Raw genomic sequence first — 57,671 nt, 5'->3', positions numbered from 1 at the left:
GGAGGGCTCGGCTTTGACGCGGTTTTCAGGCTCATCGGTCGGTTTATCTGGCAGAATTCGCTGCCGGATAGTTAGCCAAGTGTGTAACAAAGGCTGGTAGACCCGATTGTTTTTCCTTCTCCTGGGCGCGATTCTGCCCATGGTGACCTCTCTTTCAACGACGTAAAAAAAATCACAGTGCTCGATCAGCGACTGCTGGATGGAACCTTTTCCCTGTTACTTGTTAGTATAGTTTGCTAACTGATTGATGCAGAAAGAAACAGGGATAATGCTGCCGAACGGGCTGTTTTAAGTCAGTGCAGAACCATTGTTTCTTTTTCTTCGACAAAAGTCATCATTAGCGATGCAAGATTTTACCCTACTCCCTTGCTGCTGTTATGCTTGCACCTTCGACTTTTTAGAGAATTAAGGAAAATCCATGACAACCCCTTCTTTTGATAGCGTAGAAGCGCAAGCAAGTTACGGTATCGGTTTACAGATAGGCCAACAATTACAAGAGTCCGGCTTGCAGGATTTGCAGCCAGAAGCCCTGTTGGCGGGCTTGCGCGACGCAATGGAAGGGAATACACCAACAGTTCCTGTTGATGTCGTTCACCGCGCGCTGCGTGAAGTTCACGAACGTGCCGATGCTGTTCGTCTGGAGCGCCAGCAGGCACTGGTTGTTGAAGGCGCTAACTTCCTGGAAGAAAACGCTAAACGTGATGAAGTGACCACCACTGAATCCGGTTTGCAATTCTCCGTGCTGCAACAAGGCGAAGGTCCAATTCCTTCACGTCAGGATCGTGTGCGCGTGCATTATACCGGTCGTCTGGTTGACGGTACGGTATTTGATAGCTCCGTAGAACGCGGCCAGCCGGCTGAATTCCCGGTTAGCGGCGTGATCCCAGGCTGGATCGAAGCACTGACTTTGATGCCGGTTGGCTCTAAATGGCAGTTAGCGATTCCACACAATCTGGCCTACGGCGAGCGTGGCGCTGGCGCATCTATTCCGCCATTCAGCGCGCTGGTATTTGACGTAGAACTGCTGGAAATTCTGTAAATTCTGAGCGGTTAGTGTGAAAAAGGGCGATCCAGGATCGCTCTTTTTTTATGGCTTTTCTACGACTTAGTTGCCACTTAACGCTCTGGGAAATAGCAGATTATTTTCTAAGTGAACGTGTTCCATCAAATCGCCGACGAATTCGTTGAGATTGGCATAAAGTGCGCGCCAGGTGGTGCAGGCTCCAGGTGGGGGCGTGATGTTATTGGTGATCTGTTTGATGGTTTCCAATTGCTGCCCTGCCGCTTCGTGCTCTGATTCCATCACGAAAATCGGCACGCTAGCCATTTTCCCCATTCCTTTGGCAATCATGGGGAATAACACTTTTTCCTCTCTTTCCATATGCTGTAATAAATCCTGATGTAGCACGCTGAGCTGCACTGCTAAACCTCGTGGGCAGGTGGGTTTTGCGGCATGTACGCGCTCTACCTTTTCTGCCATTAACACCAGCTCCGGCAATTGCTCGCGGTGCCGTTCATGATAGCGGTTGAGAATAAAACTGATCAGGTGCTCCTGTGGAACCTCTTGCCAGTTCTGCACTGCCTGAGTTTCTTTTTGCAACATGGTGAGCTCCGCTTCCAACGCGTCAATATTCAGAGCCCTGCGCTCGGCGGCACGTTGTAGAGTTTGTTTCCCTCCGCAGCAAAAATCGAGTTCATACCGGCGAAATAACGTTGTGGCTCGTGGTATGGCAATAGCCAGAGAACCGAGAGATTGATTGCGGTAATCCATTATGACACCTCTTTAATGTGTAACTTCTATAAGTTGCATTATAAATGCATGTTAATGTGTGTGCCATAGTTATTAAGAGGTAGTAAGGATGAGGGAGAAAGAGCAAAAGCGCTCCGTAGAGCGCTTTAAGGAGGGATTACTTCTTCTGCAAATCGACCTGATAAACTTCAAAACCAATGTCATCCAGTCCCTGTGCCTTCATGGGATACTGGGCTTTTTGCTTGATAAATTCAGCGGCTTTGGCGCTTGGTGAAGTTTCAAAACGAATATCCAACGGCTGCGAACTGGTGATTTCGGCTAGACGCCAGTTGTTATCAGCCTGAGGCTTAACCTGACCGTTCTTCTTGGTTTCTGCGCTGATATAGGCAGAGAGTACCGAACGGTTCTCATCCGGTGAAGCAAAGGCAATATGGTCATCGCCGGTGCCCGCGAATTTGCCACTGTAAGCGCGGTAGTTATTGGTCGCAATCAGGAAAGTGGCCTTTGGATCTAGTGGTTTACCTTTGTAAGTCAGGTTTTTAATACGTTCGGCTTTATCGTTGATCAGATTACAGTCGCCGTTGTAGCGAGCCGGCTGTGTCACATCAATTTCATAGTTAACGCCGTCAATCACGTCGAAGTTATAGGTACGGAAACCGTTCCAGTTAATTAGCGACTGCGGTTTGCTGCTTTTCACATCGATCTGATTGAATTGCCCGGCAGAGCATTCCAGCCACTGCTTCACCTCAGCGCCGCTGGCTTTCACTACGACCAGAGTATTGGGGTAGAGATACAAATCCGCGGCATTACGGAAGGTTAAATCACCTTTTTCGACTTCAACAAAACTGGCCGGATCGTTTTTGCGACCGCCTGCTTTGAACGGCGCTGCGGCAGAAAGCACGGGTAAATCGGCCAGATCCGGATCGCCCTGAATAAAGTGTTCGGTATAGGCGCGCTGAGCGTTGTTGACGATCTGTACCGTTGGATCGTCCTGAATCAGCGACAGGAAGCTATACATATTATCGGAGGCTTTTCCGATAGGTTGGCTGACAAAATCGCGGGTGCCTTTATGGTCATCGGCCAGTACTTTAACCAGCTTGGCGTTTTCCGGTGCCAGCGATTTTTTGTTGGTTTTATCGTAGATAGGGCGGGCTTCTGCCTTCGCCTGTTCGACCTGCCAGCTACCTTTATCGTTATTCAGTACAAAGTCTACAACGCCTAAATGGTCACCCCATTGGCCCGGCATTACTGCTGGAATGCCGTTTAGCGTACCTTGCGCTATATCCGCGCCTTTAATCGCAGCGAAATCTTTACTTGGGAAGACGGCGTGGGAGTGCCCGAACATAATTGCGTTGATTCCCGGAACCTGGCTGAGGTAATAAACCGAGTTCTCAGCCATGGTTTTATACGGCTCGCTGGATAGGCCTGAGTGCGGGATGGCGATAATCAAATCAGCCCCTTGCTTACGCATCTCCGGTACCCATTTTTTCGCGGTTTCGGTGATGTCGTCTACACGGACTTTGCCCGTCAGATTGGCTTTATCCCAGATCATGACCTGTGGCGGAACAAAACCGATATAACCAATGCGTAAATTATGGGTTTTACCGTCGCGATCTTTAACCGGTGTATCGGCGATCAGGAAAGGTTGGAACAGCGGTTTACCGGTTTTTACATCAATCACGTTAGCATTTACATAGGGGAATTTTGCTCCCGCCAGAGATTTCTTCAGGTAATCCAGGCCGTAGTTGAACTCGTGATTACCGATGTTTCCTACGGCATAATCCAGCGTATTCATTGCTTTGTAGACCGGATGAATTTCGCCTTCTTTCAATCCCTTGGCTGCCATGTAATCCCCGAGTGGGCTGCCCTGAATTAAGTCGCCGTTGTCTACCAGTACGCTATTAACCGCTTGCTGACGCGCTGCGTCAATCAGGCTGGCAGTGCGAACCAAACCGAACTGTTCAGTCGGTTTATCCTTGTAATAATCGAAATCCATCATGTTGCTGTGGAGATCGGTGGTTTCCAATACGCGTAAATCAACCGTAGCGGCCTGAGCCGCGCTGGCAATCAGACAGGCGAGTAGGGACAACGTCAGGGGACGCTTTATCATGGCTTTCTCCATTGTGGCTTTCCATATGAGAGCTATTCGACATGTATCGCAAAAGCAGATGTAATTTTAATTAATTGTGGCAACAAAGTGTGAAGTTTGGCAGAAAGCCAGCCAGATTAACGCGTAGACGCTCACAGATGCGGCAGGTTAATCCCCTTGATTTTATTACATGTTAAGTTGGCGATGGCTATTAATGGCAAAATTCACTAGTCTGCTACTCAAGCCGAATTCATCCTTTAGGTGAAGTTTATTTTGGTATTTACCTCTAAAATAAATAGAGGGAAAAGGGCGTTGCCGACTGGTAACAGCCGGACTGCGGTGAGCCGAACAGCGACGAAAAGAATGATAGATAACTTCAGAGGTGGATGATGTTAGAGCAAATTTGCCAGTTGGCACGCGATGCCGGGGCGGCGATTATGGCCGTCTACGATGGAGAGAAACCTCTTGATGTAGCACACAAAAAAGATGATTCGCCGGTAACCGCAGCGGATCTGGCGGCGCATCATATTATTAAAGCCGGTCTGGCAGCGCTGACGCCGAATATTCCCCTGTTGTCGGAAGAGGATCCTCCGGCGTGGGAAATTCGCCAGCACTGGCAGCGTTACTGGCTTGTCGATCCTCTGGATGGAACTAAAGAATTTCTTAACCGAAACGGTGAGTTTACCGTGAATATCGCGCTGATCGAGCAAGGCGCGCCAATCTTGGGCGTGGTGTATACGCCGGTGACGGATGTGATGTACAGCGCTGAGAACGGGCAGGCGTGGAAAGAGGAAGGCGGACGTAGGATGCAGATCCAGGTTCGTGATGCGCAACTGCCGCTGGTGGTGGTGAGCCGTTCCCACAGTGATGACGAGCTAAGAGACTATCTGGCTCAGTTGGGCGAGCATCAAACGGTATCCGTCGGTTCTTCCCTCAAGTTTTGTCTAGTGGCCGAAGGAAAGGCGCAATTGTATCCACGTTTTGGGCCGACTAACGTTTGGGATACCGCCGCAGGCCATGCGGTGGCCGTCGCAGCCGGAGCGCAGGTCAATGATTGGCAGGGCAAACCTTTATCTTATACCCCGCGTGAGTCTTTCCTGAACCCCGGCTTCAGAGTGTCGCTGTTTTAAGACTTCAGCAACTGGTGCAGTTGGGCGATGACCTGCTGCACTTCTTCCGCGCTTAATGCCCCATCTTTAACGAAACGAACGTTACCTTGCTGATCCAGCACCACGATGGTGGAGCTTTTGGCGGCCAGATCCCAAGCTTTCTTCACGTTGCCATTGCTGTCGACAATAAACTGCGACCAGGGAAACTCACGCTTACTGTCTTCAATGCTGTTACGCACAAACATAGCAGTGCCGATAATGGCGTCATCGGTATCGACGATTGTCGTCGTTTGGTAACGATCGTGCGGTAATTTGGCGGCCTTGATTGCTTCAATCAAGGGGGCATTCATCTCTTTGGCACTGCTGCGGCCGGCGATATGTTGCACCACCCGGACTTTGCCGGCTAATTGCGAGCTATTCCAGTTTTTATAGCTAAACTTATTATTAGCCAAATCCAGTTCACCTTTATCACTAACACCCACCGGCGGCACACGCTGATCGAGTTGAATGTTATGAGCCGAGGCAAGCAAAGGTGTGAAAATAAGGGAAAGAATGAGCAGGCTATTTTTTATCATGTGATGTCCTTGACGATGCTGAACGATGGAATTAGGCACTTGCGCCGCGAATTGAGGCAAGTTTTCAAATCATAGGTGCAGATCAGAGGTCTGTCCTGTCTGATGCCGATTTTAGTAATCGTTACTGTTTAGATGGTTATTCTGCCTTAACGGCCGTTTATGTTCGTGTGATTCTGTAATTTTATGTAAACACAGTATGTATGACTACTTTTGGCGGAACTTAGCGCCACTCTTCAGGTCTATTACTCTGCAATTATCTTACGCTACCTGTGATCCTGGTCGCTTAGGCCATTCGCGGAGCGTATTTGTGTCATGGGAGGAAAGCAAAAAAATGAGGATCTTCCAGCGTTACAACCCCGCTAAAGTCGCGATGTATGTCAAAACCCTATTCCGCGGTCGGCTATACATCAAGGATATGGGGGCTTTTGAATTCGACAAAGGTAAGATTTTGCCACCGAAAGTACGAGATAAACGCCACTATAGCGTGATGTCCGAGGTCAACCGCCAGGTTCTACGGCTACAGGCAGAAATGGGTTGATAAGGCGTAAAAGCAGTAGCGCCGAATGAATTGCGGCCCCGATAATGGGGCCGCTAGTATTTTCAGCAAGTCATTCTGCTCGTATCAATCAGGCATCGCTGCTTTCGTGCGGCGCTTTGGGCAGAATGGGAGCCGGAGTATCAGTGAGCTTGGTAACCAGTAGCTGATCGATCTTGTAGCTATCGATATCGACCACTTCAAACTTGTAGCCCGCATACTTGACGAAATCCGTGCGTTTCGGAATTTTACGCAGCATATACATCATAAAACCGCCGATGGTTTCATAATTGCCAGACTGCGGGAACTCATCGATATCCAGCACGCGCATCACGTCATCGATAGGCGTACCGCCTTCAATCAGCCATGAGTTTTCATCACGAGCAACAATCTGTTCTTCCTGCCCCTGGCCGACTAAATCCCCCATCAGCGTGGTCATTACATCATTCAGAGTAATAATCCCAACCACCAATGCATATTCGTTAAGAATAACGGCGAAGTCTTCTCCGGCAGTTTTGAAGCTTTCCAGCGCTTCAGAAAGCGTTAAAGTATCCGGAACTATAAGCGCCGAGCGGATTTGTACGCCGCTGCTCAGTACCAAACTCTGGTTGCCCAGCACGCGGTTTAGCAAGTCTTTAGAGTCGACGTAGCCTACGACCTGATCGATATGGCCGTCGCAAACTAAAAACTTGGAGTGCGGATGAGTCGCAATTTTCTCTTTGATGCTTTCTTCGCTTTCCCGCAGGTCAAAATAAATCACGCTTTCGCGAGATGTCATTGATGACGGAACGGTACGGGATTCCAGCTCAAAAACGTTCTCAATCAGTTCGTGCTCTTGTTTGCGCAGTACCCCAGCTAATGCTCCGGCTTCCACGACGGCGTAGATGTCATCAGATGTAATGTCATCCTTGCGAACCATTGGCAACTTGAATAAACGGAAAATCAGGTTGGCCATGCCGTTGAAAAACCACACTAACGGACGGCAGATCATCAGGCAGAAACGCATCGGGTTGACGATCCGGACGGCGACTGTCTCTGGTGCAATCATACCGATGCGCTTCGGGGTTAAATCGGCAAACAGGATGAACAAGCTGGTTACCAGAACGAATGAGCAGATGAAACTGACCTGGTCTGCCATTTCTGGCGACATAAAGCGCTCGAACACCACTTTGAATGACGGCGAGAAAGCGGCGTCACCAACAATACCACCCAAAATAGCGACGGCATTCAGGCCGATTTGCACTACTGTAAAGAAAATGCCCGGCGTCTCTTGCAGTTTCAGCACCCGAAGTGCGTTGATGTCTCCCTCATCAGCAAGAAGTTTAAGTTTGATTTTGCGTGAAGCAGCCAGCGATATCTCCGATAAAGAGAAAAAGGCACTTACCGCGATCAGAAAAAGAATCAGTAAAATACTGTTTAACATAATCTATCCGTGTCGTACCGACGATTCAGTCGGCGATCGTAAGGAAGGGTCATACATAAAAGTTAAAATGGCGGGCAGGAAAGCCGCCATTGGGCTGTGTCAACAGCCCGGATAGTATAGCAGCAGCAATCAGATGCCCGCTAGCCCCTACAAATTCGGTGGCAGGCAAACCCCAATGCCCCCTAAACCACAGTAGCCGTGAGGATTTTTATACAGATACTGCTGGTGATCGTCTTCCGCATAATAGAAAGGCAACGCCGCAGTAATCTCACTGGTAATGATGCGCTTATCACCGGCGTCTGCCATCGCTTGCTGGAATCGGGCGCGGCTGGCGTTAGCCTGCTGTTCCTGTTCCGGGGTCAATACGTAGATAGCCGAGCGATACTGAGTACCGATGTCGCCGCCCTGACGCATTCCTTGAGCCGGGTCGTGGTTTTCCCAGAAAATCTGTAGTAACTGGTCGTAGCCAATCACTTTGGGATCAAACACCACTCGCACCACTTCGGCGTGGCCGGTGCGGCCGCTGCAAACTTCATGATAAGTCGGATTTGGTGTATAGCCTCCGCTGTAGCCTGCGGCGGTGCTATAAACCCCCGGTTGTTGCCAGAACAGGCGCTCTACGCCCCAAAAACAGCCCATGGCAAAAATCGCTTCTTTCATACCTTCTGGAATATGAGTCATCGAGTGGCCATTTACGGCGTGAGTAGTTGCAACCGGCATCGGGGTGGTGCGTCCCGGCAGGGCATCTTGTGCGTTAATAACGGCTGATTTTTCTGAATTGTGCAGCAAAATGAACTCCGGTTATCACAGTGTTAAAGGATAGATAGTTGTATCTGATTGCGAGTTTGCACACAATAAGAGGCATATTGCGTTAATGTATCAGCTTAACGCAGAATCTTAGGGGCGACAGGCTTAAATCGGTCTTCATAAAGGGGAATATGGTGTGAAAACACCGTCATATATCCGTTAGCCGGTGAGATCGTTTTTTTACAGGAAAGTAAAAATTAATCAGGAGTACGCGTGTCTCGATACCCTATTGTGTGTTTTTTGTGTGCATTACTCGCAACACCGTTTGCTTATGCCGCCAATGTTCGGCTGCAGGTTGAAGGTCTTAGCGGGGATTTGGAAAGAAACGTTCGGGCGCGATTATCAACTATCGGCACCGATGAAGTCAGCGCCGATGGCCGGTTCCGTGCCAGGGTGGACGAAGCAATCCGTCAGGGACTTAGAGCGCTTGGCTATTACGATCCCATCATTGAATTTGATTTACAGCCCAAGCCTGCACCGGCGCGTTCAATATTAATGGTGAAGGTCACTCCGGGTGAACCGGTATTAATAGCCAGCGTTGATATCGTATTACAAGGCGGTGCGAAAACCGATCCTTCCTATCTGGCTCTGGTACGCCGGGACACGCCAAAAATCGGTTCAATTCTGAACCACGGCGAATTCGATAGCTTCAAAGGTTCGCTGACTAATCTGGCGTTACGCCGGGGTTATTTTGACGCTAACATGATCAAAAGTCAGTTAGGCGTAGCGGCTGAATTACGGAAAGCCTTTTGGGATATCGATTTTGACAGCGGCGAACGTTATCGTTTCGGTACGGTGAGTTTTCAGGGTTCACAAATTCGCGAAGATTACCTGCAAAATTTGGTTCCTTTCCACGCAGGGCAAGATTACAGCTCGGACGATTTAGCCGAACTCAACCGCCGTTTAGCGGCCACCAACTGGTTTAACTCCGTGGTGGTTTCTCCTGATTTTCGCGATGCGAAGAAAAGTAAAACATTGCCATTAGACGCCGTGCTGACGCCCCGCACGGAAAATACCGTTGAGCTAGGCGGTGGTTTTGCCAGCGATATCGGCCCAAGGGTAAAAGCCAGTTGGCGTAAACCCTGGGTGAATAATCGTGGCCACAGTTTTACGACGAGCGCCAACGTTTCGGCCCCTGAGCAAAGTCTTGATTTTAGCTACCGCATTCCTTTGCTGAAAAATCCACTTGAGCAATATTATCTGCTTCAGGGCGGTTTCAAACGTACCGATCTGAATGACACCAAATCTGACACCACCACGCTGAATGTGGCGCGTTTCTGGGATATGTCCAGCGGCTGGCAGCGTTCTATCAATCTGCGCTGGAGTCTGGACCACTTTACGCAGGGTAACGTTACGGATACCACTATGCTGCTGTATCCGGGCGCCAGTGTGAATCGCACCCGTCAGCGCGGCGGCGCGATGCCGTCGTGGGGAGACAGCCAGCGTTACTCGGTGGACGTTTCTGATACCACCTGGCGTTCCGACGTCGATTTTGCCGTGTTCCAGGCGCAAAACGTGTGGATTCGTACATTAGGTGAGAAAAACCGCTTCGTTGCGCGAGGAAATCTCGGTTGGATCGAAACCAATAACTTTAATCGAGTCCCTCCATCTCTGCGTTTCTTCGCCGGTGGCGATCGCAGCGTGCGGGGTTATAAATATCAAAGCATTTCACCGCTGGATAGTTCCGGTAAATTGAGCGGCGCATCCAAGTTGGCTACTGGCTCCATCGAATATCAATATAACGTCACTGGAAAATGGTGGGGTGCCGTATTTATCGATTCGGGTGAAGCTGTGAACGATATCCGTAAGAGCGATTTTAAAACCGGCGCGGGTGTTGGCGTGCGCTGGGAATCCCCGGTTGGACCGATTAAATTTGACCTTGCAGCGCCGGTTGGCGATCAAGAAACCCACGGAGTCCAATTCTATATTGGTTTGGGGCCTGAACTATGAATTGGCTAAAGAAACTCAGTATCGCATTTTTACTCATTTTGCTGTTGCTGATCGGCACTGTGGCCGGTTTGCTCGGCACCACTACCGGTTTGCACTTTCTGATCAACAGCGCGGCGCGTTGGGTGCCGGGGCTGGATATTGCCAGTGTCAGCGGCGGCTGGCGGGATCTCACGCTGAAAGGCATTCAGTACCAAATGCCGGGCGTGACGGTGAAAGCCGGCCAGTTCCATCTTTCCCTGCAGTTATCTTGTCTTAAACGTAGCGAACTGTGTGTTAACGCTTTGACGGCGCAGGATATTGACGTGGTTGTCGATACAAAATTGCTGCCGCCTTCTGAGCCTGTGCCGCCGGATAGCGAACCCATGGGCGAGCTGAGCACGCCGTATCCGATGACTCTGCGGCTGCTGGCGATTAACCATGTCAAAGTGACCATCGACGATACGGCGATTTCGCTGGACGAGTTCCGCACTGGTGCTCACTGGCAACAACGCGCGTTAACCTTGATGCCGACCAAAATTAGCGGGTTGTTGATTGCCTTACCGAAAACCACGCCAGTTGCCGTGCCGGAAGCAATGAAACCGGCGGTAGACACGGCGATTGCAGTCAAAGAAGCCACGGAAAAAGCAGCGGAGAAAGTGGCTGATTCCGCGCCAACGCAAGATTTAGCTCAGTCCTCCGAGCCTGAAAAACCGCTAGGGGAAACGTTAAAAGCCCTGTTCGCCAAGCCGTTGCTGCCAGAGTTGCCTGATTTTCGTTTGCCTGTCGATTTGCAGATTCAGGAAATCAATGCTCAACAGCTGCGTTTGACCGGCGATACCGAAGCATTAATCACTAGCCTGATATTGAAAGCCAGCACGCAAGATCAAAGGGTGACGCTGGAAACGTTGGATATTAAATCCCCGCAGGGTGGCTTGACCGCCAGCGGGCAGGCTACGTTGGCAGATAAATGGCCGTTGGAGTTGGTGGTAAATAGTGCCGTTAACGTTGAGCCGCTGAAAGGCGAGAAAATCAAACTGAACCTGGGCGGCGGCCTGCGGGATCAACTCACTGTGGCGCTAAATTTGTCCGGCCCGGTCAGCGCTCAGCTTGAAGCACAAACTGAACTGGCTAAAGCCGGTTTACCTCTGGCTTTGACCTTACAAAGCAAGCAGCTGCGTTGGCCTTTTACCGGCGACGCTCAGTTCCAGGTCAATAACTTCAAAACGCGCTTTAACGGACAGGCCTCAGATTATGCGTTGTCTATTCGCGCAGACGTAAAAGGGGCGGATATTCCTCCCGCCGTCATTACTTTGGACGGGAAAGGCAACGTTGAGCAGTTTAGGCTAACGCGTTTGCGGTTGGCGGCACTGCAAGGAAATACCGATCTAACTGGCGTAGCCGACTGGAGTCACGCTATTAGCTGGAACTCGGTTCTGACGCTAAACGGCATCAATACGGCGAAGCAGTGGCCGGAATGGCCGGCGAAACTGGACGGCAAGATTGTCACCCGCGGCAGTATGCACGGCGGCAGCTGGCAGCTTAATGTTCCAGAGCTGACTTTAGACGGTAACGTAAAACAGAATCGCGTCACGGCCAGAGGCTCTCTCACCGGCAATGCCGCCGGACAATGGCATATTCCGGGTATCAATCTGGCGTTGGGTCGCAATAAGCTGGATGTGAAGGGCGATCTGAATGACAAATGGGTTCTCGACGCCAATGTGGACGCGCCGCAGTTAGATGGCGCTCTGCCAGGTTTGGCTGGCGTGGTTAAAGGCAATCTGAAGCTGCGCGGCGATCTTGCAGCACCACAGCTTTTGGCCGATCTAACCGCGACGGGGTTGCAATGGCAAGCACTACATATTCGCCGGATTAAGGTCGATGGCGATGTGCGTTCTGCTGAGCAGATTCAGGGGCAACTGGCGGTACGGGTTGAGCAACTGAAGCAGGACGACTTATTGGTCAGTCTGTTGACGCTAGATGCCAAAGGGAGCGAAAAGCAGCATCAGCTACGTTTAAACGTTCAGGGAGAGCCGGTTTCTGGCCAGTTGGCGCTGGACGGCAGTTTCGATCGTCAACAGCAGCGCTGGCGTGGCAATCTGAACAATACCCGCTTTGACACGCCAGTTGGAGAATGGCGTTTAAATCGCGCTATTGCTCTGGATTATCTCAATACGGCGCAGAAAATCACCATCGGGCCGCACTGCTGGCAGAACCCGAATGCCGAACTTTGTGTGCCACGTACCATTGAAGCTGGGCCAAGCGGGCAAGCTAGCATCGTGCTTAATCGCTTTGATTTGGCGATGATTAAACCCTTCCTTGGGCCGGATACCACGCTAAACGGCGTATTCAGCGGTCGAGCGGACGTGAGCTGGGCAGAAGGTGGTGCCTTGCCTCAGGCCAAGGTTTCTTTGGTGGGTAAAGGGGTTAACGTTAAACAGATGGTTCAGGGGAATCCTCTGCCGCTGGCCTTTGATACCCTGAATTTGAACGCGGCGCTGAATAATGGCCGGGCTCAGGCCGATTGGCTAATTAAGCTGACAAATAACGGCCAGTTTAACGGTCAGGTGCAGGTCGCGGATCCGCAAGGGCGCAGAAATCTCTCTGGTAATATTGCTATCAGTCATATTTCGCTGGCGATGATTAACCCGATTCTCAGCGACGGCGAGAAAGCCAAAGGGATGTTGAACGCCAACCTGCGTCTTGGTGGCAATGCCAAAAATCCACTGGTCTTCGGGCGTTTGGCGCTTGAAGACATGGATATTGACGGTAGCTGGATGCCATTTGATATTACTGATGGGCGTCTGGCCGTGAATTTTGATGGCATGACCTCCACTCTGGAAGGGTTGATTCGAACCACAAACGGGCAGCTTAATCTTGATGGGAGCGCGGATTGGCGCAATATCGATGCATGGCGTGCCCGTATCGCGGCGAAAGGCAATAAGCTGCGAGTCACTATCCCACCAATGGTTCGCGTTGATGTATCACCGGATATTGTGTTTGAAGCTACCCCGCAGCTGTTCTCTCTTAACGGTTCTGTGGATATTCCGTGGGCGCGTATAACGGTACAAGAAGTGCCGGAAAGCGCGGTTGGCGTATCTCCGGATGAAGTGATGTTGAATAACAACCTTCAGCCTATCGCCCCAAGAAGCGCGGGTATTCCGATTAACAGTAATCTGCTTATTCATGTTGGCAATGATGTTCGTCTGAACGCTTTTGGCCTGAAAGCGCGCCTGCAAGGCGATCTGAAAATGGTTCAGGATCAGCGCGGTTTGGGGTTAAACGGCCAAATTAATATTCCGTCCGGTAGTTTCCGTGCCTATGGGCAGGATCTGATCGTGCGGAAAGGCCTGCTGTTGTTCTCCGGGCCGCCGGATCAACCGCTGCTGAATATTGAAGCGATTCGTAACCCAGATTCTACCGAAGATGGCGTCACCGCTGGGGTTCGGGTTACTGGGTTGGCAGATGCGCCGCAGCTTGAGGTGTTCTCCGATCCGGTCAAATCTCAGCAAGAGGCTTTGTCATACTTACTGCGTGGCCAGGGTCTGAGCAGTTCTGGCACCGATAGCAGCATGATGACCTCAATGCTCATCGGCATGGGGGTGGCGCAGAGCGGCAAGCTGGTGGGGCAAATCGGTGAGGCGTTCGGCGTAAGCGATCTGGCGTTGGATACTCAGGGCGTAGGAGATAGTTCGCAAGTGGTCGTTAGCGGATATGTCACCAAAGACCTACAGGTAAAATATGGTGTCGGTATATTTGACTCATTGGCGACGTTAACATTACGCTATCGATTGATGCCCAGGTTGTATCTGGAGGCGGTGTCTGGTATTAATCAGGCATTAGATGTGCTCTATCAGTTTGAGTTTTAATGATGCGAATTATTGTCTACGGTAGTTTACGGCGCAAACAAGGTAACAGTCACTGGATGACTGACGCTCAGCTTTTGGGTGAATATGACCTTGATGGGTATGAAATGTACAATTTGGGCCATTATCCCGCGGTCATTCCCGGTGAAGGTCAGGTGCATTGCGAGGTTTATCGGATAAACTCAGCCATCATGACCGAGCTGGATGAACTGAAGAGTAATACCAAAGATTATAAGCGTGAGCTAATTCAAACGCCTTTTGGCAGCGCCTGGATTTATCTCTATCGCCTGAGTGTTGCAGGATTGCCGCGGATTCGAAGCGGTGACTGGCTCAAACGCCACGAAGAACACGAAGAAAAGTGATTTGAAAGTAAAAAAACACCGCTCATTGAGCGGTGTTTTTTTATGGGGCAGCGGCAAGAATTACTTCTTGGCCGCGCGCTCGAAAGAAGCAACGATTTCAGCTTTCGCTGCTGCTGCATCTTCCCAACCGTCAACTTTAACCCATTTGCCGGTTTCCAGATCTTTGTAGTGTTCAAAGAAGTGTTTGATCTGCGCTTTCAGCAGCTCTGGCAGATCTTGCACGTCTTTAACGTGATCGTATTCTTTAGTCAGTTTGCTGTGCGGAACGGCAACCAGCTTGGCATCTTCGCCCGCTTCGTCAGTCATTTTCAACACACCAACTGGACGGCAACGAACCACTGAACCCGGCTGTAATGGGTAAGGCGTTGGAACCAGAACGTCAACCGGGTCACCGTCTAAAGACAGGGTGTTGTTGATGTAGCCGTAGTTGCACGGGTAGAACATGGCGGTAGACATGAAACGGTCAACGAACAGAGAACCGGTTTCTTTGTCGATTTCGTATTTAATTGGATCGGCGTTAGCTGGGATTTCGATCACAACGTAAATATCTTCTGGCAGGTCTTTACCTGCTGGTACTAAGTTCAAGCTCATGTCGGTTTCCTTTTATCAAACCAGAAATGGAGTGCCGGCTATTATAGCCAACTCTTTTCTTAATTCCCGTCCTTTTCACATCTGGATAATGGAGGTATTAGCTAAATTTGGCTGAACAAGCCGCGTAGAAATCTCGTCATTGCCTAATCGTATCTATTTTCACCTGTTTTACTCGCCATAGCTCAAGAAGGTATCGGGTACGCCGATAACTTATCTAAATAATATGCCTGCTCACTTTTAGTTAACGCTTTGTAATCTTCATTCTTCGCAGATAACCGGGAAAAAAAGATGTTAAAAAAGATTACCGTAAAGACCGGGTTGATCGCCCAGTTGAGTTTGATGTCGTTGATTTTATTAGTTGTTAGCGTAATTGGTATCAACTCCATTCACGAAAGCTCTAATTCTTTGCGGATCATTAATCAGATTCAGGGAGAGGAGCTGGGGGCGTTATCCAATAGTTTTAATGCGACGTTAAGTGCCAGAGCCGCGGCTGCCTTGGCCGTCAGGCAAATGGAAATCGGCCTGATTGATGAATCCCAGAAAACGGCCAACAAAATTGAAGCCGATTTGGCCCAATCTCAGCAGGAAATGAAGCGCTTTATTGCGGCGGTCACTGCCAGAGGGGAAGGGGAAGACCTGGCGAATAATATTCAAAAAAGTTATAAATTCTATCTCGAGCAAGGCGTGTTTCCGATGCTGGAAGCGATCAAAGCAGGTAAGGCGGACGATTACTATGAAGCGCTGGAAAACCGGATTTCCAGCATCAGCGGTGCTTTCGATGGAGATGTGCAGCAATTCCGCTCTTATGCGCTGAATGCAGGCCAGCAGCAAATTGAGCAAGCCAATAGCGCGGCACACATTAAAGTTGCCATTATTGTCGCTTCGGGGCTGATAACTTTATTTTCCGCGATAGTTGCCTGGTTTGCTTTGCAAATTATTATTCTGCGTCCGTTGGAGCAGTCTATTCATCAATTGGAGTTTATTGCGGCCGGAGATCTGACCCATAGTATTAATGGCGAAGGTAAAACCGAACTGGCGCGCTTGGCCATGGCTTTACAGGCCATGCAGCAATCGCTGGTGGCTTCAGTGAGCCATGTCCGGGATGTTGGCGGTCAGATTGGTATCGGATCGCGGGAGTTAGCCGCAGGTAATATCCATCTCGCGCAAAGAACCGAAGAATCAGCCGCTTCGCTGGAACAAACTGCCGCCAGCATGGAGCAACTGACTTCTACGGTGAAAATGAACGCGGAGAATTCAGATCAAGCAAACCGTTTGGCTGTGAGCGTCTCTGAGATCGCTAATCAGGGGAGTTCGGTGGTTAATCATGTGATGGATAAAATGCAGGCGATCACCACCAGTTCGCGAAGGATTTCCGATATTATCAGCGTGATGGATAGCATAGCGTTTCAGACTAATATTCTGGCGCTGAATGCGGCGGTGGAAGCGGCCCGCGCCGGAGAACAGGGACGAGGTTTTGCCGTCGTCGCCGGTGAAGTCCGTAATCTGGCTCAGCGAAGCGCCCAGTCAGCCAAAGAAATCAAAGGGTTGATTGTAGAATCGCAAAGTCGGGTACGGGAAGGGGCTGATATGGCTGAGTCCGCTGGTAAAACCATGAATGATATTGCCCGCGAGGTAAGCCGGGTAACGGCATTAATGAAAGAAATATCCGCTGCGTCCCATGAGCAAAGCTCTGGTATTGAGCAGGTTAATCTGGCGATTACGCAAATGGATCAGGTAGCGCAGCAGAACGCAGCGTTGGTTGAACAGGCAGCGGCGGCAACGCGCTCGCTAGAAGAGCAGGCGGATGCGCTTGCTGCCAGCATGGCGGTGTTTAAGCTGCAGCCGGATGAAGAAACCGTGGCAGCATAAAAAACAGCGGCCGTAGCCGCTGCTTGATTCGATCTATATGGAATAATAATTAATCTGGGAACTGAGCGATAAAACGCTCTGCATCTTCCACCATAGATTTGGTACCGACGAAGAATGGCGCACGTTGATGCAGCTTCTCCGGCACGATATCCAGAATACGATTCACACCATCGGTGGCTTTACCGCCGGCTTGTTCAGCCAGGAATGCCATTGGGTTGCATTCGTACAGCAAACGCAGTTTCCCTTGCGGATGGCTGGCGGTACTTGGATAAATATAGATGCCGCCTTTCAACAGGTTACGGTGGAAGTCTGCGACCAGAGAACCAATATAGCGAGAAGTATAAGGACGCTGGGTTGCATCATCCTGCTCCTGACAATACTTGATGTATTTCTTCACGCCCTGAGGGAATTTGATGTAGTTCCCTTCGTTGATTGAATACATGCAACCGGTTGCTGGATAGCGAACTTTCTCATGGGATAAACAGAAAACACCCAGCGATGGGTCGTAGGTAAATCCGTGAACGCCGTAACCGGTAGTGTAGACCAGCATGGTGGATGAACCGTAGACCACGTAGCCTGCCGCAACCTGAGCGCTGCCCGGCTGAAGGAAATCTTTTTCTGTGACGGGTTCGCCGATTGGCGTAATGCGACGATAGATAGAGAAAATAGTACCGACCGAGACATTCACATCAATATTAGAAGAGCCGTCTAATGGGTCCATCAGAACCACATATTTGGCGTTCTCTGCTCTCTCACCTTCGAAAATAACGATGTCATCTTCTTCTTCAGACGCGATACCCGCAACTTCGCCACGCGCTTTAAGAGCGGCTTTCAGCTTCTCATTGGCATACAAATCCAATTTCATCTGAACTTCACCCTGCACATTTTCAGCGCCGCTGGTACCGAGAATATCGACCAGACCTGCTTTATTGATGTCGCGGTGAATGATTTTAGCGCCTAACTTGATAGCTGACAGTAATGCAGTTAATTCGCCTGTGGCGTGAGAGAAGTCTTGCTGTTTCTCGACGATAAATTCGCCTAACGTTTTCATGACACAATCCCTGAATCTACGGTTGAACATCGAATTACTAACAAACCACTTACAATATGCTCGCAGTGTAGCCCAAAGCTAAGATTGATTCATAGGCAATTCCATTTCTTCTCTCGGATTCTGAGCGGTAGAATAGCCGCAAACTCGATGCAATCAGACGGAAACATTTATGCGCATTCATATTCTTGGTATTTGCGGCACGTTTATGGGGGGGCTGGCAATGCTGGCGCGCTCATTGGGGCATGAGGTCACTGGGGCCGACGCTAACGTTTATCCACCGATGAGTACCTTGTTAGAGAACCAAGGGATCAGTTTGATCCAGGGATACGATCCGGCTCAGCTCGATCCTGCACCGGATCTGGTGATCATCGGTAATGCGATGACTCGCGGCAATCCTTGTGTCGAAGCAGTTTTAGAACGCGGTATTCCTTACGTTTCTGGCCCGCAGTGGCTCCACGATCAGGTTCTGCCTGAGCGCTGGGTTATTGCGGTCGCAGGCACTCACGGTAAAACCACCACCGCCGGTATGGTGACCTGGATTCTGGAAGCCTGTGGCTATGAGCCAGGCTTTGTGATTGGCGGTGTACCGGGTAATTTTGACGTTTCTGCCCGTTTAGGTAACAGCCCATTCTTTGTGATCGAAGCCGACGAATATGACTGCGCCTTCTTCGATAAACGTTCCAAATTCGTTCATTACAGCCCACGCACGCTGATCATGAACAATCTGGAATTCGATCACGCAGATATCTTTGACGATCTTAAAGCGATCCAGAAGCAGTTCCATCATCTGGTGCGTTTGGTGCCCGGGAAAGGCAAGATCATCCTGCCAGATAACGACAACCACCTGAAACAGGTGATGGCGATGGGGTGCTGGAGTGAGCAGGAATTTGTGGGCGAAACCGGCAGTTGGTCAGCGAAGAAAGTCACGGTCGATGCCAGCGCTTATCAGGTATTCCTGGATAATGAACTGGTTGGCGAAGTCAATTGGTCGCTGGTAGGTGAACACAATATGCATAACGGGCTGATGGCCATTGCTGCCGCTCGGCACGTTGGTGTACAGCCAGCCAACGCTTGCCGCGCTCTCGGTGATTTTATCAATGCTCGTCGCCGTCTTGAGCTACGTGGCGAAGCCAACGGCGTAACGGTTTATGATGATTTTGCTCATCATCCAACGGCCATTCTGGCTACTTTAGCTGCGCTGCGTGGCAAGGTTGGCGGGACAGCGCGGATTTTGGCGGTGCTGGAACCTCGCTCAAACACCATGAAAATGGGGCTGTGCAAAAATGAGCTGGCGCCGTCACTCGGCCGGGCTGATGAAGTCTTTCTGTTCCAGCCACAGCATATTCCGTGGCAGGTGGTGGAAGTGGCCGAAGCCTGTATTCAACCGGCTTCATGGAGTGCTGATATTGATACGCTGGTAGAAATGATCGCGAAAACCGCTCAGCCGGGCGATCACATTCTGGTCATGAGCAACGGTGGTTTCGGCGGAATCCATAGCAAACTGCTGGAAGCGCTGGAGAAAAAGGCGCATCAGCAGCTATTGAACTGATTTAGATAAAAAAAGCCCCCGAAAGGGGGCCAAAGGGTTCGCTGGATAGGACAGCGAGGGATTATCTAGCATTGCTCTGTCTTACTTTTTTCTTGCTCTTGCTCAATAGACTTATGTTCATCTGTTTATAGTTAAAAGATTATTGAGCAAGCTTGTCTGTTTGGGATTTGCCGCTTAAAACACCGTGCATTCGCCCTTATTTGTAAATCTTGGCTGTTGCATGCCAGCCATTTTCCTGACGCATTTCAATGATTTTATACGCTGTAGCGCCTTTGCTATCGGCTTTGTCGGCCAGTGCCTGAGTAATATCAGAAGGCGCGCCGGTGATGCCACTCACGCTGATGGTTCCCATATCGGTCAGGCTGTTAGTTTGAGCATTATTAACAGACTCGGCGGCTGAAGCGCCAAACGCGATAACGGAAAATAAGCCTAGTGCAGCGATGGTATTTTTGATTTTCATGATCTCTTCCTAAAAATAGCCAACAACCAGAAAGCATTATTATCGATTCTGCTACTTAGAGGCTGTTGTTTTGATTGTGTTTCTATTCTGACTGAATCTGGTAAGGCGATGCGCCAGGTCAGAATTTACTGGTAGATTTTTGCTGTAGCGTGGAAGTTGCCGTCTTCGCGAGCTTCGATAACCTGATAAGCCTTGGCGCCTTGTGCATCTGCTTTGTCAGACAGTGCCTGACGAATATCTGAAGGCGTCCCATTCACACCGCTAACAGTAATGGTGCCAACCGATTGTAAGTTAGCCGCTTGGCTTGCGTTGATTGAATCGGCTGCAAATACGCCAAATGACAGTGCAGAAAGAACGCTTAATGCTGCTACGGTAGTTTTAATGTTCATGTTATGGCCTCTTAATATTCTTTTATTAGTTTGCGTAAATGTGATTTACGTCACGAAATGAGTATACATCTAGTCACCCGAAACATTAATAGCTGACTAATAATATTTGGCGTGACTTTAATGTGAGTTATTAGTTTTTAATAACCAAACGGAATAAAAATCGATCAAAAAATGAGTGATTGAGGCAAAAAAGTAGATATTTCAAATGAGTGGGTGTTTTTGACCAAAAGTGCGAAAATTTTAGCGTGTATTCGCTGTTTAATGAAAAAGGGTCATTTTCCGTGCCGGTTAGATGAGAAAATCCAGTGATATTCACTACATGCAGTATGCCTCTTGGGAAATAGCTCAGAGGCTAGTTATATCTATAGGATGATAACGAGCAAAAAAGCGAAGCTGCATGGCTTGGAAAGGATGGCTGATGCAAGGTAAAGGAAGATGACTAAGGGAATAGGCTGTCGCAGATCGAAGATGGCAAAGGGATTGAAATGCAGAGTATGTACTGTAAAAGGCCAATAGAACCTTGATTCTACTGGCCGCGATCTGATTGGCTGGGATTACAGCTCTTGGTCGAATAAACCTAAAATGGCGTCATGCAGCTGTTTAACACTAAAGCCTTTAGCTGGCGTGGTGAAAATTGTGTCATCTCCGGCAATGCTACCCAGGATGCCTTCGGCTTTCCCTAATGAATCTAGCAGGCGGGCGATAAGCTGAGCAGCACCAGGGCTGGTGTGAATCACCACGACAGAATCATTATAATCTACGTCGAGAACCAGATTTTTCAGCGGGCTGCTGGTCGTTGGAACTCCCAATTCTGCTGGCAGACAGTAAACCATCTCCATTTTCGCATTACGGGTTCTAACGGCACCAAACTTGGTCAGCATGCGTGATACTTTGGATTGGTTAATGTTTTCAAACCCTTCCTCCTGCAATGCCAAAACAATCTCGCCCTGAGAACTGAATTTTTCCTCTTTCAATAACGCTTTAAACGCTTTGATAAGGTCTTCTTGTTTTGCGGGATTTCGCATTTTTCACCTGGGGGAATGGAGAGTTAGGAAGCCAATTATGCATTTAAATGAATTTTTATTCAACATTAGCATGCGTAGGAAGTAATAAAAGCTCTTATATCAAAGCAGATGACAATTTAGCGTAAATATATCTCTAACTATTATGCCTAAGCTTAATGCATAGCAATCAAACAGTCGTGATAAAAATGTTATTAAAATGATGTTGTTCTGATGTTATGGAAGGGTGTAATGTAACCGCCGATTAACCTGTTGTGGATGCTTAAATTATTTTTAGAAGAATGTGCGCTATATCATTAATCGATAAGCGAATTACTCTAAAATAAGCCGACTTCACACCCGTTTTTAATGCGTGATCTCTCAATCTGACTGTTAATAGATTGTGTTTAAAATCGCAATAAACTAAGGTGCGTAAATAGATGAATTCACGGCAAATTTAAATTATATATAACAAGGAGTATAGGATGAAAGTTGCAGTTCTCGGTGCCGCTGGTGGTATCGGCCAGGCCCTCGCTCTTCTACTCAAGACTCAGCTTCCTTCAGGTTCAGACCTTTCTCTGTACGACATCGCTCCGGTTACTCCGGGTGTAGCTGTAGATCTGAGCCACATCCCTACGGCAGTCAATATTAAAGGTTTTAGCGGCGAAGACGCTACCCCAGCTCTGCAAGGCGCTGATGTAGTTCTGATTTCTGCCGGTGTAGCCCGTAAACCTGGCATGGATCGTTCGGATCTATTTAATGTTAACGCTGGGATCGTTCGTAATCTGGTTGAGCAAATCGCTCGTACTTGCCCAAAAGCATTGATCGGTATTATCACTAATCCAGTGAACACCACCGTAGCTATCGCGGCTGAAGTACTGAAAAAAGCTGGGGTATACGACAAGAACAAACTGTTTGGTATCACCACTCTGGATACCATTCGTTCAAACACCTTCGTTGCTGAATTGAAAGGCAAGCAGCCTCAGGATATCGAAGTGCCGGTTATTGGTGGTCACTCTGGCGTGACTATTCTGCCATTGCTGTCACAGATTCCTAGCGTGAGCTTCACCGAGCAGGAAGTTGCCGACCTGACCAAACGTATCCAGAATGCGGGTACTGAAGTCGTTGAAGCAAAAGCCGGTGGCGGGTCTGCAACGCTGTCTATGGGCCAGGCTGCTGCGCGTTTCGGTCTGTCTCTGGTTCGCGCTCTGCAAGGTGAAAGCGGCATTGTTGAATGTGCATATGTGGAAGGCGATGGCAAATATGCTCGCTTCTTCGCGCAGCCGATTCTGCTTGGAAAACAAGGTGTTGCTGAACGTAAAGACATTGGCAAACTTAGTGCCTTTGAGCAAAATGCATTAGAAAGCATGCTAGACGTGTTGCACAAAGATATCGAACTAGGCGTAGATTTCGTCAACAAATAACAATTGTTGATTGAAAACAGCGGGGGGTTATTTTCCCTTGACTGTTTCGTCTAAGAAGCCGCTGGTGGCAAGCACCGGCGGCTTTTTTATGTCAGTAAGTTATGACTGTGCTGAACGAATACGCGTTTTCCTATCCAGTAAGGCCCCTGTTCTAGCGTCAAAATAGCGGGAAGGCCAGATTTCCGAGGGATGAATCTCCAGACATTCCGCAATTAGCCACTCACCTTTCGGCCAGGGACGAGTCAGGGCATTGGCTAGCGTTGATGAGCTAAGACCGGCATTTCGAGACAACGCCGCCAGGGTTGTTCCTTTCTTCCGCAGTGCCGCAATAACGTCGGCAGGGTGCCAATCAGATTTCCTTAAAATCATCTTTAATCCTTTTTTTTACTAAGCTGCTGGCATGTTAGTGGTATAACTAACCGTGTATCGTTAATCATATTACGAACGAAAAGTAATCATTTAGAAACAGGATAACATCAAATTTCCAAATGATTTTCAAATATTTTCTAAAAATTCCTTTTTTGCGTGTTACCGCATAGTAGAGAAGAAAGGCTATGAAAAAAGAGTGGTTTGCTGCCAAGGAACTGACAGGTATCGCGGGGTTGCCCTCGTCTCCACAAGGAATCAACCTCATGGCAAAACGTGAGGGTTGGAAACAACGGCGTCGCCGGGGAGTTCAGGGTAAAGCGGTTGAATATCATATAGATAGTTTGCCGGTAAGCGTGCTTAGTCTGCTACGACTCAAAGAGGACCCGGTAGATTATGTCGTCACGCGACAGGAACCGATAGCGGTATGGGTAGAGGCCTACTATCAGTTAACCGAAGCGGAGCGCGACAAAATCATCAGTTTTATTTTGCGTGAAGGGATTGGTTCGTTAATGACGCGTTTAGCCATTACCTGATTAATGCTGAGCGGGGCATCTATTTTATTGCGCTGTTCGGATGCCCGAATTGTTGAGTAAATCCGAGAGTAGATCATCCATGAAGAAACAGTGGTTTTCAGCCAGGGAATTAACAGGCATCGCAGGATTACCCTCCTCGCCACAAGGAATCAACCAGATGGCCAGACGCGAAGGCTGGGAACTACGCCGCCGACGTGGAGTTCAAGGTAAAGCTATTGAATATCATGTTGATAGCTTGCCTGGGCAAGTGCTGGATATGATAAGGATGAGGGAGGAACCTGCGGAATATATCGTTGCCAGACAGGACCCTTTGCAGGTTTGGATTGAAGCTTATTACCAGTTGACGGAGGAAGAACGCGATCAAATTATTGCGTTTATTTTCCGTGAGGGCGTCGCAACATTAATGGCGCGTTTGGTTAATCGTTAGCGATAAATCAGGAAAACAACCCAGTCGTTATTTAACTTCCGGGTTGTTTCTTTAAGTTTCTCAAAAATCTCGCTGTACGGCTATATGCGCTAAACCTTCCAGCGCTAATCGATGCGGAGTTTCTGGCAATATCTGCAATGCGGCAATTGCCTTGTCAGCCTCTTCTTCCGCACGCTGACGCGTATAATCCAGAGAGCCACATTGGCGCATGGTTTCCAGAACGGGTTCCAGCAAATGGCGACCATTTCCTTCTTCAATCGCTTTGCGGATCAGGGCAGACTGCTCGGGATTCCCGTTATTCATGGCATGCAGCAGCGGCAAAGTCGGTTTACCTTCATTTAGGTCGTCACCGGTATTTTTACCGAGAGTGGAGCCATCGGAGCTGTAATCTAACAAATCGTCGATAAGCTGGAATGCAGTGCCAAGATAGCGGCCATAATCCTGCAGGGCAATTTCCTGCTCTGGGGTTGCGTCGGCAAGAATGGCGGAAGATTGAGAGGCTGCTTCAAACAGGCGGGCCGTTTTACTGTAAATCACCCGCATATAGCTTTCTTCGGTAATATCTGGGTTATTACAATTCATTAATTGCAGAACTTCACCCTCAGCAATCACGTTGGTGGCCTCTGACATCAATTGCAGCACGCGTAGAGAACCCAGACTGGTCATCATCTGGAAAGAGCGGGTGTAAATGAAATCACCAACCAGCACGCTGGCGGCGTTACCAAAGGCAGCATTAGCCGTCGCTTTACCGCGACGCATATCGGATTCATCAACAACGTCATCGTGTAATAATGTTGCAGTATGAATAAATTCAATTAATGCGGCGATAGTGACATGTTTATCGCCCTGATAACCCAGCGCTCGGGCAACCAGCACCGCAATCATGGGGCGAATACGTTTCCCGCCACCGCTGATAATGTAGTAACCCAATTGATTGATGAGCGTTACATCGGAGTTCAACTGGTCGAGAATTGTTGCGTTCACGGCCGCCATATCCTGCGCGGTTAACTCGATAATCTTTTCTAGGTTCATTGTTTTATTCAGCTGTTTTTCTCTTTAACTACGATGACATCGCCGCTAACATTATTACATGACGTTCCCTGAGACCATGATTGTACTTGAAAAACGCGTTAAATAAATGACATGTAAGAAACTGCGCTTTTTTTCTTCGTTTGCAGCTATTCTGCGCTTGTCATCCGATCCGTTTTTGCGTAGAATTCGCGCCCTAATATGAATATTTATAGTGCGCTCTGGACTACTTAAGTAGGGTGCACGGAAAGCGGAGTTTTATATGTACGCGGTTTTCCAAAGTGGTGGTAAACAACACCGAGTAAGCGAAGGTCAAACCGTTCGCTTGGAAAAGCTGGACATCGCAACTGGTGAAACAATTGAGTTTGACCAAGTTCTGATGATCGCTAACGGTGAAGAAATCAATATCGGCGCTCCTTTAGTCAATGGCGGTCTGGTCAAAGCTGAAGTAGTTGCTCACGGTCGTGGCGACAAAATTAAGATTGTTAAATTCCGTCGTCGTAAGCACTACCGTAAGCAGCAAGGTCACCGTCAGTGGTTCACTGATGTTAAAATCACCGGTATCAGCGCTTAAGTTTTAGGAGAGCGGACAAATGGCACATAAAAAGGCTGGTGGCTCGACTCGTAACGGTCGTGACTCCGAAAGTAAACGTCTAGGCGTTAAGCGTTTTGGCGGCGAAGCAGTATTGGCAGGCAGCATCATCGTTCGTCAACGTGGTACTAAATTCCACGCTGGCATCAACGTAGGTTGCGGTAAAGACCACACTCTGTTTGCTTTGGCTGACGGTAAAGTCAAGTTCGAAGTTAAAGGCCCGAAAAACCGTAAATTTATCAGCATCGAAGCTGAATAAGTTTTTCGCGTCCTGCTAATAGATGTAAGCCCTGCAATTTTGTTGCGGGGCTTTTTACATTTCTGGGTTGACCTTACCTGAGTGAAGTCATGAATACGAAACAGCAGGCCGGTTTAGGCATTCTTCTTGCGTTAACGACTGCCGTATTCTGGGGTATTCTGCCGATAGCAATGAAGCAAGTACTTGAAGTGATGGACCCTTTTACCATCGTCTGGTACCGCTTTACGCTTGCGTCTTTGGGCCTGGGATTGATTTTGGCCTCCAGACGGCAATTGCCTTCTCTCACGTTATTTCGTCAACCTCGGTGGTTGTTGTTATTGGTTATTGCCACCTGCGGTTTGCTGGGGAACTTTCTCTTTTTCAGCTCATCGCTACAGTATCTTAGCCCGACGGCGTCTCAGGTTATCGGACAGTTGTCACCGGTTGGGATGATGATCGCCAGTGTGCTGATTTTAAAAGAGCGCATGCGAATTACGCAGGTTATCGGCGCAGCGATGCTGATTTGCGGTTTGATGCTCTTTTTTAACACCAGCCTGCTGGAAATCTTTACCAGACTGACGGATTACACCCTCGGCGTGGCATTAGGCGTGTGCGCCGCTATGGTTTGGGTGAGCTACGGTGTCGCTCAGAAGGTGCTATTAAGACGCATGGCATCGCAACAGATCCTCGTCTTGTTGTACACTTTATGTGCACTGGTTCTGTTTCCGCTGGCCAAACCCGGCGTTATTTTTCAGTTAAGTGGATGGCAACTGGCGTGTCTGCTGTTCTGCGGGGTTAACACCCTGGTTGGATACGGAGCTTTGGCTGAGGCCATGGCGCGTTGGCAGGCGGCGCAGGTAAGCGCTTTAGTGACGCTGACTCCGTTGTTTACACTGATTTTTTCAAATTTATTAGCGCTGGCGTGGCCAGATATGTTTGCCGCACCTCCCCTCAATGCCGTGGGCTACGTAGGGGCGTTTGTGGTGGTGGCAGGTGCAATGTTTTCCGCAATTGGTCATCGATGGTGGCCACGGCGGACAGAAACAACCCTGGTTGCTCCGTTGAAGCAGCCCGGTGAATGATTTACGGAGAGAGACATGAAGTTTGTAGATGAAGCGGCGATTCTGGTTGTAGCCGGTGATGGTGGTAACGGTTGTGTAAGCTTCCGTCGTGAAAAATATATTCCTAACGGCGGCCCGGACGGCGGCGATGGCGGCGACGGCGGTGATATCTACCTGCTGGCTGATGAAAACCTGAACACCCTGATCGATTACCGCTTTGTGAAATCTTTCCGCGCTGAACGTGGACAGAATGGCCAGAGCCGTGATTGTACCGGTAAACGTGGTAAAGATATTACCATCAAAGTGCCGGTCGGTACGCGTGTACTGGATCAGGATACCGGTGAAGTTATCGGTGATATGACTCGTCACGGGCAGCGTCTGATGGTTGCCAAAGGCGGGTTCCACGGTTTGGGTAACTCCCGTTTCAAATCTTCGGTTAACCGCGCACCGCGTCAGAAAACCATGGGTACTGAAGGGGAAACTCGCGAACTGATGCTTGAGCTATTGCTGCTGGCTGATGTCGGTATGCTGGGTCTGCCAAACGCAGGTAAATCTACCTTTATCCGTGCGGTATCTGCGGCAAAACCGAAAGTTGCCGACTATCCATTTACCACCTTGATCCCAAGTCTGGGCGTGGTGCGTATGGATCATGAGCAAAGCTTCGTCGTTGCCGACATCCCTGGTTTGATTGAAGGGGCTTCGGAAGGCGCTGGTTTAGGTATTCGCTTCCTGAAACATTTGGAACGTTGCCGCGTACTGTTGCATCTGATCGACATCGCACCTATTGATGAATCCAATCCTATTGAGAATGCCAAAATCATTATCAATGAATTGCAGCAATACAGTGAAAATCTGGCCGAGAAGCCACGCTGGTTGGTATTTAACAAGGTTGACCTGTTAGACCAGGCTGAAGCGGAAGAACGCGCTAAGGCGATTGCAGACGCTCTGGGATGGGAGGATAAGTATTATATGATCTCGGCCGCCAACCGCGAAGGCGTTAACGCGCTGTGCTGGGACGTTATGAACTTCCTGAATACCCAACCTAAAGCTATGGCAATTGCTGAGACTGCCCCTGAGAAAGTCGAGTTCATGTGGGATGATTATCACCGTGAACAGCTGGCAGAAGTGGAAGATGAAGCGAAAGACGAATGGGATGACGATTGGAATGAAGAAGACGACGATGGCGTTGAGTTCATTTACGAGCGTTAATCTCAGACATCAGTTTTGAGCTAAAAGAGGCTGCCTGCGGGCAGCCTTTCGTTTTTTGGGCTTATTGCTGATTTGGCAACCAGCACTGGGCGTTCAATCCCTGTCGATCGCTGCGGTTCTCCAGCGACAGTTTTCCCTGATGCAACTGTGCGATTCTCAATACGATATTCAGCCCCAATCCGCTTCCACCATAGCGTTGATCCATACGGCGAAAAGCCTGCGTCAGCTCGCCAATCTGGTTCTCCTTAATCCCTGGGCCTTCGTCCAAAACCTGCAACAGTACACCGCTATCCTGCGATGTCAGTTTAACGATAATCAGGCTGTCTGAGGGGCTATAGCGGTGAGCGTTCTCCACCAGATTACGCAGCATTAAACGCAGCAGGGCGGCTTCACCTTGAATACAGGAACGTTCTGGTAAAATCCATTGGAGACGCTGTTTACGCTGCGCCGCCATTTCGGCCAGTTCTTCCCGCAACGGTTGCACCACATCCTGAATCCAGTCAAAAGTCTGATATTGTCCGCTGGCAAAATTCTGCCCTGCGCGTGACAGCATCAACAGTTGTTCGATGGTATGCATCAATAAATCGAGGCGATTAATTAGCACTTTGCTTTCCGCTATGCCATTTTTTTCCATCAATTCCAGATGAAGGCGAATGCCCGCCAGCGGTGTGCGTAGTTCGTGGGCGGCATCGGCAGTGAAACGACGTTCTTGCTGAATGGTATTGGAAAGGCGGGAAAACAGCTGATTTAGCGTGCCGGTAACGGCGACGATTTCCTGCATATCACTTTTGATAACCAGCGGGCTAAGGTTGTCCGCGGAGCGTTCAGAAAGCTTGCTCTGAAGTTGATCCAACGGGCGTATGATCCAACTGATAGCCCAAAAAGAGGCGAGGAGAGTGATGATCATCATAATCAGAGAAGGGGCCAGCAGTGAAGCGATGGCCTCCGCAATTTCTGTGTCGACTTTTTCATTTCTGACTTTGGCGGTGAGAGTTTCATCTACTAAAAACTGAATTTGTTCCTGGCTCTCATGCCACAGCCACAGCGCGCTAATTAACTGAGTGACTAATAGAATCAGCGCTAGCATCAGAATCAGACGACGACGCATGCTAATCATGATAAGACTTCCAGACGATAACCAATGCCCCGAACCGTTCGGATTCGATCTTTACCCAATTTTCTTCGTAGATTATGAACGTGCACTTCGAGAGTATTCGAGCCAAGATCGTCCTGCCAAGTATAGAGATCTTGCTGTAACAGCTCCCGATTGACGGTGTGCCCGGCGCGCATAATCAGGCGGGAAAGAATGGCAAACTCCTTCGGCGTGATTTCCAGCGGCTGTTCCTGTAGATAAACCTGTTGAGTTGCCAGATTGAGGCTCAAATTCCCTTGTTGAAGCAAATTATCACTTTGCCCCTGATAGCGGCGAATCAGAGCACGCACGCGAGCCAATAATTCTGCCAGCGCGAAAGGTTTAATCAAATAATCATCAGCGCCAGCATCCAGCCCATCGACGCGGTCTTCCAACGCATCGCGAGCTGTTAATATCAGCACTGGCAGGCTAATACTCTGGCGGCGCCATTGGCGGAGCAACACGGCACCATCCTGATCTGGCAATCCCAGATCGAGAATAACCATGCTGTACTGACTGGTGATAATCAGACCGTTGGCTTCAGCCGCGGTACTGGCGCAATCGCAGGCGTAACCCTCACTGGTGAGGGCCATGGCAATGCCTTTTTGTAACAACTCATCATCTTCGACAATCAGTAGTTTCATGGTTTTCAGTTATTCTGATAAATATCTTTGTACAGGCGGCTTTCAAATCGAACCAGCGGCGCCCGGCGGTTTTTTTGATCTTCCGGTGGAACGGCATAGCCAGACAGGAACTGGACAAACGCCATGCGCTGACCGCTGGCGGTAGTAATAAAGCCTGCCAGATTGTAGACCCCTTGCAGCGCCCCGGTTTTGGCTGACACTTTGCCATCAACCCCGGCTTCGTGCAGACCACCGCGATAGCGCAATGTGCCGTCATAACCCGATAATGGCAGCATGGAGATGAAGTTAAGTTCTTGATCGTGCTGGGCAATATATTGCAATGCCTGCATCATGGTCGCAGGAGCAATAAGATTATGGCGCGATAAGCCCGAACCATCCACCACGATGCTATTTCCGAGGTCAACTCCAGCTTTCTGACGTAAAACCTGACGTACTGCGTCAGCGCCGGCTCGCCAGGTGCCCGGTACGCCGAAACGCTGATGGCCAATAGTTCGGAAAACTGTATCGGCGATCATATTGTCGGATTTTTTCAGCATGATTTTTAGCAAGTCATGCAACGGAGCGGATTGTGCCTGCGCCAACACGCTGCCAGCCGCGCTCGGCGTAGTTTGGCGTCTTAGATTACCGTCAATCTGAATATCGGCTTTTTTTAGCTCGTCTTTCAAAATAGCACCGGCATAGCTAGCGCCGTTTTGCACCGCAAAGGCTAAGGGCAGGGGTTCGCTGCGTTGAGTCAGGCAGCCGGTAAGGGTAAAGCGGTTGAGTTCGCCGGGAACCACATCTAGTTCGCAATATTGGGCATCCGGCGAGCCTTTTGCCAGAGTGCGAACTTCGCTAAACATTTGTACGGGATAGTAAGAAGCGACGCGAATAAAGGCCATATCGCCGGGATTCGGTGCGCTGTACAGCGATACCGAGAAACAGTTGCGATCGACAATTGCGGCCGCTGGCGGTGCGCTGAAGCACTGGGTCATATCGTTCCACGGCCAGCCGGGCGCTTTATCATGGCTGGCAAAAACCGAGGTATCGATAATCAAATCCCCGGCAATTTGGCGTAGACCCGATTTTTTCAACGTTGTTACCATATTTCGCAGTTGCTGGCGGGTTAAGGTCGGATCGCCATCGAAACGGGCAATCAGATTACCGCGCAGAACGCCGTCAGTTATCGGCGCATGACTTTCCAGCGTGGTAACGAAACGAAAATCAGGCCCTAGCTGCAACAGGGCGGCTAGCGCTGTCAGTACTTTCTGAGTACTGGCCGGGAGTGCCATTTGCTGGGCGTGATAGTCTATCACCGGAGTTGTCGCCCCGATTTTTTGCACCACTAAAGCAAGATTCGCCCCATCGGGCAGATACTGCGTGTAATTTTCTACCTGCGCCGCATTGGCATTGAATACGCTGATGTTGATCGCAAAAACGCAGGCCAATTTACTGACTATTCGTGAAAAATGCATAATTTCGGTATAACTGCTGGGTAACGTACAGCCATACTACGGTGCAACGAGGGCGAAAGTAAACGATGACCCTAAAGGAACTCTACGTTAAAATGTTTATCAAAATGCAAAATCGATCCTAACTTGGAGTTTTAGCTCCGGGAGGTTTTTTTTTGTTAATCGCCTGGAGGCGGGTAGGATTTTAGGCTAGCCGTATTTTCATTCGAAAACGTCAGGATGACGATTATTTGAACAGGATAGATTTAGAGGTATTTAACAGATGAAACAGATTCCGATGACGGTACGTGGTGCAGATCAACTGCGCGAAGAGCTCGAATATTTGAAGGGCGTGCGTCGCCCAAAGATTATCGCTGATATTGCGGATGCTCGCGAACACGGCGATTTAAAAGAAAATGCTGAATACCATGCGGCTCGTGAACAACAGGGGTTCTGCGAAGGCCGTATTCAGGAAATTGAAGCGAAGTTATCTAACGCTCAGGTGATTGATATCACCAAAATGCCGAATAATGGGCGGGTTATTTTCGCTTCTACGGTTACAGTGTTAAATCTGGACACGGAAGAAGAGCAGACCTACCGTATTGTTGGTGATGATGAAGCAGATTTTAAACAAAATCTTATTTCAGTAAATTCACCGATTGCCCGCGGCCTCATCGGTAAAGAAGTTGATGATGTGGTGGTTATTCGTACTCCGGGCGGTGATGTAGAATTCGAAATTCTTAAAGTCGAATATCTGTAATACGGCTGATTTGAGCAATAAGTAAGCAGATATTTGTAAAGAAAAGAAAAAAGGCCGCAAGCGGCCTTTTATCAGAACTAAGTGCATGGCACCTTTTCTTTAAAACGAACGTCATTAACGCGGTAAAATAATCTTGCGCTCTTTCGCCGGGCGGTAGAGTACTAAAATATTACCGATAATTTGCACGTTAACTGCACCGGTTTCACGCACGATAGCATCAGCGATCAAGGTTTTGGTTTCACGCTCTTCAGCAGTGATTTTTACCTTGATAAGTTCATGATGTTCCAGTGTTTGTTCGATCTCAGCCAGCACCCCTTCGGTCAAGCCGTTATTGCCCAGCATGACTACTGGTTTTAACGGATGGGCCAGGCTTTTCAGGTGCTGTTTTTGTTTGTTATTCAGATTCATCGTCTTTTTTGCTTAAGTTGGGATTGAAAACGGTTCATTCTACCGCCATCTCATGTGTATCACCAAATCGGTCTTTTACCGGTTAGGGAGTCTACGCGAGCTAAGCAATAGATGCGCGGGCTCTTAATTAGGATAGTTGGAAAAAGAGATGGCCAATAAAAAGCGTTCAGCTAGCTCCAGTCGCTGGTTACAAGAACACTTTAGCGATAAATATGTGATTCAGGCGCAGAAAAAAGGGTTACGTTCGCGCGCCTGGTTTAAACTTGATGAAATACAACAGAGCGATAAACTCTTTAAACCCGGTATGACAGTTGTGGATTTAGGTGCAGCTCCGGGCGGCTGGTCTCAGTATGTAGTTACTCAGATCGGTGGTAAAGGTCGAATCATCGCTTGCGATCTTTTACCAATGGATCCTATCGTTGGAGTCGATTTCCTTCAAGGCGACTTCCGTGATGAAATGGTGCTGAAAGCACTGCTTGAGCGGGTAGGTGAGAAAAAAGTTCAGGTGGTTATGTCTGACATGGCCCCGAATATGAGCGGTACTCCGGCAGTCGATATCCCTAAATCGATGTATCTGGTTGAATTAGCGCTGGATATGTGTCGTGATGTATTGGCACCAGGCGGAAGTTTCCTGGTGAAAGTGTTCCAGGGAGATGGCTTTGATGAATACCTACGGGAAATTCGCTCCCTGTTTACGAAAGTTAAGATTCGTAAGCCAGACGCTTCTCGTGCGCGATCGCGAGAAGTGTACATTGTAGCGACAGGGCGGAAACTGTAGTACCCTAACGCTGTTTGTTAACACAGTTGTAATATGAGGTTAATCCCTTGAGTGACATGGCGAAAAACCTAATTCTCTGGTTAGTTATTGCAGTCGTACTGATGTCTGTATTCCAGAGCTTTGGTCCCAGCGAATCGAATGGTCGTAGAGTGGATTACTCTACTTTCATCTCTGACGTATCCCAAGATCAGGTTCGTGAAGCACGTATCAACGGGCGTGAAATTAATGTTAGCAAGAAAGATAACAGCAAATACACGACCTTTATTCCGGTTAATGACCCGAAACTGCTTGATAACCTGTTGACTAAAAATGTGAAAGTTGTTGGTGAGCCACCGGAAGAACCGAGCTTGCTGGCTTCTATCTTTATCTCCTGGTTCCCAATGTTGTTGTTAATTGGGGTCTGGATCTTCTTTATGCGTCAAATGCAAGGCGGCGGCGGCAAAGGGGCAATGTCCTTTGGCAAGAGCAAGGCGCGCATGTTGACTGAAGATCAGATTAAAACCTCTTTTGCCGACGTTGCAGGCTGTGACGAAGCGAAAGAAGAAGTTAGCGAACTGGTTGAATACCTGCGTGAGCCGAGCCGTTTCCAGAAGCTGGGCGGTAAAATTCCGAAAGGCGTATTGATGGTGGGTCCTCCAGGGACCGGTAAAACCTTGCTGGCGAAAGCCATTGCAGGGGAAGCTAAAGTGCCATTCTTTACTATTTCCGGTTCTGACTTCGTCGAAATGTTCGTTGGTGTGGGTGCATCCCGCGTTCGCGATATGTTCGAACAAGCTAAGAAAGCTGCTCCATGTATCATCTTTATCGATGAAATTGATGCAGTAGGTCGCCAACGTGGCGCAGGTTTGGGCGGTGGTCACGATGAACGTGAGCAAACCCTGAACCAGATGCTGGTTGAGATGGATGGCTTCGAAGGTAATGAAGGCATCATCGTGATTGCGGCAACTAACCGTCCAGATGTTCTGGATCCAGCATTGCTGCGTCCGGGTCGTTTCGACCGTCAGGTTGTAGTTGGTCTGCCAGACGTGCGTGGTCGTGAACAGATTCTGAAAGTCCATATGCGTCGCGTACCGCTGGATATCGATATCGATGCGTCAGTGATTGCCCGTGGTACTCCAGGCTTCTCCGGTGCTGATTTGGCTAACCTGGTCAACGAAGCTGCGTTATTTGCCGCTCGCGGTAACAAACGCGTTGTTTCAATGGTCGAGTTTGAGAAAGCTAAAGACAAAATCATGATGGGTGCGGAACGTCGCTCCATGGTGATGACCGAAGCGCAGAAGGAATCTACGGCATATCACGAAGCTGGCCATGCGATTATCGGTCGCTTAGTGCCGGAGCACGATCCGGTGCATAAAGTGACAATTATTCCTCGTGGCCGTGCGTTGGGTGTGACTTTCTTCCTGCCGGAGGGCGATGCAATCAGCGCTAGCCGTCAGAAACTGGAAAGCCAGATTTCTACGTTGTACGGCGGTCGTCTTGCTGAAGAAATCATTTATGGCCCGGAAAAAGTGTCTACCGGTGCTTCAAATGACATTAAAGTGGCTACCTCAATTGCACGTAACATGGTTACGCAATGGGGCTTCTCAGAAAAACTGGGTCCGCTGCTTTATGCTGAAGAAGAAGGCGAAGTGTTCCTCGGTCGCTCAGTGGCAAAAGCTAAGCATATGTCCGATGAAACCGCGCGTATCATCGATCAGGAAGTGAAATTGCTGGTTGAGCGTAACTATCAGCGTGCACGTAAGTTGCTGATGGAAAACATGGATGTTCTTCATTCCATGAAAGACGCGCTGATGAAATATGAAACTATTGATGCGCCGCAAATTGATGATTTGATGAATCGTAAAGAAGTTCGCCCGCCGGCTGGCTGGGACGACGCTACGAAGAATAAATCATCTGATAGTGACAATACGCCTCAGGCACCAACGCCTGTTGACGAACCGCGTACCCCAACTCCTGGCAACACCATGTCAGAACAGTTAGGTGATAAGTAAGCGGATTGTTGGCATCTAAATGCGTAGTGATTAATATAACCCCGGGCTTGCTCGGGGTTTTTCTTTTTCTGGCCGGGATAAATTGAAGTGCTTAACCATTTTTAAGGTAAATAACGATGTATTTGACTGCCAGGGATCTGACTCTTGATCTCTCACACCCTCAGGTTATGGGGATTTTGAACGTCACCCCCGATTCGTTTTCCGATGGCGGACGCCACAACGATCTCGATAATGCCCTTCATCACGCGCAGGCAATGATTGCCGCAGGTGCAACTCTGATTGATGTGGGCGGCGAGTCTACCCGGCCTGGAGCCGCTGAAATTAGCGAGCAGGAAGAATTGGATCGAGTGATTCCGGTCGTTGAAGCGTTGGCGAAACGTTTTGAGATCTTTATTTCGGTTGATACTTCAAAAGCGGCAGTGATAACCGAATCAGCCAAAGTCGGCGCGCATCTGATCAATGACGTTCGTTCTTTGCAAGAGCCGGGCGCTCTGGATGCCGCGGCCGCGACGGGCCTGCCTGTCTGCCTGATGCATATGCAAGGGCAACCGCAGAGCATGCAGCAATCCCCTCACTACGATGATTTACTGGCGGATGTGAACCAGTTTTTTGAACATCACATTGAACGTTGTGTTGCGGCAGGTATCGCAAAAAGTAAATTGTTACTCGATCCGGGATTCGGTTTTGGTAAAAATTTAGCGCATAATTACCAGTTATTGGCTCGGTTGGCAGAACTTCACCATTTTGAGCTTCCGCTTTTGGTCGGAATGTCGCGAAAATCTATGGTGGGTCAGTTACTTAATGTACCACCTCAACAGCGAGTTATTGGCAGCGTTGCCTGTGCAGTCATTGCGGCAATGCAGGGCGCGCAGATCGTCAGAGTGCATGATGTTAAAGAAACCGTCGAGGCGATGCGTATCGTCGAGGCAACACTTTCAGCGAAGGAATAGAGAGAAATTATGAGTGACCGTAAATACTTTGGTACAGATGGCATTCGCGGAAAAGTAGGTGACAACCCGATTACGCCTGAGTTTGTATTGAAGCTCGGTTGGGCCGCAGGGAAGGTTCTGGCTCGTCATGGCTCGCGCAAGATCATCATTGGTAAAGATACGCGTATTTCCGGTTACATGCTGGAATCAGCGTTGGAGGCCGGTCTGGCTGCCGCTGGTTTATCTGCGTCATTCACTGGCCCAATGCCAACTCCTGCTGTGGCTTACCTGACTCGCGCTTTCCGAGCGGAAGCGGGCATCGTTATTTCCGCCTCTCATAATCCTTTCTATGACAACGGCATTAAATTCTTCGATATTGATGGTGCAAAACTGCCTGACGAAGTAGAAGAAGCCATTGAAGCGGAGATGGAAAAGCCACTGACTTGCGTTGAGTCATCAGAATTGGGTAAAGCCAGCCGTATTGTTGATGCAGCCGGCCGTTATATCGAATTTTGTAAAGGTACCTTCCCGAACGAATTAAATCTGAACGGTTTGAAAATCGTTGTGGACTGTGCCAACGGTGCAACCTATCACATTGCGCCAAGCGTATTACGTGAACTGGGCGCTACCGTGATTGCCATAGGCTGTGAGCCTGACGGTATGAACATCAATGAAGAATGTGGTGCTACCGATGTTCGTATGCTGCAAGAGCGCGTATTGGCTGAAAAAGCACACGTTGGTCTGGCCTTTGACGGCGACGGCGACCGCCTAATGATGGTTGACCATTTGGGCAATAAAGTGGATGGCGACCAGATTCTTTATATTATTGCGCGTGAAGGCCTGCGTCAGGGTCAGCTGAAAGGTGGCGCTGTTGGTACGCTGATGAGCAATATGGGTCTGGAGCTAGCGCTGAAGCAACTCGGCATTCCTTTCGCTCGCGCAAAAGTGGGCGACCGCTACGTGTTGGAAAAAATGCAGGAAAACGGCTGGCGTATCGGGGCTGAAAACTCCGGCCATGTGATTCTATTGGATAAAACCACCACCGGTGACGGTATCGTAGCAGGTTTGCAAGTGCTAACTGCGATGGTGCGTAACGACATGAGCCTGCATGATCTGTGCAGCGGCATGAAGTTATTGCCTCAGATACTGGTTAACGTTCGTTTCTCCGGTAATCACAATCCGCTAGAGTCCGAAGCCGTTGTTGCCGTGACTCAGCAGGTCGAGGCTGAACTGGCGGGGCGTGGCCGCGTGCTGTTACGTAAATCTGGCACTGAACCATTGATACGCGTAATGGTTGAAGGCGATGAAGAGGAAGAGCTAATTAAGTCTCTGGCTCATCGTATTGCCGATGCGGTAAAAGCAGCAGGTTAATGGCTTTATTTTAGGGGGGAGGACGCCGCTCTTCCCCGTAGAATTGTCCGCAAGTTGAGTAACCTGGCTGTTTTTTCTGCAAATGAGCCCGGTTAATGAAATTGCCCTTGCGTGTATTAACCGCTTTGGTTAGTATTCACACCCGCTTAAGTGGGTGAATGAATTCCCGCTGTTATGGGTGAAAAGCATTTGGCATGCGGTGAACCCGCAAGGATACAGGTACAACTATGTACGAAGCTCTTCTGGTAATTTTCTTGCTGATTTCGATCGGGCTTGTGGCTCTGATCATGTTGCAGCAAGGTAAAGGCGCGGATATGGGAGCCTCATTCGGAGCAGGTGCTTCTGCCACTCTGTTCGGTTCGAATGGTTCCGGTAACTTCATGACCCGTATGACGGCTGTCTTGGCGACTTTATTTTTCGTCATCAGTCTGATTTTGGGCAATATGAGCACCAACCAGGGCCGTAAAGGCAGCGAGTGGGAAAACCTGGGTCAGCCAGTTAAAGCTGAGCAGACTACAGCGCCGGTAGCACCAGCTAAGCCGAGCAGCGATATCCCGCAGTAAGAAATAGTAAGTTGTTGTAACGTCGTAAGATAGTACAGAAAGAAAGTTGAAGAATGGTTGTGGCGCTTGGACAGTAAAGCAGACCATTAATATCAGTGCCGTGGTGGTGGAATTGGTAGACACGCTACCTTGAGGTGGTAGTGCCCGATTGGGCTTACGGGTTCAAGTCCCGTCCTCGGTACCAAACAGATAGATAACTTGCTTTTTTATCGTTATCGACGTAGTATTTGCCACGTTTTCGGACGCGGGGTGGAGCAGCCTGGTAGCTCGTCGGGCTCATAACCCGAAGGTCGTCGGTTCAAATCCGGCCCCCGCAACCACTTTCCTAAAGTGTTTTTTTTCAAATAGTAGTATTCGCAGTCCTCAATACTTTCGATTTCAATTTGAAAAAAATACTTGTCAGAAAGTTGTACCGAAGCCGCTTAGCGGCAAACAGGGTCCAGTTGCATAAAGCCCCGAATTTCGGGGTTTTTTGTTATTTGACAGCAGAATCACTGGGCTATTAAGCCCTTTTTTTATGTCTTGGGGGTGGGCTTGTCCACATTAGAACAAAAGTTAACAGAGATTATTTCAGCACCGGTCGAAGCGTTAGGCTACGAATTAGTCGGCATCGAGTTCATCCGGGGGCGCCAATCGACGCTACGAATCTATATTGATAGTGACGATGGTATCACTGTTGATGCTTGTGCTGATGTCAGCCACCAGGTCAGCGCTGTATTGGACGTAGAAGATCCAATCACAGTCGCTTACAACTTGGAAGTTTCCTCTCCGGGCCTTGATCGCCCTATGTTCACCGCCGAACACTATAGTCGTTACCTTGGTGAAACAGTCATCCTGGTTTTGCGTATGGCAATGCAAAACCGCCGGAAATGGCAGGGTATTATTAAAGCTGTTGATGGTGAAATGATCACGGTTACTGTGGATGGAAAAGATGAAGTGTTCGCGCTGAGCAACATCCAGAAAGCGAACCTGGTACCCCACTTTTAAAGTTTGGATGAGGCAACTAGGATGAACAAAGAGATTCTGGCTGTTGTAGAAGCAGTTTCCAATGAGAAATCCCTTCCGCGCGAGAAGATTTTTGAAGCGTTGGAAACCGCTCTAGCGACAGCGACCAAGAAAAAATACGAACAAGAAATTGAAGTCCGTGTCAGCATCGATCGTAAAACCGGCGATTTCGACACCTTCCGTCGTTGGGTCGCTGTTGATGAAGTGACGATGCCAACGCGTGAAATCACGCTGGAAGCCGCTCAATATGAAGACCCAAGCATTCAGTTGGGCGATTATGTCGAAGATCAGATTGAATCCGTAACTTTCGACCGCATTACTACGCAAACCGCGAAGCAGGTTATCGTACAAAAAGTACGTGAAGCTGAGCGTGCGATGGTGGTCGAGCAATTCCGTCAGTATTTAGGCGAGATTGTCACGGGTACAGTGAAAAAAGTTAACCGCGATAGTATCGCGCTGGACTTGGGTAACAACGCTGAAGCGGTGATTGGCCGTGAAGATATGTTGCCACGTGAAAACTTCCGTCCGGGCGACCGCATCCGTGGTGTTCTGTACGACGTGCGTCCTGAAGCTCGCGGCGCGCAGCTGTTTGTCAGCCGCTCCCGTTCAGAAATGCTGATTGAATTGTTCCGTATTGAAGTACCAGAAATTGGTGAAGAGTTGATCGAAATTAAAGCCGCAGCCCGTGATCCGGGTTCTCGTGCTAAGATTGCGGTCAAAACCAACGATAAGCGTATCGATCCTGTGGGTGCCTGTGTAGGTATGCGCGGTGCGCGAGTTCAGGCCGTTTCCAGCGAGCTTGGCGGCGAGCGTATCGATATCGTGTTGTGGGATGATAATCCGGCTCAGTTTGTTATCAATGCCATGGCTCCGGCTGATGTTGCGTCAATCGTTGTTGATGAAGACCGACACACGATGGATGTCGCTGTTGAAGCCAGCAATCTGGCTCAGGCGATTGGCCGTAACGGTCAAAACGTCCGTTTGGCTTCACAGCTTAGCGGCTGGGAGCTGAACGTGATGACAGCAGATGATCTTCAGGCGAAACATCAGGCTGAAGCTCATGCGGCGATCGATACCTTCACCAAACATCTTGATATTGATGAAGATTTCGCCACTGTGTTGGTTGAAGAAGGTTTCTCTTCTCTGGAAGAGTTGGCTTATGTGCCAATCAACGAACTGTTGGAAATAGATGGCCTTGATGAAGATATGGTAGAAGCGCTGCGTGAGCGCGCTAAAGCTGCATTGACCACGCTGGCCCTGGCACAAGAAGAAAGTCTTGGCGATCAAAAACCCGCAGATGACCTACTGAATTTGGAAGGTCTGGAACGTAGCATGGCATTTAAATTGGCTGCGCGCGGTGTGTGTACGCTGGAAGATCTTGCCGAGCAGGGTATCGACGATCTGGCAGATATTGAAGGGTTGAGCGATGAGCAAGCCGGCGAGCTGATTATGGCCGCACGTAATATCTGTTGGTTTGGCGATAATGCGTAATAAACTGTAGCAGGAAGGAACAGCATGACAGATGTAACCGTTAAATCGCTGGCAGCAGAGATTCAGACCCCGGTTGATCGCCTGGTACAGCAGTTTGCTGATGCAGGGATCAAGAAGTCTGAAGTAGACTCCGTTACCCAGCAAGAAAAAGAAACATTGCTGGCGCACCTGAACCGTGAACACGGCAGCGCGCCAAATAAACTCACGTTGCAACGCAAAACGCGTAGCACCTTGAATATTCCGAGCACCGGCGGAAAAAGTAAATCGGTGCAAATCGAGGTCCGCAAGAAACGCACTTATGTAAATACGCCGGAAGCTGAACAAGCGAAAGCGGAAGAGCAGGCACAGCGTGAAGCGGAAGAGCAGGCACAACGTGAAGCAGCAGCGGCAGCGCAGAAAATCGCTGAAGAAAATGCTAAACGTGCGGCCGAAGAACAAGCCAAACGTGAGGCCGCTGAAAAAGCTAAACGCCAAGCAGCGGAAAAAGAAAAAGTGACGAATCAACAAACCGACGAAAAAACCAAGCCAGCTCAGACCGATAAAGCACGCCGTGAAGCTGAAGCTGCCGAGCTGAAACGCTCTGTAGAAGAAGAAACACGCCGTAAGGTCGAAGAAGACGCGAAACGCGTTGCTGAAGAGGCCCGTAAAATGGCGGCTGAAAACGAAGGTAAATGGCCAGAACCTGTGGCTGAGCAGACCGAGTCTGCTGACTACCATGTAACGACCTCTCAACATGCTCGCGCCGCAGAAGATGAAAACGACGCGAAAGTTGAAGGCGATCGCCGTAGCCGCACTCGTGGTGGCAAAGCGACTAAACAGAAAAAAGGCAATAAACTTTCCGAGTCTAAAGCCGATCGCGAAGAAGCGCGTGCCGTTGGCCGTAAGGGTAAACGTAAGCCAAGCACTTTGCAGCAGAGCTTCAACAAGCCAGTGGTTGCGGTAAACCGTGACGTAGTGATTGGCGAAACTGTTACCGTTGCCGAACTGGCTAACAAAATGGCTGTTAAAGGTTCTCAGGTCATCAAAGCGATGATGAAACTGGGTGCAATGGCAACCATCAACCAGGTTATCGATCAGGAAACAGCTCAGCTGGTTGCTGAAGAGATGGGCCACAAAGTTATCCTGCGTCGTGAAAACGAGCTGGAAGAAGCGCTGATGAGCGACCGTGATACAGGTACTGGTATTGCAGCTGAGTCACGCGCTCCAGTTGTCACCATCATGGGCCACGTTGACCACGGTAAAACCTCTCTGCTGGACTACATCCGCTCCACTAAAGTGGCGTCGGGCGAAGCAGGCGGCATTACTCAGCACATCGGTGCTTATCACGTTGAAACTGACAACGGCATGATCACCTTCCTGGATACCCCAGGACACGCAGCGTTTACTTCAATGCGTGCTCGTGGTGCTCAGGCGACAGATATCGTTGTTCTGGTTGTTGCGGCAGACGATGGCGTGATGCCACAGACTATCGAAGCTATCCAGCATGCGAAAGCGGCGAACGTGCCGGTTGTCGTTGCAGTGAACAAAATGGATAAGCCAGAAGCCGATCCAGACCGCGTTAAAACCGAACTGTCTCAGTACGGCATCCAGCCGGAAGAGTGGGGCGGCGAGTCTCAGTTCATCAACGTGTCTGCTAAAGCGGGTACAGGTATTGACGAACTGTTGAACGCAATCCTGCTGCAAGCTGAAGTGCTGGAACTGAAAGCGGTTCGTAGCGGCATGGCAAGCGGTGTGGTTATCGAATCCTTCCTGGATAAAGGCCGTGGCCCAGTTGCTACCGTGCTGGTTCAAGAAGGAACGCTGAACAAGGGCGATATCGTACTGTGTGGCTTCGAGTATGGCCGTGTGCGTGCGATGCGTGACGAATTAGGTCGCGACATCACCTCCGCTGGTCCGTCTATTCCGGTTGAAATTCTGGGTCTGTCCAGCGTTCCTGCTGCCGGTGACGAAGTTACCGTTGTTCGTGATGAGAAAAAAGCGCGTGAAGTTGCACTGTATCGTCAGGGTAAATTCCGCGAAGTTAAACTGGCTCGTCAGCAGAAATCTAAACTGGAAAACATGTTTGCGAACATGACCGAAGGCGAAGTTTCTGAACTGAACATCGTAATCAAGTCTGACGTACAGGGTTCTTGTGAAGCTATCTGTGATTCACTGGAAAAACTGTCTACCGACGAAGTGAAAGTGCGCATTGTGGGTTCAGGCGTTGGTGGTATCACCGAAACTGATGCAACTCTGGCCGCTGCTTCTGGCGCAATCATTCTTGGCTTTAACGTCCGTGCTGATGCTTCAGCCCGTCGCGTAGTTGAGACTGAAGGCCTGGATCTGCGTTACTACTCCGTTATCTATAGCCTGATTGACGAAGTCAAGCAGGCAATGAGCGGTATGTTGGCACCAGAGTACAAACAGCAAATCATTGGTCTGGCTGAAGTTCGTGATGTATTTAAATCACCGAAATTCGGCGCCATTGCTGGTTGTATGGTTACCGAAGGTGTGATTAAGCGTAACAACCCAATCCGCGTTCTGCGTGACAACGTGGTTATCTACGAAGGCGAGCTGGAATCTCTGCGCCGCTTCAAAGATGACGTAAACGAAGTCCGTAACGGTATGGAATGTGGTATCGGCGTTAAGAACTACAACGACGTGCGTACTGGCGATATGATCGAAGTATTCGAAATCATTGAAATCAAACGTACCATCGCTTAACGACCTCTGATCTGCTTATATCCATTTGGGGGGCCTTGGCCCCCCTACTTGTCTGGAGAATCCTAATGGCAAAAGAATTTAGCCGCTCTCAGCGCGTTTCTCAGGAAATGCAAAAAGAGATCGCAATCATTCTACAGCGTGAAATCAAAGATCCTCGTGTCGGTATGGCGACGGTGTCGGGTATCGAACTTTCTCGCGATCTGGCCTACGCCAAGGTTTTTGTCACTTTCCTGAATGTATTAACCGACAATGCCGATCCTGATACGGTCAAAAACGGTATCAAGGCACTGCAAGACGCTTCCGGTTATATCCGTACTTTGCTGGGTAAAGCCATGCGTTTGCGCATTGTGCCCGAGCTGACATTTGCCTATGACAACTCCCTGATTGAAGGGATGCGTATGTCTAACCTGGTCACAAACGTCATCAAAAATGACGTTGAGCGTCAGACCTCTACAGGCACTGACGAGGAGAAGTAATGGGTCGACCACGTCGTCGTGGCCGTGACATTAACGGTGTTCTGTTATTGGACAAACCGTTAGGCCTCTCATCAAATGACGTTTTGCAGAAAGTGAAGCGTCTTTTCAGTGCTAACCGTGCAGGTCATACCGGTGCATTGGACCCATTAGCTACCGGTATGCTGCCTATCTGTCTGGGCGAAGCGACCAAGTTTTCTCAATTCCTGCTGGATTCTGATAAACGCTATCGCGTGATTGCCCGTCTGGGCCAACGTACCGATACCTCTGATGCAGAGGGTGCGTTGATTAGCGAGCGTGACGTCAATTTCACTCAGGAACAGCTGGATGCCGCGTTGGATAGTTTCCGCGGTGACACCCAGCAAGTGCCTTCCATGTATTCTGCGCTGAAACATCAGGGCAAACCGCTGTACGAGTATGCTCGTCAGGGAATCGAAGTGGAGCGAGAAGCCCGTGATATCACGGTCTATGAGCTGCAATTCATTCGTTGGGAAGGTTATGAGCTGGAGCTGGAAATTCATTGCTCAAAAGGTACCTACATTCGCACCATCATTGATGATTTGGGCGAAATGTTAGGCTGCGGTGCCCATGTCAGCTATCTGCGTCGTTTGCAGGTTGCAACTTATCCGAGCGATCGGATGGTGACACTGGAGCAACTAAGCGCCATGGTTGAAACGGCTCAGGCCGAAGAGCGTTCACCTAACCCGGAACTGGATAAACTGTTGCTCCCAATGGATAGCGCAGTGTTGAATTTCCCGGAAGTGAATTTGCTGCCAATCGTTGCAGCTTATGTGAAACAGGGTCAACCGGTTCAGGTGGCGGGTGCGCCAACTGAAGGCATGGTCCGCATGACCGAAGGCGAAGAGCGCAATTTCATCGGCATCGGTATTATTGCTGATGATGGCAGAGTCGCACCGAAACGTTTGGTTGTGGAACACGTAGAATAGGCGCAATCGGCCTATCTTGCGATCCCACACATCAAAGAGTAGAATAGTCCGGCTTACATATTGGGTTGCTGAATTAGAGATCGGCGCCTGTCTAATTTAATCTATTATTTGGAGTTGTATTATGTCTCTAAGTGTTGAAGCGAAAGCTAAAATTGTTGCTGACTTCGGTCGTGGTGCTAACGACACCGGTTCTAGCGAAGTTCAGGTTGCTCTGTTGACTGCACAAATTAACCATTTGCAAAGTCACTTCTCCGAGCACAAAAAAGATCACCACAGCCGTCGTGGTCTGCTGCGTATGGTATCCACGCGTCGTAAGCTGCTGGACTACCTGAAGCGTGAAGATGTAGCGCGTTATGCTTCCCTGATCGAGCGTCTGGGTCTGCGTCGCTAAGTCTGCGAGTTTCGAGTAGAAAGGGGCCTAATTTGGCCCCTTTCTTCTAAGAACCGATGACAGAAAACGTTAACGTATTGTTATTGTTTCTAAAATAGGATCTTCCGTTACAGCATTTCGCGCGGCTAATGAGAGACTTTAGCTCAATGGTGAGTTAAGGGTTGTCATTAGTCGCGAGGATGTAGTGTGAAGATCGGTAAGTAACAGGTGGATCAGGTCGTCAATACGATCGAGCGCCGATCAAGCTAAAGGATATTATTTTGCTGACTCCGATTATTCGTAAGTTCCAGTACGGTCAACATACCGTGACCATTGAAACCGGTATGATGGCTCGCCAGGCAACTGCTGCCGTTATGGTAAGCATGGACGACACCGCAGTATTCGTTACTGTTGTTGGCCAGAAAAAAGCCAAGCCAGGCCAAAGCTTCTTCCCACTGACCGTTAACTATCAGGAGCGTACTTACGCTGCTGGTCGTATCCCAGGCAGTTTCTTCCGTCGTGAAGGCCGTCCAAGCGAAGGCGAAACCCTGACCTCTCGCCTGATTGACCGTCCGATTCGCCCTCTGTTCCCAGAAGGCTTTCTGAATGAAGTTCAGGTTATCGCGACCGTTGTTTCCGTTAACCCACAGGTTAACCCGGACATCGTTGCTCTGATCGGTGCATCTGCGGCTCTGAGCCTGTCAGGTATTCCATTCAACGGCCCAATCGGTGCTGCACGCGTTGGTTTTATCAATGACCAATACGTTCTGAACCCGACGACCGATGAGCTGAAAGAAAGTCGTCTGGATCTGGTTGTTGCCGGTACAGCTGCCGCAGTATTGATGGTTGAATCCGAAGCAGACATCCTGAGCGAAGATCAAATGCTGGGCGCAGTGGTATTCGGTCACGAACAACAACAGGTTGTGATTGAAAACATCAACGCACTGGTTGCTGAAGCGGGCAAACCTAAGTGGGATTGGCAGCCAGAAGCGGTTAACGAAGCGCTGTATGCGCGCGTTGCTGAATTGGCCAGCGCACGTCTGGGCGATGCATACCGTATTACCGAGAAACAAGAGCGTTACACTCAGGTTGATGCAATCAAAGCTGAAGTGACCGAATCTCTGCTGGCGGCAGACGAGACTCTGGATGCTTCAGAAATTCAGGACATCCTGGGCAGCGTAGAGAAAGACGTGGTTCGTAGCCGTGTTCTGCGTGGCGAGCCGCGTATCGATGGCCGCGAAAAAGACATGATCCGTGGTCTGGACGTTCGTACTGGCGTATTGCCACGTACTCACGGTTCAGCACTGTTCACCCGTGGCGAAACTCAGGCGCTGGTAACCGCGACTCTGGGTACCGCACGTGACGCGCAAAATATTGATGAACTGATGGGTGAGCGTACTGACTCATTCCTGCTACACTATAACTTCCCTCCTTACTCTGTTGGTGAAACAGGTATGGTTGGTTCACCTAAGCGTCGTGAGATTGGCCATGGCCGTCTGGCGAAACGCGGTGTGTTGGCCGTTATGCCAAGCCCGAGCGAATTCCCCTATACCATTCGTGTGGTTTCTGAAATCACCGAATCTAACGGTTCTTCCTCAATGGCTTCCGTTTGTGGTGCTTCTCTGGCCCTGATGGACGCTGGCGTGCCAATCAAAGCCGCCGTTGCGGGTATCGCAATGGGTCTGGTTAAAGATGAAGAAAACTTTGTGGTTCTGTCCGATATCTTGGGTGACGAAGATCACTTGGGCGACATGGACTTCAAAGTAGCGGGTAGCCGTGAAGGTATTACCGCGCTGCAAATGGATATTAAAATCGAAGGTATTACCCGCGAAATCATGCAGGAAGCACTGAGCCAGGCCAAGGGTGCGCGTCTGCACATTCTGGGCGTAATGGAACAGGCTATCAGCACACCACGTGGTGATATCTCCGAGTTCGCTCCACGTATCTACACCATGAAGATCAACTCTGACAAAATCAAAGATGTGATCGGTAAAGGTGGTTCTGTGATTCGTGCGCTGACGGAAGAAACAGGTACTACCATCGAAATCGAAGATGATGGCACCATCAAGATTGCAGCAACTGACGGCGAAAAAGCGAAACACGCTATTCGTCGCATCGAAGAAATCACTGCTGAAATCGAAGTGGGTCGCATCTACGCTGGTAAAGTAACTCGTATCGTTGATTTCGGTGCGTTCGTTGCTATCGGTGGCGGTAAAGAAGGTTTGGTTCATATTTCTCAAATCGCTGACAAGCGCGTAGAGAAAGTGACTGATTACCTGCAAATGGGCCAGGAAGTGCCAGTTAAGGTAATGGAAGTTGACCGTCAGGGTCGTATTCGCCTGAGCATCAAAGAAGCGACTACGCCTGATGCAGAAGCTCCAGCGCCTGAAGCAGCAGAGTAATTAAGTCCGTTTTCAACTCCTTGCCAAGAGGCAGGGAGTTGTTCTTATCTCGAGGGCAGGACGCTCTTGTGTTAAACAAGCGGATGAAAGGACGTTTATCCAATGTTTGTCTTCGGGAGTAGGAAATGAAGCCTTTCTTGCGCTGGTGTTACGTTGCGACAGCACTCATGCTGGCAGGATGCAGCAACAATGATTGGCGTAAGGATGAGGTTTTGGCTATCCCGTTGCAGCCTACGCTGCAGCAGGAAGTGATTCTAGCTCGCATGGAACAGATCCTTGCAAGCCGGGCACTAACGGATGATGAGCGCGCGCAGCTTTTATATGAGCGCGGAGTGCTGTATGATAGCCTCGGGCTACGGGCACTAGCGCGAAATGATTTTTCGCAAGCGTTAGCTATTCGTCCTGATATGCCAGAAGTTTTTAACTATCTGGGCATTTATTTAACGCAGGCAGGCAATTTTGATGCTGCCTATGAAGCGTTTGATTCTGTACTAGAGCTTGATCCAACTTACAATTACGCGCGTTTAAATCGGGGCATCGCACTTTATTATGGCGGTCGCTTCCCGTTAGCGCAGGATGATCTGCAGGCGTTTTATCAAGACGATCCAAATGATCCCTTCCGTTCGTTATGGCTGTACCTGGTGGAAAAAGAAATTGATCCCAAGGCTGCCGAAGTAGCGTTGAAACAACGCTATGAAAAGTCGAACAGAGGGCAATGGGGATGGAATATTGTCGAATTCTACTTGGGGAATATCAGCGAAAAAACGCTGATGGAACGCCTCAAGGCGGATGCAACGGATAACACTTCGCTCGCTGAGCATCTCAGTGAAACTGACTTCTATTTAGGTAAACATTACCTAAGTCTGGGGGACAAGAACACCGCTTCGGCGCTGTTCAAACTGACGGTAGCTAACAACGTTCATAACTTTGTTGAGCACCGCTATGCATTGTTGGAATTGGCGCTTTTGGGCCAAGAACAAGACGACCTATCGGAATCGGACCAGCAATAGCTGACGGACAACTATTAGCCTGATATACCTTGGTTTTAACCAATGTTTATCACCTTCGCGGGTGATGGCCTTTTTGTTCGTTTTATAATCTAATTTGAGCCGGTTCACACTTTTCAATGAAAATGACTGAAAATTTTCTCGACGAGTTATGTAGACTGGCTGCCATTATTAATGAGGCACGTGTACATGACTACTGAGCTTGAAACCTCTTTTGCTGATTTGGGGCTGTCCGCTCCTATTCTTTCTGCCCTTACTGATCTGGGCTACGAAAAACCATCTCCAATTCAATTGGAATGTATTCCACACCTGCTGAACGGCCGTGATGTTCTCGGCATGGCGCAGACCGGTAGTGGTAAAACAGCTGCTTTCGGGCTTCCGCTGTTGCACAACATTGACCCAACGCTGAAAGCACCACAGGTGCTGGTACTGGCTCCAACTCGTGAGCTGGCAGTTCAGGTTGCGGAAGCATTATCTAGCTTCTCTAAACATATTAGCGGCGTTAACGTGGTGGCCCTGTACGGCGGCCAGCGTTATGACGTTCAATTACGCGCTTTGCGCCAAGGGCCACAAGTTGTTGTTGGCACCCCAGGTCGTCTGTTAGACCACCTGAAACGCGGTACCCTGAACCTGTCCAACCTGAGCGGTTTAGTGTTGGATGAAGCAGATGAAATGCTGCGTATGGGCTTTATCGAAGACGTAGAGACCATCATGGCGCAGATCCCGGCTGAACATCAGACCGCTCTGTTCTCTGCAACTATGCCAGAAGCTATTCGTCGTATTACCCGTCGCTTCATGAAAGAGCCACAGGAAGTACGCATTCAGTCTAGCAATACTACTCGTCCTGACATCAGTCAGAGCTACTGGAAAGTCGGCGGCGGTTACCGTAAAAACGAAGCGTTGGTGCGTTTCTTGGAATCTGAAGATTTCGACGCGGCAATCATCTTCGTGCGTACCAAAAACGCAACGTTGGAAGTGGCTGAAACTCTGGAGCGCAGTGGCTACAGCAGTGCAGCACTGAACGGCGATATGAACCAGTCCCTGCGTGAGCAGACTCTGGAACGTCTGCGCGATGGTCGTTTGGATATCCTGATTGCAACTGACGTGGCTGCTCGTGGCCTGGACGTTGAGCGTATCAGCCTGGTTGTAAACTATGATATCCCTATGGATTCAGAGTCTTACGTTCACCGTATCGGCCGTACCGGTCGTGCAGGTCGTGCGGGCCGTGCGTTGCTGTTCGTTGAGAACCGTGAACGTCGTCTGTTGCAGAACATCGAACGTACGATGAAGCTGACCATTCCAGAAGTGATGTTACCAAATGCAGAATTACTGGGCGAACGTCGTCTGGCTAAATTCGCGGCTAAAGTTAGCCAGCAGCTGGAAAGTAGCGATCTGGACGTATACCGTGGTCTGTTGACTAAACTGCAACCAGAAGATGAGTTCGATATCGAAACTCTGGCCGCTGCGCTGCTGAAAATGGCACAGGGCGAACGTCCTCTGATTCTGCCACCAGAGCCAGTACGTCGTCCGCAGCGTGAGTTCAGCCCGCGTGAAGACCGTGGCAACGATCGTGGCGATCGCCGTGAGCGTCGTCCGGAAAGCCGTGACGGTGGCGAGCGTCCTGCGCGTCGCGAACGTCGTGACGTTGGCGAGATGGAACTGTACCGCATTGAAGTGGGCCGTGATGATGGTGTTGAAGTTCGTCATATCGTTGGCGCTATTGCTAACGAAGGCGACATCAGTAGCCGTTATATCGGGAATATCAAGCTGTTCGCTTCCCACTCAACCATTGAGCTGCCAAAAGGCATGCCGGGCGATATGCTGTCTCATTTCACCCGTACTCGTATCCTGAACAAGCCGCTGAACATGCAGCTGTTGGGTGATGCGCAGCCTCACGAACGTCGTGAGCGTGCTCCAGGTGCTGGCGCAGAGCGTCGTGGCGGTGGTCGTTCATTCGGCGGCGAACGTCGTGAAGGCGGCAACGGTGCTCCACGTCGTTCATTCGGCGGTGAGCGTCGCGAAGGCGGCAATGGCGGCGAACGTCGTGGCAACCGTGACGCTCAACGTCCAGCTGCCGCACCACGTCGTGATGATGCAGCCGCTCCGGCAGCAGCACCAGCCCGTCGTCGTTTCGGTGACGCATAAGTCATAATCATCTGAATGATGAAAACAAAAACCAGCCTTAGGGCTGGTTTTTTTTATGTCTGTAATTAAAGGATTAGCTTAAATCTGCGTGGGGTTAAGCATATCTTGCTGTAAACCGGCGACAATTTCGAAGGAACGCAGGCGAGCCTGATGATCAAAAATCTGTCCGTTAATCATGATTTCATCCGCCTGAGTCTCACGCAGCAAAGATTGCAGTCCGTGGCGGACTTTACTTTCATCGCCAATTATCGATAACCGTAGCGCCTGATCCACGCCAAACTGTTCCGCCGGTGAACAGATGCTGGACATATCCTGCACCGGAGGAGGAAGTTGCCCTGGTGTGCCACGACGTAGATTAACAAACTGCTGCTGCATGGAAGTAAACAGGAAGCGAGCATCCTGTACGCTATCGGCAGCGACGACGTTAACGCAAACAATGGCGTAAGGCTGCGACCATTCGGCAGAGGGTTTGAAGTTCTCCCGATAGAGTTTCAGTGCCTGAAGCAGCATGTCTGGTGCAAAGTGAGAGGCAAAAGCGAAAGGCAGGCCCATAGCGGCGGCCAGCTGAGCGCTGTACAAGCTAGAACCGAGTAACCATAGCGGAACATGCAAGCCTTGTCCCGGAACGGCCTGCACTGCTTGCTCGGGCTGTGCTTCGGCGAAATAACGCTGTAATTCACGCACGTCCGCAGGGAAATTATCTTCACCGGACAAATGGCGGCGAAGTGCCATCATAGTGCGTTGATCGCTTCCCGGTGCTCGGCCCAACCCCAAATCTATTCGATTAGGATACAGAGAGGCTAGGGTACCAAACTGCTCGGCAATCACTAACGGAGAGTGGTTTGGCAGCATCACGCCACCGGAGCCAAGACGGATTTTTTTGGTTCCAGAGGCGATATAGCCAATTAATACCGAAGTCGCTGCGCTGGCAATGCCAGTCATATTGTGGTGTTCAGCCAGCCAGTAGCGTTGATATCCCCAGTCTTCAGCGCGTTGAGCCAGATCCAATGACGCATGGAAAGCATCGCGAGGGGTTTTTCCCTTGGCTATCGGGGAAAGATCCAAAACGGAAAGGGGGATAAGGCGTTTATCAGTCATAGAAATCGTCCATCTTACCTTATGTCGGTTCGCTTGAAGGGCGAGCGCATGAATTAACCTGCTGCTGTGAAAGCTCTGGTAAATAGCGGGTGATTTATTACCAGAGCTGGGAATTTACCTTTAAAGCATAAATGAAATTGCTTGCCCACAAGGGGAAATAAATGCTTCGCCTGATTGGGGCCTTTGTCTCATTTTTATCCGAATTTTGTTCAATTAAAGTGCTGTTGAGTATTTTATTTCGGCTTTGGCTTTCTCGTTGGAATAAGATAGTGAAAGTGGTAGTTGATAATGCTGAAATGCTGCGTTAAGAAGTGAACATAAAATATTTTATGCTGTTTCAATGGCTGCGGGCTGGTTTTATTGTGACGGTAACAGCAGAATGCCGATTAACCATTAATTAATTGTGGTTAATCATTTTTGATAGGCATCACAAATGTTACCGTGATTATCTTCGGTTTCATCTGCACTTCAATGAGTTCTTTCAGTCTATCTTATTAATAATCAATTGATTAGAATGCTGCGTCGATAATGACAGCATAAAGTAGCAGGGACAGCGCTCAGAGGGAGATAGATCTTCAGAATAACCCTCTTGAGGTAGAATTATTTTCTATTGAGGCCAGCGGAAGACATGGATGTTAAAACAATATTCTCTGTACGCAAGCGTAATATAGCCAAAAAATAAAAACACCTGCCTGTCTGATAACGCCTATTTTCAGGGCGATGATCGGATAACTGACTCTGTACATTTTAATAACGATAAAACCTACTAACCAGAGAATAAAGGCGAGAGCTATTATGGAAACGGCAAGTTCTAATAAGAGCATCATTTTAATTGACTCTCCGGCGGCACAGCGTGCAAATATGTCTGAAAGCCAATGGCGTGAAGCAATTAAATTTGATAGTACAGATTTTGGCTGGGTCATTATGAGCATCGGGATGGCTATCGGAGCCGGGATTGTGTTTTTACCGGTTCAGGTAGGATTGATGGGGCTTTGGGTATTTTTGTTATCATCAATTATTGGTTATCCTGCGATGTATTTATTTCAGCGTTTATTTATTAATACGCTGGCTGAATCTCCAGAGTGTAAAGACTATCCCAGTGTGATTAGCGGGTATTTAGGAAAAAACTGGGGAATAATATTAGGTGCACTGTATTTTATTATGTTGGTGATCTGGATGTTTGTTTATTCCACCGCCATCACGAATGATAGTGCCTCTTATCTGCAAACTTTTGGCGTGACGGAAGGATTATTATCCGATAATCCGTTCTATGGTTTGGTGCTGATTTGTGTCTTGGTCGCTATTTCCTCCCGAGGGGAAAAACTGCTGTTTAAGTTATCCAGCTTTATGGTGATAACAAAACTGTTAGTGGTTGCGGCCTTAGGCGTCTCTATGGTTGGCATGTGGCATCTTTACAACGTAGGCCTACTGCCACCGGTGGGTTTGCTGATCAAAAATGCCATTATCACTCTGCCATTCACTCTGACTTCCATTCTGTTTATCCAGACGCTAAGCCCAATGGTTATTTCTTATCGGGCAAAAGAAAAGTCGCTGGAAGTTGCACGGCACAAAGCGCTCAGAGCCATGAATATCGCATTCGGAATTCTATTCTGTACCGTGTTTTTCTATGCGGTTTCATTTACCTTAGCAATGGGGCATGACGAAGCGGTAAAAGCTTACGAGCAAAATATTTCTGCTTTGGCAATTGCAGCTAAATTTTTCCCTGGTGGCTGGGCAACGGTCGTTAGCGTTATTTTAAATATATTCGCCGTGATGACCGCATTCTTTGGCGTGTATTTAGGATTCCGCGAAGCAACTCAGGGCATTGTGATGAATATATTACGTCGCATAATGCCTGCGGAGAAAATAAATCAGAAATGGGTGCAAAATGGAATTATGGTCTTTGCCGTATTATTGGCATGGGGCGCCATTATTTTAAATGCGCCAGTATTAAGTTTCACCTCTATTTGTAGCCCGATATTTGGTCTGGTTGGTTGTTTGATTCCTGCCTATCTGGTTTATAAAGTTCCAGCACTGCATAAATATAAAGGTGTGTCTTTGATGATTATTATCATCACCGGCATTTTACTGTGTATTTCACCTTTCCTGGCGTTTTCATAAGTTAACGGCATCTGATATTACCTGCTGTAAAGGTTGAAGGTATTCATTATGAGTCACTGTAGTCATTCAGAGTTATGGGATGAATTCATCCGCGCGGTAAAACAGGAAGTTCAACCCGCTATCGGCTGCACCGAACCTGTTTCGTTGGCATTGGCCGCGGCTATAGCCGCATCTCATTTGTCAGGAGCCATCGAACGTATTGAAGCACGTGTTTCCCCCAATTTGATGAAGAACGGGATGGGCGTTACTGTGCCGGGAACCGGCATGGTCGGGTTAACAATAGCTGCCGCCGTGGGGGCGCTGGCTGGCGATGCTCAGGCGGGTTTGGAAGTGCTGAAGCACATTAGCGCGGAGAAACTGGCAGCCGCGAAAGCTATGCTGTCTCAGGGAAGCGTTCGGGTCACGATGCAGGAAAGTAAATATATCCTGTTTTCCGAAGCGACGTTATATAGCGGTGATGAATGGGTGACTGCCACTATTGCCGGTGGGCATACGAGGTTGGTTAACATTGTAAGAAATGGTGAAGTACTGTTTGCATTCGGTGATTCTGGCCATGAAATTCATGATGGGAATGAACCTACACTGGGTTATTGCTTGAAGCAGGCCGATGCTCGTTCAGTTTATCAGTTCGCCACAGAGGTTCCATTTGAGCGTATCGCCTTTATTCTACAGGCGGCGCGACTAAATGGTGCGCTGTCTGATGAGGGGTTGAGCGGCAATTATGGCCTGCATATTGGTGCAACGCTGGCTCGCCAGCGGCAGCGTGGATTACTGGCGCAAGACTTATTGTCGAATATTATGATTCGCACCGCTGCCGCTTCAGATGCGCGCATGGGCGGGGCAACGTTGCCGGCGATGAGTAATTCAGGATCGGGAAATCAGGGGATTGCGGCCACTATGCCGGTCGTGGTGGTGGCGGAGCATCTGGGAGCCAGTGAGGAACAGCTGGCGCGGGCGTTGATGCTATCTCATTTGATGGCGATTTATATCCATAGCCAGCTCCCGTCATTGTCGGCTTTGTGTGCCGCAACCACCGCTTCTATGGGGGCCGCGGCGGGAATGGCATGGCTAATTGAACCGGGTTATGACGCTGTAGCTATGGCGATTAGCAGCATGATCGGCGACATTAGCGGCATTATCTGCGACGGCGCGGCCAATAGCTGCGCGATGAAAGTCTCAACCAGCGTAACGGCAGCTTATAAAGCGGTGCTTATGGCGTTGGATCACAGCGGCGTAACCGGCAACGAAGGCATAGTCGCGGGGGATGTCGATAGCTCCATTTCCAATCTGTGCGCTCTGGCTTGTGGCGCGATGAGGCAAACCGATAGCCAGATTATCGATATTATGGCTCATAAGGCATGTGTCTGAAATCACGCTAAATTAGGCAAAAAAATGGGAGAGGCAGAAATACCTCTCCCTGTTTATTTCCAACTTATCGAACCTTAAGAAACCAGTTCCAAACCGGCTACCCGACGCCAGTAACCATTGCAGTCGGCTTTATCCGTCAGGGTCAGCGGAGCCAGACCTTTTTCATTGGCACGGAATTTATCGATCATGGTGAGCGCTTCGGTACTGTGTGGCGATAAACGCACGATATCCACCAATCCTTGCATAGAAATTAGGTCATTACCTAGGTTATAGCAGTAACCACTTTGCGTCTGAATGCCATTGAGAACAAATACTTGCTGATTTTCCTGTGAGAGAATACTGCGCCCCTGAGGGTACTTGATGCAGCAGGTCTCGCACTCGTCTTTAGCTCGATCCTCGGAACGAGCGGTAAAGCAGCGAGCCGAATAAGCTAACGGCAGATAGCCGTAAGCCAGCACTTCTACTTCGAATTTATTACGGAATCCCAGCTCATCACACTGAATCAGCATGTTTTCCAACCAGTCTCGCGAGAGCTCTACCGGCATACACCAACGCATCATGCCCTGACGATGTAGAATACGCAGGGTATAGGCGTTATAGCAGTTGAGCGCGTGGCCTGCTACGAAGGGCAGTCCTCGCTCAGCGGCCATATTCACCGTACCAAAGTCATTGGCTTCTAACAGAAAATCGCCGTTTTCTACATAACGTTTGAGTTCAGTCAGTTCTGAAGGGGCCTGTAGCAATGCAAGGGTAGAAATCGCTACCTGCTTTCCGCTGGAAGCGACTTGTTTCGCCAGTTCCAGCCAGTCGCCTACTTTCATTTCACGTCGTTTGGTACAAACGTTTTCACCAAGATAAATAATATCGGCACTGCTTTCACAGGCTTTCTGATAGAAAGCCTCAATATCTGTTTTTGGCCAGTAATAAAGCACTGCGCCCAATGAGTATTTCATGCTTTTTCCACCCTACTGCCACTTGCGATGATAAGCGCCCAGCGTTGTTTGGGTGCCTTCTGACATCGAACCTAGTTGCTCCATCCATTCGGTTTTTGCTGCGAATTTTGCCGGTTCTTTCTGATAGAGGTCGATGGCCTGACGCCAGACTTTAGCAACCTGGCTGACGTAAGCCGGGCTACGTTGGCGGCCTTCAATTTTGACCGAAGCGATATTGGCCGCGAAAAGTTCCGGCAACAGCTCCAGCGTATTGAGGCTGGTGGGTTCTTCCAGCGCGTGGTAACGCTGCCCGTCAACCAGGTAGCGACCTTTGCACAACGTGGGGTAACCGGCGTTTTCATCGTCCTGATAGCGGTCGATCAGCACTTCGTTCAGGCGGGATTCCATGCCCTGCGGCGTCTGTTGCCAGCGCACATAGCGGGCCGGAGAACAGGCACCGACGGTATTGGGAGATTCACCGGTAAGATAGGAGGAAAGGTAACAGCGGCCTTCAGCCATAATGCACAGGCTACCGAAAGCAAAAACTTCCAGCGGCACCGGGCTGGTGCGGGAAAGCTGTTTTACCTGATGCATAGACAGCACTCGCGGTAAAACTACCCTTGCTACATCAAAGTTGCGTTGGTAAAAACGGATGGCCTCGTCGTTTGTAGCCGAAGCCTGAACCGAAACGTGGCGTTCCACCTCGGGATAGCGCTCGGCGGCATATTCCAGCATCGCCAAATCTGCCAGTATCAACGCATCTGCACCCAGTTGAGCCGCCATATCGACGGCGCGTTGCCAGCGGGAAAAACCGTCCGGATGGGCAAAAGTGTTGATGGCAATGTGCAGCTTACGTTTCCGGCTGTGAACGTAATTCACCGCCTCTTGCAGCTTTTTATCGGTAAAATTCAGTCCGGCAAAATGGCGGGCGTTAGTATCATCTTTCAAGCCGATGTACACAGCATCAGCGCCGTTATCCACCGCAGCTTTTAGCGCGGGCAAATTACCGGCAGGACAAAGCAGCTCCATAGAAATTTCCTGAATGAGTCAGCGGCAATACCTCGGCATTACCAGAGGTAGTAAATAATCCTCATCCGTAGATGATCGTGGTGACATGGATAATTTTAACGAGGAGCAATTTTAGTTAACCTGCTGCAGACATATCTTGATTTGGGGCAGTTTCTTCCGCATTGCTGATAGTGTTCTGATATTTAGCAAAGAAAGCATCGGTAATCTGGTGCAGAATTTATTGATTTAGTCCGCGTGGGTCGTCTATCCGTGTGGCAAAATAGAAACCGATGAATTCAAAGGAGTCAGCCTGTGTTGGGAAAACTACGAGCACACCTTGTGCGCCAAGGGCCTGCGCTGC

53 protein-coding genes and 2 tRNA genes (2 of these 55 cut by a window edge) are annotated in these 57,671 nt (G+C 49.3%); 35 read left to right on the top strand and 20 right to left on the bottom strand.

The genetic code is table 11. The features are described 5' to 3' along the window. Positions 1-141: the 5' end (the start) of a LysM-like peptidoglycan-binding domain-containing protein gene (locus DBA33_RS09910; protein ID WP_064516063.1), read on the bottom strand. It extends 609 nt beyond the left edge of the window; only the first 141 of its 750 coding nucleotides appear in the window; the start codon lies at positions 139-141; the stop codon falls past the left edge of the window. Positions 142-418: 277 nt separating this feature from the next. Between DBA33_RS09910 and DBA33_RS09905 the strand changes: the two genes are divergently transcribed. Then, entirely contained in the window at positions 419-1,039 is a 621-nt protein-coding gene (locus DBA33_RS09905; protein WP_064516065.1) for a peptidylprolyl isomerase, read from the top strand. A 66-nt stretch (positions 1,040-1,105) separates the two neighbouring features. On the opposite strand, the gene ytfE is transcribed toward DBA33_RS09905, so the two are convergent. Together ytfE and DBA33_RS09895 are read right to left on the bottom strand one after the other, a co-directional pair. Further along, entirely contained in the window at positions 1,106-1,771 is a 666-nt protein-coding gene (gene ytfE / locus DBA33_RS09900; RefSeq protein ID WP_064516067.1) for an iron-sulfur cluster repair protein YtfE, read from the bottom strand. A gap of 136 nt (positions 1,772-1,907) precedes the next feature. After that, positions 1,908-3,872, bottom strand: coding sequence for a bifunctional 2',3'-cyclic-nucleotide 2'-phosphodiesterase/3'-nucleotidase (locus DBA33_RS09895; protein WP_120806345.1), 1,965 nt, complete (start codon positions 3,870-3,872; stop codon positions 1,908-1,910). A 356-nt stretch (positions 3,873-4,228) separates the two neighbouring features. Between DBA33_RS09895 and cysQ the strand changes: the two genes are divergently transcribed. Continuing rightward, positions 4,229-4,969 (top strand): 3'(2'),5'-bisphosphate nucleotidase CysQ, encoded by a 741-nt coding sequence (cysQ, locus tag DBA33_RS09890; RefSeq protein ID WP_064516071.1) that lies wholly within the window; start codon positions 4,229-4,231, stop codon positions 4,967-4,969. Here the strand turns inward: cysQ and DBA33_RS09885 are convergent. Further along, positions 4,966-5,523 (bottom strand): YtfJ family protein, encoded by a 558-nt coding sequence (locus tag DBA33_RS09885; protein ID WP_049599340.1) that lies wholly within the window; start codon positions 5,521-5,523, stop codon positions 4,966-4,968. The genes cysQ and DBA33_RS09885 overlap by 4 nt on opposite strands. A 331-nt stretch (positions 5,524-5,854) precedes the next feature. Between DBA33_RS09885 and DBA33_RS09880 the strand changes: the two genes are divergently transcribed. After that, positions 5,855-6,061, top strand: a complete 207-nt coding sequence (locus DBA33_RS09880; protein WP_064516074.1) for a DUF1107 domain-containing protein — start codon at positions 5,855-5,857, stop codon at positions 6,059-6,061. An 88-nt stretch (positions 6,062-6,149) separates the two neighbouring features. On the opposite strand, the gene DBA33_RS09875 is transcribed toward DBA33_RS09880, so the two are convergent. Both DBA33_RS09875 and msrA read right to left on the bottom strand, forming a co-directional pair. Next, the gene (locus DBA33_RS09875; protein ID WP_049599346.1) at positions 6,150-7,481 is read right to left on the bottom strand and encodes a hemolysin family protein; all 1,332 of its coding nucleotides are present in this window, start codon (positions 7,479-7,481) and stop codon (positions 6,150-6,152) included. Positions 7,482-7,628: 147 nt separating this feature from the next. After that, positions 7,629-8,267, bottom strand: coding sequence for a peptide-methionine (S)-S-oxide reductase MsrA (msrA, locus tag DBA33_RS09870; RefSeq protein WP_084414384.1), 639 nt, complete (start codon positions 8,265-8,267; stop codon positions 7,629-7,631). 234 nt (positions 8,268-8,501) lie between these two features. On the opposite strand from msrA, the gene DBA33_RS09865 reads away from it, so the two are divergent. From DBA33_RS09865 to DBA33_RS09855, 3 genes are read left to right on the top strand one after another with little or no spacing between them, the layout of a single operon-like run. Then, entirely contained in the window at positions 8,502-10,238 is a 1,737-nt protein-coding gene (locus tag DBA33_RS09865; protein ID WP_120806341.1) for an autotransporter assembly complex family protein, read from the top strand. After that, complete coding sequence (locus DBA33_RS09860; RefSeq protein WP_064516080.1) at positions 10,235-14,083, top strand: translocation/assembly module TamB domain-containing protein; 3,849 nt, start codon at positions 10,235-10,237, stop codon at positions 14,081-14,083. The genes DBA33_RS09865 and DBA33_RS09860 overlap by 4 nt, the downstream gene beginning before the upstream one ends. A 2-nt stretch (positions 14,084-14,085) precedes the next feature. After that, positions 14,086-14,442 (top strand): gamma-glutamylcyclotransferase, encoded by a 357-nt coding sequence (locus DBA33_RS09855; protein ID WP_064518419.1) that lies wholly within the window; start codon positions 14,086-14,088, stop codon positions 14,440-14,442. 60 nt (positions 14,443-14,502) lie between these two features. Here DBA33_RS09855 and ppa read toward each other — a convergent pair whose 3' ends face one another. Continuing rightward, positions 14,503-15,033 (bottom strand): inorganic diphosphatase, encoded by a 531-nt coding sequence (gene ppa, locus DBA33_RS09850; protein ID WP_064516082.1) that lies wholly within the window; start codon positions 15,031-15,033, stop codon positions 14,503-14,505. Between the two features lie 288 nt (positions 15,034-15,321). On the opposite strand from ppa, the gene DBA33_RS09845 reads away from it, so the two are divergent. Beyond that, positions 15,322-16,902: a methyl-accepting chemotaxis protein gene (locus DBA33_RS09845; protein WP_064516084.1), complete on the top strand. Its 1,581-nt coding sequence runs from the start codon at positions 15,322-15,324 to the stop codon at positions 16,900-16,902. Between the two features lie 49 nt (positions 16,903-16,951). Here DBA33_RS09845 and fbp read toward each other — a convergent pair whose 3' ends face one another. Next, a complete protein-coding gene (gene fbp, locus DBA33_RS09840; protein ID WP_049599364.1) occupies positions 16,952-17,953 on the bottom strand; it encodes a class 1 fructose-bisphosphatase in 1,002 nt (333 codons plus the stop codon). Between the two features lie 169 nt (positions 17,954-18,122). On the opposite strand from fbp, the gene mpl reads away from it, so the two are divergent. After that, positions 18,123-19,502, top strand: a complete 1,380-nt coding sequence (gene mpl, locus DBA33_RS09835) for a UDP-N-acetylmuramate:L-alanyl-gamma-D-glutamyl-meso-diaminopimelate ligase (RefSeq protein ID WP_120806340.1) — start codon at positions 18,123-18,125, stop codon at positions 19,500-19,502. A gap of 196 nt (positions 19,503-19,698) precedes the next feature. Here the strand turns inward: mpl and yhcN (DBA33_RS09830) are convergent, their stop codons facing one another. The 3 genes from yhcN (DBA33_RS09830) to argR all read right to left on the bottom strand — a co-directional run bounded on the left by yhcN (DBA33_RS09830) (position 19,699) and on the right by argR (position 21,376). Beyond that, the gene (yhcN, locus tag DBA33_RS09830; RefSeq protein WP_064516088.1) at positions 19,699-19,962 is read right to left on the bottom strand and encodes a peroxide/acid stress response protein YhcN; all 264 of its coding nucleotides are present in this window, start codon (positions 19,960-19,962) and stop codon (positions 19,699-19,701) included. 125 nt (positions 19,963-20,087) lie between these two features. Beyond that, the gene (gene yhcN / locus DBA33_RS09825; protein WP_049599371.1) at positions 20,088-20,351 is read right to left on the bottom strand and encodes a peroxide/acid stress response protein YhcN; all 264 of its coding nucleotides are present in this window, start codon (positions 20,349-20,351) and stop codon (positions 20,088-20,090) included. Between the two features lie 554 nt (positions 20,352-20,905). Beyond that, positions 20,906-21,376, bottom strand: coding sequence for a transcriptional regulator ArgR (gene argR, locus DBA33_RS09820; RefSeq protein ID WP_064516090.1), 471 nt, complete (start codon positions 21,374-21,376; stop codon positions 20,906-20,908). Between the two features lie 461 nt (positions 21,377-21,837). Here argR and mdh point away from each other — a divergent pair, with 461 nt between their 5' ends. Then, entirely contained in the window at positions 21,838-22,776 is a 939-nt protein-coding gene (gene mdh / locus DBA33_RS09815; protein ID WP_064516092.1) for a malate dehydrogenase, read from the top strand. Positions 22,777-22,875: 99 nt separating this feature from the next. On the opposite strand, the gene DBA33_RS09810 is transcribed toward mdh, so the two are convergent. After that, complete coding sequence (locus DBA33_RS09810) at positions 22,876-23,145, bottom strand: helix-turn-helix transcriptional regulator (protein ID WP_064516094.1); 270 nt, start codon at positions 23,143-23,145, stop codon at positions 22,876-22,878. Between the two features lie 185 nt (positions 23,146-23,330). Between DBA33_RS09810 and DBA33_RS09805 the strand changes: the two genes are divergently transcribed. Further along, positions 23,331-23,678 carry a DNA-binding protein gene (locus DBA33_RS09805; protein ID WP_049599381.1) on the top strand — a complete coding sequence of 116 codons (348 nt, stop codon included), beginning with the start codon at positions 23,331-23,333 and terminating at the stop codon, positions 23,676-23,678. Between the two features lie 79 nt (positions 23,679-23,757). Then, the gene (locus DBA33_RS09800; protein WP_064516097.1) at positions 23,758-24,105 is read left to right on the top strand and encodes a DNA-binding protein; all 348 of its coding nucleotides are present in this window, start codon (positions 23,758-23,760) and stop codon (positions 24,103-24,105) included. A gap of 60 nt (positions 24,106-24,165) precedes the next feature. Here the strand turns inward: DBA33_RS09800 and ispB are convergent, their stop codons facing one another. Beyond that, positions 24,166-25,137, bottom strand: a complete 972-nt coding sequence (gene ispB / locus DBA33_RS09795) for an octaprenyl diphosphate synthase (protein ID WP_064516099.1) — start codon at positions 25,135-25,137, stop codon at positions 24,166-24,168. Positions 25,138-25,396: 259 nt separating this feature from the next. Between ispB and rplU the strand changes: the two genes are divergently transcribed. The 4 genes from rplU (at position 25,397) to cgtA (ending at position 28,234) form a co-directional block, all read left to right on the top strand. Next, positions 25,397-25,708, top strand: a complete 312-nt coding sequence (gene rplU, locus DBA33_RS09790; protein ID WP_004722998.1) for a 50S ribosomal protein L21 — start codon at positions 25,397-25,399, stop codon at positions 25,706-25,708. A 19-nt stretch (positions 25,709-25,727) separates the two neighbouring features. Further along, on the top strand, positions 25,728-25,985 hold the full coding sequence (gene rpmA, locus DBA33_RS09785; RefSeq protein ID WP_002210179.1) for a 50S ribosomal protein L27: 258 nt from the start codon (positions 25,728-25,730) through the stop codon (positions 25,983-25,985). Positions 25,986-26,074: 89 nt separating this feature from the next. Continuing rightward, a complete protein-coding gene (locus tag DBA33_RS09780) occupies positions 26,075-27,046 on the top strand; it encodes a DMT family transporter (protein WP_064516101.1) in 972 nt (323 codons plus the stop codon). Between the two features lie 15 nt (positions 27,047-27,061). Further along, positions 27,062-28,234, top strand: coding sequence for an Obg family GTPase CgtA (gene cgtA / locus DBA33_RS09775; protein ID WP_064516103.1), 1,173 nt, complete (start codon positions 27,062-27,064; stop codon positions 28,232-28,234). A 61-nt stretch (positions 28,235-28,295) separates the two neighbouring features. Here cgtA and pmrB read toward each other — a convergent pair whose 3' ends face one another. Genes pmrB through dacB form a run of 3 tightly spaced genes read right to left on the bottom strand, consistent with a single transcriptional unit; the run spans position 28,296 to position 31,464 of the window. Beyond that, entirely contained in the window at positions 28,296-29,351 is a 1,056-nt protein-coding gene (pmrB, locus tag DBA33_RS09770) for a two-component system sensor histidine kinase PmrB (protein ID WP_064516105.1), read from the bottom strand. Further along, positions 29,348-30,010: a two-component system response regulator PmrA gene (pmrA, locus tag DBA33_RS09765; protein WP_064516107.1), complete on the bottom strand. Its 663-nt coding sequence runs from the start codon at positions 30,008-30,010 to the stop codon at positions 29,348-29,350. The genes pmrB and pmrA overlap by 4 nt, the downstream gene beginning before the upstream one ends. 5 nt (positions 30,011-30,015) lie before the next feature. Then, the gene (gene dacB, locus DBA33_RS09760; RefSeq protein ID WP_064516109.1) at positions 30,016-31,464 is read right to left on the bottom strand and encodes a serine-type D-Ala-D-Ala carboxypeptidase; all 1,449 of its coding nucleotides are present in this window, start codon (positions 31,462-31,464) and stop codon (positions 30,016-30,018) included. 259 nt (positions 31,465-31,723) lie between these two features. Here dacB and greA point away from each other — a divergent pair, with 259 nt between their 5' ends. Continuing rightward, positions 31,724-32,200 (top strand): transcription elongation factor GreA, encoded by a 477-nt coding sequence (gene greA, locus DBA33_RS09755; RefSeq protein WP_064516111.1) that lies wholly within the window; start codon positions 31,724-31,726, stop codon positions 32,198-32,200. 114 nt (positions 32,201-32,314) lie between these two features. Here the strand turns inward: greA and yhbY are convergent, their stop codons facing one another. Continuing rightward, a complete protein-coding gene (gene yhbY / locus DBA33_RS09750; protein WP_049599408.1) occupies positions 32,315-32,608 on the bottom strand; it encodes a ribosome assembly RNA-binding protein YhbY in 294 nt (97 codons plus the stop codon). Between the two features lie 148 nt (positions 32,609-32,756). Between yhbY and rlmE the strand changes: the two genes are divergently transcribed. The 16 genes from rlmE (at position 32,757) to DBA33_RS09665 (ending at position 50,783) form a co-directional block, all read left to right on the top strand. After that, on the top strand, positions 32,757-33,386 hold the full coding sequence (gene rlmE / locus DBA33_RS09745; RefSeq protein ID WP_064516113.1) for a 23S rRNA (uridine(2552)-2'-O)-methyltransferase RlmE: 630 nt from the start codon (positions 32,757-32,759) through the stop codon (positions 33,384-33,386). Between the two features lie 56 nt (positions 33,387-33,442). Then, a complete protein-coding gene (ftsH, locus tag DBA33_RS09740) occupies positions 33,443-35,377 on the top strand; it encodes an ATP-dependent zinc metalloprotease FtsH (protein ID WP_064516116.1) in 1,935 nt (644 codons plus the stop codon). A 116-nt stretch (positions 35,378-35,493) separates the two neighbouring features. Next, entirely contained in the window at positions 35,494-36,327 is an 834-nt protein-coding gene (folP, locus tag DBA33_RS09735) for a dihydropteroate synthase (protein WP_064516118.1), read from the top strand. Between the two features lie 9 nt (positions 36,328-36,336). Continuing rightward, entirely contained in the window at positions 36,337-37,677 is a 1,341-nt protein-coding gene (glmM, locus tag DBA33_RS09730) for a phosphoglucosamine mutase (protein ID WP_064516120.1), read from the top strand. Positions 37,678-37,904: 227 nt separating this feature from the next. After that, entirely contained in the window at positions 37,905-38,240 is a 336-nt protein-coding gene (gene secG, locus DBA33_RS09725) for a preprotein translocase subunit SecG (protein ID WP_064516122.1), read from the top strand. Between the two features lie 97 nt (positions 38,241-38,337). Further along, positions 38,338-38,424 (top strand) — tRNA-Leu (locus DBA33_RS09720). A gap of 59 nt (positions 38,425-38,483) precedes the next feature. Continuing rightward, positions 38,484-38,560: transfer RNA gene (locus DBA33_RS09715), tRNA-Met, on the top strand. Between the two features lie 214 nt (positions 38,561-38,774). Continuing rightward, the gene (gene rimP, locus DBA33_RS09710; RefSeq protein ID WP_064516124.1) at positions 38,775-39,227 is read left to right on the top strand and encodes a ribosome maturation factor RimP; all 453 of its coding nucleotides are present in this window, start codon (positions 38,775-38,777) and stop codon (positions 39,225-39,227) included. 21 nt (positions 39,228-39,248) lie between these two features. Further along, the gene (nusA, locus tag DBA33_RS09705) at positions 39,249-40,736 is read left to right on the top strand and encodes a transcription termination factor NusA (RefSeq protein WP_064516126.1); all 1,488 of its coding nucleotides are present in this window, start codon (positions 39,249-39,251) and stop codon (positions 40,734-40,736) included. Positions 40,737-40,760: 24 nt separating this feature from the next. Further along, positions 40,761-43,439, top strand: a complete 2,679-nt coding sequence (gene infB, locus DBA33_RS09700) for a translation initiation factor IF-2 (RefSeq protein ID WP_064516128.1) — start codon at positions 40,761-40,763, stop codon at positions 43,437-43,439. A 65-nt stretch (positions 43,440-43,504) separates the two neighbouring features. Beyond that, a complete protein-coding gene (rbfA, locus tag DBA33_RS09695; RefSeq protein WP_049599431.1) occupies positions 43,505-43,915 on the top strand; it encodes a 30S ribosome-binding factor RbfA in 411 nt (136 codons plus the stop codon). Beyond that, positions 43,915-44,859 (top strand): tRNA pseudouridine(55) synthase TruB, encoded by a 945-nt coding sequence (truB, locus tag DBA33_RS09690; RefSeq protein WP_064516130.1) that lies wholly within the window; start codon positions 43,915-43,917, stop codon positions 44,857-44,859. The genes rbfA and truB overlap by 1 nt, the downstream gene beginning before the upstream one ends. Positions 44,860-44,980: 121 nt before the next feature. Then, positions 44,981-45,250: a 30S ribosomal protein S15 gene (rpsO, locus tag DBA33_RS09685; RefSeq protein ID WP_049599438.1), complete on the top strand. Its 270-nt coding sequence runs from the start codon at positions 44,981-44,983 to the stop codon at positions 45,248-45,250. 260 nt (positions 45,251-45,510) lie between these two features. After that, the gene (pnp, locus tag DBA33_RS09680) at positions 45,511-47,631 is read left to right on the top strand and encodes a polyribonucleotide nucleotidyltransferase (protein ID WP_064516133.1); all 2,121 of its coding nucleotides are present in this window, start codon (positions 45,511-45,513) and stop codon (positions 47,629-47,631) included. Positions 47,632-47,756: 125 nt separating this feature from the next. Continuing rightward, complete coding sequence (gene nlpI, locus DBA33_RS09675; RefSeq protein WP_049599443.1) at positions 47,757-48,641, top strand: lipoprotein NlpI; 885 nt, start codon at positions 47,757-47,759, stop codon at positions 48,639-48,641. A gap of 186 nt (positions 48,642-48,827) precedes the next feature. Further along, positions 48,828-50,783 (top strand): DEAD/DEAH family ATP-dependent RNA helicase, encoded by a 1,956-nt coding sequence (locus DBA33_RS09665; RefSeq protein ID WP_064516136.1) that lies wholly within the window; start codon positions 48,828-48,830, stop codon positions 50,781-50,783. A gap of 78 nt (positions 50,784-50,861) precedes the next feature. Here the strand turns inward: DBA33_RS09665 and DBA33_RS09660 are convergent, their stop codons facing one another. Then, positions 50,862-51,881, bottom strand: a complete 1,020-nt coding sequence (locus DBA33_RS09660; RefSeq protein ID WP_120806338.1) for a luciferase-like monooxygenase — start codon at positions 51,879-51,881, stop codon at positions 50,862-50,864. A gap of 795 nt (positions 51,882-52,676) precedes the next feature. On the opposite strand from DBA33_RS09660, the gene DBA33_RS09650 reads away from it, so the two are divergent. Further along, the gene (locus DBA33_RS09650; protein ID WP_049599453.1) at positions 52,677-54,002 is read left to right on the top strand and encodes an amino acid permease; all 1,326 of its coding nucleotides are present in this window, start codon (positions 52,677-52,679) and stop codon (positions 54,000-54,002) included. Between the two features lie 48 nt (positions 54,003-54,050). Next, positions 54,051-55,370: an L-serine ammonia-lyase, iron-sulfur-dependent, subunit alpha gene (locus tag DBA33_RS09645; RefSeq protein WP_064516143.1), complete on the top strand. Its 1,320-nt coding sequence runs from the start codon at positions 54,051-54,053 to the stop codon at positions 55,368-55,370. A gap of 74 nt (positions 55,371-55,444) precedes the next feature. Here DBA33_RS09645 and DBA33_RS09640 read toward each other — a convergent pair whose 3' ends face one another. Both DBA33_RS09640 and DBA33_RS09635 read right to left on the bottom strand, forming a co-directional pair. Then, positions 55,445-56,323 (bottom strand): U32 family peptidase, encoded by an 879-nt coding sequence (locus DBA33_RS09640; RefSeq protein ID WP_064516145.1) that lies wholly within the window; start codon positions 56,321-56,323, stop codon positions 55,445-55,447. A 12-nt stretch (positions 56,324-56,335) separates the two neighbouring features. Further along, positions 56,336-57,331: a peptidase U32 family protein gene (locus DBA33_RS09635; RefSeq protein WP_064516147.1), complete on the bottom strand. Its 996-nt coding sequence runs from the start codon at positions 57,329-57,331 to the stop codon at positions 56,336-56,338. A gap of 291 nt (positions 57,332-57,622) precedes the next feature. Here DBA33_RS09635 and DBA33_RS09630 point away from each other — a divergent pair, with 291 nt between their 5' ends. After that, positions 57,623-57,671, top strand: partial view of an SCP2 domain-containing protein gene (locus tag DBA33_RS09630; RefSeq protein WP_064516149.1) — the 5' end (the start) only. Its footprint extends 473 nt past the window's final position; 49 of the gene's 522 nt are visible here — the first part of the coding sequence; its start codon is at positions 57,623-57,625; its stop codon lies beyond the right edge, outside the window.

The sequence above is a fragment of the Yersinia sp. IP36721 genome (genome assembly GCF_003634395.1).
In the GTDB taxonomy this organism is placed as follows: domain Bacteria; phylum Pseudomonadota; class Gammaproteobacteria; order Enterobacterales; family Enterobacteriaceae; genus Yersinia; species Yersinia entomophaga.
The sequence above is the reverse complement of the archived record's forward strand: the minus strand, read 5'-3'. Positions and strand labels throughout refer to the sequence as shown.

Coding starts and splice junctions, on each gene's coding strand:
- infB (WP_064516128.1), top strand. CDS start 40,761: ATGACAGATGTAACCGTTAAATCGCTGGCAGCAGAGATTCAGACCCCG.
- DBA33_RS09800 (WP_064516097.1), top strand. CDS start 23,758: ATGAAGAAACAGTGGTTTTCAGCCAGGGAATTAACAGGCATCGCAGGA.
- folP (WP_064516118.1), top strand. CDS start 35,494: ATGTATTTGACTGCCAGGGATCTGACTCTTGATCTCTCACACCCTCAG.
- argR (WP_064516090.1), bottom strand. CDS start 21,376: ATGCGAAATCCCGCAAAACAAGAAGACCTTATCAAAGCGTTTAAAGCG.
- DBA33_RS09905 (WP_064516065.1), top strand. CDS start 419: ATGACAACCCCTTCTTTTGATAGCGTAGAAGCGCAAGCAAGTTACGGT.
- yhbY (WP_049599408.1), bottom strand. CDS start 32,608: ATGAATCTGAATAACAAACAAAAACAGCACCTGAAAAGCCTGGCCCAT.
- greA (WP_064516111.1), top strand. CDS start 31,724: ATGAAACAGATTCCGATGACGGTACGTGGTGCAGATCAACTGCGCGAA.
- DBA33_RS09665 (WP_064516136.1), top strand. CDS start 48,828: ATGACTACTGAGCTTGAAACCTCTTTTGCTGATTTGGGGCTGTCCGCT.
- pmrB (WP_064516105.1), bottom strand. CDS start 29,351: ATGATTAGCATGCGTCGTCGTCTGATTCTGATGCTAGCGCTGATTCTA.
- dacB (WP_064516109.1), bottom strand. CDS start 31,464: ATGCATTTTTCACGAATAGTCAGTAAATTGGCCTGCGTTTTTGCGATC.
- glmM (WP_064516120.1), top strand. CDS start 36,337: ATGAGTGACCGTAAATACTTTGGTACAGATGGCATTCGCGGAAAAGTA.
- DBA33_RS09885 (WP_049599340.1), bottom strand. CDS start 5,523: ATGATAAAAAATAGCCTGCTCATTCTTTCCCTTATTTTCACACCTTTG.
- DBA33_RS09645 (WP_064516143.1), top strand. CDS start 54,051: ATGAGTCACTGTAGTCATTCAGAGTTATGGGATGAATTCATCCGCGCG.
- yhcN (WP_049599371.1), bottom strand. CDS start 20,351: ATGAACATTAAAACTACCGTAGCAGCATTAAGCGTTCTTTCTGCACTG.
- rlmE (WP_064516113.1), top strand. CDS start 32,757: ATGGCCAATAAAAAGCGTTCAGCTAGCTCCAGTCGCTGGTTACAAGAA.
- DBA33_RS09855 (WP_064518419.1), top strand. CDS start 14,086: ATGCGAATTATTGTCTACGGTAGTTTACGGCGCAAACAAGGTAACAGT.
- cgtA (WP_064516103.1), top strand. CDS start 27,062: ATGAAGTTTGTAGATGAAGCGGCGATTCTGGTTGTAGCCGGTGATGGT.
- ytfE (WP_064516067.1), bottom strand. CDS start 1,771: ATGGATTACCGCAATCAATCTCTCGGTTCTCTGGCTATTGCCATACCA.
- nlpI (WP_049599443.1), top strand. CDS start 47,757: ATGAAGCCTTTCTTGCGCTGGTGTTACGTTGCGACAGCACTCATGCTG.
- rpmA (WP_002210179.1), top strand. CDS start 25,728: ATGGCACATAAAAAGGCTGGTGGCTCGACTCGTAACGGTCGTGACTCC.
- DBA33_RS09650 (WP_049599453.1), top strand. CDS start 52,677: ATGGAAACGGCAAGTTCTAATAAGAGCATCATTTTAATTGACTCTCCG.
- DBA33_RS09660 (WP_120806338.1), bottom strand. CDS start 51,881: ATGACTGATAAACGCCTTATCCCCCTTTCCGTTTTGGATCTTTCCCCG.
- ftsH (WP_064516116.1), top strand. CDS start 33,443: ATGGCGAAAAACCTAATTCTCTGGTTAGTTATTGCAGTCGTACTGATG.
- DBA33_RS09880 (WP_064516074.1), top strand. CDS start 5,855: ATGAGGATCTTCCAGCGTTACAACCCCGCTAAAGTCGCGATGTATGTC.
- yhcN (WP_064516088.1), bottom strand. CDS start 19,962: ATGAAAATCAAAAATACCATCGCTGCACTAGGCTTATTTTCCGTTATC.
- DBA33_RS09780 (WP_064516101.1), top strand. CDS start 26,075: ATGAATACGAAACAGCAGGCCGGTTTAGGCATTCTTCTTGCGTTAACG.
- ppa (WP_064516082.1), bottom strand. CDS start 15,033: ATGAGCTTGAACTTAGTACCAGCAGGTAAAGACCTGCCAGAAGATATT.
- DBA33_RS09860 (WP_064516080.1), top strand. CDS start 10,235: ATGAATTGGCTAAAGAAACTCAGTATCGCATTTTTACTCATTTTGCTG.
- DBA33_RS09640 (WP_064516145.1), bottom strand. CDS start 56,323: ATGAAATACTCATTGGGCGCAGTGCTTTATTACTGGCCAAAAACAGAT.
- rpsO (WP_049599438.1), top strand. CDS start 44,981: ATGTCTCTAAGTGTTGAAGCGAAAGCTAAAATTGTTGCTGACTTCGGT.
- ispB (WP_064516099.1), bottom strand. CDS start 25,137: ATGAACCTAGAAAAGATTATCGAGTTAACCGCGCAGGATATGGCGGCC.
- DBA33_RS09805 (WP_049599381.1), top strand. CDS start 23,331: ATGAAAAAAGAGTGGTTTGCTGCCAAGGAACTGACAGGTATCGCGGGG.
- DBA33_RS09895 (WP_120806345.1), bottom strand. CDS start 3,872: ATGGAGAAAGCCATGATAAAGCGTCCCCTGACGTTGTCCCTACTCGCC.
- fbp (WP_049599364.1), bottom strand. CDS start 17,953: ATGAAAACGTTAGGCGAATTTATCGTCGAGAAACAGCAAGACTTCTCT.
- secG (WP_064516122.1), top strand. CDS start 37,905: ATGTACGAAGCTCTTCTGGTAATTTTCTTGCTGATTTCGATCGGGCTT.
- nusA (WP_064516126.1), top strand. CDS start 39,249: ATGAACAAAGAGATTCTGGCTGTTGTAGAAGCAGTTTCCAATGAGAAA.
- cysQ (WP_064516071.1), top strand. CDS start 4,229: ATGTTAGAGCAAATTTGCCAGTTGGCACGCGATGCCGGGGCGGCGATT.
- DBA33_RS09845 (WP_064516084.1), top strand. CDS start 15,322: ATGTTAAAAAAGATTACCGTAAAGACCGGGTTGATCGCCCAGTTGAGT.
- pmrA (WP_064516107.1), bottom strand. CDS start 30,010: ATGAAACTACTGATTGTCGAAGATGATGAGTTGTTACAAAAAGGCATT.
- truB (WP_064516130.1), top strand. CDS start 43,915: ATGGGTCGACCACGTCGTCGTGGCCGTGACATTAACGGTGTTCTGTTA.
- rbfA (WP_049599431.1), top strand. CDS start 43,505: ATGGCAAAAGAATTTAGCCGCTCTCAGCGCGTTTCTCAGGAAATGCAA.
- DBA33_RS09635 (WP_064516147.1), bottom strand. CDS start 57,331: ATGGAGCTGCTTTGTCCTGCCGGTAATTTGCCCGCGCTAAAAGCTGCG.
- DBA33_RS09875 (WP_049599346.1), bottom strand. CDS start 7,481: ATGTTAAACAGTATTTTACTGATTCTTTTTCTGATCGCGGTAAGTGCC.
- mpl (WP_120806340.1), top strand. CDS start 18,123: ATGCGCATTCATATTCTTGGTATTTGCGGCACGTTTATGGGGGGGCTG.
- DBA33_RS09810 (WP_064516094.1), bottom strand. CDS start 23,145: ATGATTTTAAGGAAATCTGATTGGCACCCTGCCGACGTTATTGCGGCA.
- rplU (WP_004722998.1), top strand. CDS start 25,397: ATGTACGCGGTTTTCCAAAGTGGTGGTAAACAACACCGAGTAAGCGAA.
- mdh (WP_064516092.1), top strand. CDS start 21,838: ATGAAAGTTGCAGTTCTCGGTGCCGCTGGTGGTATCGGCCAGGCCCTC.